Source organism: Cytobacillus oceanisediminis, assembly GCF_003182355.1.
In the GTDB taxonomy this organism is placed as follows: Bacteria; Bacillota; Bacilli; order Bacillales; family Cytobacillaceae; genus Cytobacillus; species Cytobacillus oceanisediminis_A.
Window position 1 is genome coordinate 1 of record NZ_QGTW01000008.1, and the last position, 57,671, is coordinate 57,671.

The window sequence follows — 57,671 nt, forward strand, 5'->3', positions numbered from 1 at the left end:
AAATTTTAGTATAACGGGGTTTTAAGCTAGAAAAAACAAAAATCCCCGAATAGATCCACTTTTTTTAAAGTGTCTACTATTCGGGGTTCAGTTCAATTGAAGACATAAAGGATCTTTTTTTAAATGACTAAGCAAGAAGATCTCTAGAAATTTTTTGTGAGTATACATTTAAAAAACAATAATATAACGGCGGATACACGACCTTAGTAAGTCTTCGTTCGGTCAATTTCCGTTAAGTAAAATTACAAAAGCCCTCTTCAACCACAAAATGGTATGGCATGTTTTAAATTTCGCTTATGTCCTTGCCTTCTTTCATAAGCGCCATAATTAACTTGTCTTTATATTCTTTTTGTTTTTGCGGGGGAAAGTCGGCATTACTCAAATCTTCTTCACCAGGAACTTTTTTGTTTCATCATTCTGACGTCCTTGAGCTGCAAATAAGATTGCTCTTGAAACACACGGATTCCATCTGGAGCATGAAGACCATTGAACAGTCCTCTTTAGTAAATTGACCTTTGTAAATCTTGTTTGCAACAAAGTCAAGAAGTTTTTCGATTAACTCTTTTTCAGAGGCAGTAGTTTTATTTTCTTCGCTTTTATCAATTTCCTGTGTCATATCGATTGCTTCATAAACTACTGAGAATGGAATAAACACTGGAGTGATATATTTTTCAGTAACAATCTCACCCTCTTTAATTTCTTTAACAAGCTCAATCATATTTCGTTTTAAATTAACCACTAAAATTCCTCCTGTAAAAAAAAGAGAGCAGGGAGTTAATCCTGCTCTTTAATTAGCACTTTTCCGATTTTGTTTTTTGTTGTTGATAATTCTTTAATACGCTGCTCATCAACGACAACATCATCACCTTTGGGATAAATATCCCCTTTAAAGTAAATCGCATTATTATCTTTTAGATCCCTAAAATCATGGACAACAATATATTTCTTTGGTGGTTCAACCTCTAATTGTTCTACTTGTCTTTCCTCTAATTGTTCTTCTTGTTTTTGTTCTACTTGTTTTTGTTCTACTTGTTTTTCCTCTAATTGTTCTTCTTGTTTTTCCTCTACTGAGTCCTCAATTTTTTCTTTTGGGATTTCTATTTTCTTTTTAGCCATCTACATTACGCTCCTTCCGGCACTGTTCCTGGATATGGCATACCGAAGATCTTTTGGAATAGTGCATTACGATTGTTTGTTTCTCCTTTCTTGTCGTAAGCAAAGACAACAGATTTTTCATCTGAAAAACCTTCTACTTCACGGTCCATAAATTGTGCAGAGATTTCTTCATTTGAAAATTCCACTCCATCCTGTTTTGTTTGTCCTGCAATGTTGGGACGAGTAAATAATCCTTTCGGAAGACCCACATACTCCTTTGAACCATCTTCATATGTCTTTGCAAAGACTACCGCTACATATGATGGATTGTCTGTACTCCCCATAGCAGTAAGGCCTTCAACTGTTTCCAAACCCAATAGCTTTTGTTTATCTTCAATCGGGATTTTATGGAACGCTGAAGTGACTGAAATGTCACCATTCGAAACAGCCATTTCGGCGGTCCTATTGTCACCATATGCACGAACCACTTCTTGTGGCATTTCTATATTGATATTTTGTAAAAACTTTACTCTCTCGATATATGCTGCAGTAATCCCATCCCCCATTTCACCGTAGTAAAATTCATCTACTCCTGTGGATGCTCTATAAACTTTTTCTTCTGCCATGCTCATTCCACTCCTCTAAATTAAATAATCTTTTCCCCTATAACGCCGGGCATCTCAAAAGATGCCGGTATCTCTATCATAATTCATCCACACCGCCGCCATAAATGCCATAACCAAAGTGACCGCATGACTGCCTGGACTCTTTTGGCAATTTCTTTAGTTGTTTTTCGATTTTTGGTCCAAACATCCACTGGTAAAGGTATTCATCAGAAATAGGCTCATTATCTCCGTAATCGGAAGGGATGGGAGGGCTTAAAGGATCAATAACGATATATGGACCGGTCGAAACAGTTATTTCTTCAATGGATGCCCCTGTATCTTTAAAGGCCTCAAATTGACTCTTTAACTCCCTGACAAAGACTTGTGCTCCTTTTTTAAAGCCCTGTCTTTTGATTTAAATTTAGTTTTATGTAGGAATAATGGAAATTACATGCCAAGGTCCAGTTTATTTAACTCATTTTCTAGGATACTGAAGAAGTGTGATCTTCCCTCTAACCAATCGATTCATTAAGTCACACTCATGCGGTTCTCCAATTAGAAGCAGGGGCAGACTTGAAATACATCCAGGAGAGATTGGGGCATGGAAGTATTCAAATAACTGCAGATGTTTATTCGCATATTAGTAAAAAGATTGAAACTGAAAGAATGAGTAAATTCGAGGAATACTTGAAAAATGTCCTTGAATAATTTTTTTGCATTAAAATCGGGCATTTTTCGGGCAAAGCAAAAAACATAACTTTTTTAAAATTTCTGCCCCAAAACAAAAACCCCTCAACACCAATGGTGTCAAGGGGTTTACTTTTTTAGTACATGCTCAAGTACTGCTCGCGCTCCCATGGATGCACTTGCGTACGGAACATATCCCACTCGATTTCTTTTGCTTCAATGAAGTGTTCGAAGATGTGATCGCCAAGAGCAGAAACGATTACTTCGTCATTCTTCAGTTCATCAAGAGCAGCTGCCAATGTAGCTGGAAGATCTTTGATTCCTTCTTCTACGCGTTCTTGCTTGTTCATTACATAGATATTGCGGTCAACTGGTGCTGGAGGAGTCATTTTGTTCTTGATTCCATCAAGGCCAGCTTTTAATAATACAGCCATAGCAAGATATGGGTTTGCAGCAGGGTCAACACTGCGGACCTCAACACGTGTACTAATGCCGCGGGAAGCCGGGATACGGATTAGCGGTGAACGGTTTTGAGCGGACCATGCAACATAGCAAGGTGCTTCATAACCAGGAACCAAACGCTTATAAGAGTTAACAATTGGGTTTGTTACTGCTGTAAACGCAGTCGCGTGATTTACGATACCTGCGATGAATTGGCGGGCAGTTTCACTTAATTGCAAATCGCCATTTTCTTCGAAGAATGCATTTTTTCCATCCTTAAATAATGAAACGTTACAGTGCATACCTGATCCATTTACACCGAATAACGGCTTAGGCATGAATGTCGCATGCAGGCCGTGCTTGCGGGCAATTGTTTTTACAACTAGCTTGAACGTCTGGATTTGGTCACAAGCTGTTAAGGCATCAGCATATTTAAAGTCAATTTCATGCTGTCCAGGTGCAACCTCATGGTGGGAAGCTTCGATTTCAAAGCCCATTTCTTCAAGCTCAAGCACGATATCGCGGCGGCAGTTTTCACCAAGGTCAGTTGGAGCAAGGTCGAAATATCCTCCGTTATCGTTTAGCTCTAGAGTTGGCTCTCCTGCAGGATCAAGCTTAAATAAGAAGAATTCTGGTTCAGGTCCAAGATTGAAATCTGTGAAGCCCAGCTCTTCCATTTCACCTAGAATACGTTTTAAGTTGCTGCGGGGGTCGCCAAGGAATGGCGTTCCATCCGGATTATAGATATCACAGATCAAACGCGCAACTTTTCCTTTTTCCGCTGTCCAAGGGAATACCACCCATGTATCAAGGTCAGGATATAAATTCATATCTGATTCTTCAATACGTACGAAGCCTTCGATCGAAGATCCGTCAAACATCATTTTGTTATCAAGCGCTTTTTCAAGCTGGCTGATTGGAATTTCAACGTTTTTGATTGTTCCTAGAATATCCGTAAACTGTAAACGGACAAATTTTACGTTTTCTTCTTCTGCAATGCGTTTAATATCGTCTTTAGTGAACTTAGCCAATGGTATTTCCTCCCTTAAATTTACATGAGTGTTTTTTTATTTATTAATGGAAAAAGCGGTGCATGTTGCCTTGACGCAGTGATGAACGATTGAATCGGCCAGCTTGCACAATTTCTTTGCGAAGGAGTTTCCGAATTTCTTCATCAGAAAGATCGCGTCTCGCTTTATCTTCTTGCTTCTTCATATTTTCTGATATTGCCTGCTGTTCTTTTACGAAAAATAGCTGTTTGATCCCGGCCATATTGACACCCTGATCGATCAAATCTTTAATCTCTAAAAGGACATCAATATCATTTAAGGAAAAAAGTCTTCTATTTCCGTCTGTTCTAGCTGGAGAAATTAATTGGTGTTCCTCATAGTAGCGAATCTGCCTAGCGGTCAGATCGGTTAGCTGCATGACAGTACCAATTGGGAAAAGCGGCATGGAGCGTCGAATTTCACTTCCAGTCAACTATTTCTCCCCCTTTTTATTACTTCTTAAGATTATTATATGTAATGTAAGATAATCTGTCAACTAGATGTTAGCTTTTATTACATGTTTTTTTCAAAAAATTTTTGCTTTTGGTTCTTACGCTCTTTTAACCTTGTCTGTTGCTTCCCGCTACAGGCACTTGCTTTCCGCGAACGTCCGGAAGCCTCCTTTACGCTACGCGACTGCGGGGTCTCCCTTTAACTCGCTTCTTCTGCTGGACTTTTGAACAAGCATCCTTGAATAAACACTGCACGAAGGAAAAGCGAATGCATTTACGGAGGAGCTCGTACCTTCCGCTCCAATCAACAGATTGCCAAAATCAAAAATGCGCTTTAACAAACTTCAGCAAGCTTCAAACAGAAAAGGACAACTAACTAGGTAGCTGTCCTTCTTTATATTCACCTATTCTATTTCAATTAAACCTTTTTCCAGCAAACGGTTTATAGCAATGCAGACTGCCATCTTCACATGAGAATAAGTAAGTCCTCCCTGTACATACGCAGCATACGGCGGCCTGATTGGCCCGTCAGCTGTTAATTCAATGCTGGCTCCCTGGATAAATGTACCTGCAGCCATAATTACATCATTTTCATAGCCCGGCATGTATGCTGGGTAAGCTGTAACATGGGAATTGACAGGCGAGGCAAATTGGATCGCCTGGCAAAATGCCACCATTTTATCTTTATCATCAAATTGAACGGATTGAATAAGATCTGTTCTTTTGTCATTCCATTTTGGATAGGAATTCATACCAAGGCGCTCAAGCATCGCTGCTGTAAAAACCGCGCCTTTAAGTGCCTGGCCAACGACATGCGGAGCCAGGAAAAAGCCCTGGTACATTTCCTGAAGGCTATATAGGGATGCGCCGGCTTCCGCCCCGATCCCAGGAGATGTCATCCGGTATGAGCAGGCCTCGACCCATTCCTTTTTTCCGACAATATAGCCGCCCGTCTTGGCAAGGCCGCCCCCTGGGTTTTTAATAAGCGACCCTGCCATAACATCCGCGCCAACATGGCATGGCTCCTGTTCTTCTACGAACTCGCCATAACAATTGTCTACAAAGACTACGACGTCAGGCTTTATTTCTTTTACAAATCTTATCATCTCTTCGATTTGTTCAATCGTAAAAGAAGGCCTTGTTGCATACCCTTTGGAGCGCTGAATGCCAATCATTTTTGTGTTCGGTTTGATCGCTTTTTCTACTGCTTGGTAATCGATGCTTCCCTCTTCCATTAGCGGCACACTATTGTAGCCGATGCCAAATTCTTTTAATGAGCCGTTTCCTGTTCCACGTATCCCGACAATCTCTTCTAGTGTGTCGTAAGGCTTGCCAGTGATATATAGCAATTCGTCACCTGGGCGCAAAACCCCAAAAAGGGCAATAGAAATCGCATGAGTGCCAGAAATGATTTGCGGCCGTACTAAGCCTGCTTCCCCGCCGAATACTTCCGCATATATCTCTTCAAGCGTATCTCTGCCGATATCATCGTATCCATAGCCGGTCGATGGGGTAAAATGCGAATCGCTTACTTTAAAATTTTGAAAGCTGTTTAGGACACGAAATTGATTATCATCAATTCTCTGGTCAATCCCTTCCAGTACATGTGAAATTTGCTGCTCCACTTCCCTGACGATGGGCTGGAGCTTTTCCCCTTGTGATAACTGTTGAAACATGGTGATCTCCTAACTATACGGTATATTTCGTTAAAGGCCCTGATATTTGGTGATCCTCGAGGTAATAACCCTTGCAAACGTACAATTCCTTTTCTTCATGGAACGTCAATTCGCGCAAAATGGTTTCATTCTTGAGCTGGGAAAGAAGCTTCCCTTCTGTTGAAGGCACTTCGACATGGTAGTGCTTCATCATCCCCAGAATCATTTGCTCAATTTTCCGCTTTAACTCATTGCGGTCCTCTTCCTCAAAGGCACTAATTTGTATGGTTTCCGTCTTGGCCGTCGGGACAAAATCAGAATGCCTTAAATCTCTTTTATTATATACTGTCAATTGCGGTATTTTTTCATTTTCCAAATCTTCTATCAGTTTATTGACCGTCTGTTCATGCTGGAAATAATCCGGATTGGACATATCCACGACATGCAGAAGGAGATTCGCTTCCTTCACCTCTTCAAGAGTTGACCGGAAGGCGGCGATCAAAGTCGTTGGCAGGTCCTGAATAAACCCAACGGTATCTGTCACAAGCGACATAAACCCGCTAGGCAAAATCAGCTTGCGCGTCATCGGGTCAAGCGTCGCAAACAGCTGGTTCTCCTCATAGGATTCAGCTTCTGAAAGCCTGTTAAAAATGGTTGATTTTCCTGCATTCGTATAACCGACTAGTGCAATCTGGAAGGCTTTATTTTTCTTCCTTCTTTCACGGTATCTGTCCCGGTGCTGAACAATGACAGATAGCTGTGTCTTAATATCATCGATGCGCCGGCGGATATGGCGGCGGTCAGATTCCAGCTTCGTCTCACCCGGTCCTCTTGTGCCAATTCCCCCTCCAAGCCTTGAAAGCTGGATACCCTGTCCGGACAGACGGGGCAGGAGATACTGGAGCTGCGCAAGCTCGACCTGCAGCTTCCCCTCTTTGGAGCGTGCCCTTTGTGCAAAAATGTCCAAAATCAGCTGTGTGCGGTCAATGATTCTGGCATCCAGTTCAGTCGAAAGATTTCGCACTTGGCTTGGAGAAAGCTCATCATTGAAAATAATGATATCTGCTTCCATTTCCTCCTGGAGAGCAGCCAATTCCTCCACTTTCCCTTTGCCGATATATGTAGACGGATGAATCCGTTCTCTTTTTTGTGTAATGGAAGCTAATACTTTTCCATTGGCGGTTTCCGTTAAGGACTCCAATTCTTCCATTGAATACTCAAACCGCTGGTCATCTTCTTCTGTATGGCAGCCGACAAGAATAACTTTTTCGTATTCTGGCTTTTGTTCCAATCAGCATCCCTCTTTCATACATGTATTTAGAAAAGCGCAAGGCGCCCGCCAACAAGGAATGCAGACTAAAATCGCCACGTGTCCTGTGGCAACGTCTGCATGACCCGCTTCCTGCGGGCCTATAGCTTTAGACATGCGCTGGCAGAAGGCGTTATTTGCCTTTAGAAGCGAATAGCTTAAGACCTTGAGCCGATGGCGCCTGAAGCTGGACAGTCATCTAAATTCAAAATCATAACTTGATATCATTAAGAAGCCGGGAAGCCAATCGTTCCGATCAGCTGTGCTTCTGTTTCTGATTGATAACATCATATCAAAAAAATTTTGCAAATACTAATTTTTACCGCTTTTCTAAAGCCTTTCCAGGGTATCTTTGTAAAAAGCTTAAACATTAGAACAAAAGTATTGTATTTCTTTTTTTCCGTGTTAAAATCATATTGTTTGAAAAGAATTTACCTATATTAATAGGGTTTAAATAATATAGCGTGCGAAATTTTCATCAAGAGGAGAAATGGCGTATGACGTGGGAAGTTTTAAGTATGATTGGCACCATCGCCTTCGCGGTAAGCGGCGCAATTGTGGCCATGGAAGAAGAATACGATATTTTAGGTATATACATTCTCGGAATCGTCACCGCTTTCGGCGGGGGAGCTATCCGGAATTTATTAATAGGCGTACCGGTCTCTGCCCTTTGGGAACAGGGGTTATTTTTTCAAATTGCTCTTTTGTCCATCACAGCAGTAATGCTTTTCCCAAATAACCTGCTAAAACACTGGCAAAGATGGGGCAACTTCTTTGATGCAATCGGGTTATCCGCATTTGCCATTCAAGGGGCGCTGTACGCAACTCAAATGAACCATCCATTAAGCGCGGTCATCGTGGCTGCTGTCCTGACAGGAAGCGGCGGCGGAATCATTCGCGACCTGCTCGCACGAAGAAACCCGCTGGTTCTGAAATCAGAAATATATGCTGTCTGGGCCATCCTTTGCGGTGCAGCCATCGGGCTGGGAATTGCGGTTTCTTCAGCTGAGCTATACTCATTGTTTGTCATTATTACCGCATTAAGGGTTTTATCCTACACATATAAATGGAAGCTTCCGGTTAAGAGGCTTGGAACGAGATAAGGATTAGATTAAAGCATCGGTTTTGTGCACCGATGCTTTTTATTTTATTTCAGAAAGAAAGCATCGCTCCCCGTTCGTCAAAAACAGAGTCCGGATTCCAGGCTAGCTCCCATAGATTATTTTCCGGATCTGCAAAATAAGCTGTGCGACCGCCCCAAAATGCGTCACTTGGTTCACGAAGAATTTTTCCGCCGGCTTCGCGGATCAATTCTATTGTGGAATCGACTTCTTCAGGAGAATTTACGTTGATAGCGAGCGTAATATTATTGTAGGTACCTGATGAAGGCTTAATTTCAACTCCAGCATCCTTCGCCAATTCCTCGACCGGGAATAATGACAGCAGGACACCCGCTGTTTTATAGACAGCATACTGATCCGAACTGATGCTTGTTTCTTCCCAGCCCAGCTTTTGATAAAAGCTCCTTAATGCAGGCAAATTAAATGCGCCTACCGTTACTAAACTAATTCTTTGCGGAACCATATCGATACCTCCTGGATTGTTTTTTGTATGTATTCGGCTCAAGAATGGTTTTTCCTTTATTTTTAGTGAGATCTGGGTATGTACCTCAGTATTATTCGTTAAATTCATCCATTTGTTCGCAAGCTTGGCCTATTTATTCGCTAATTTTCCAGTTTTATTCGTAAATTCGGGCCAGTTACCCGCAAGTTATCACCGTTTATTCGTATAGTTCACATTTACCGCTACAAAAAAGGCCTGCTCACCATGTGAACAGGCCTTTCTCTTTCGATTATTGCTTTACATTTGCCATAATGCTGTTAGGGTCAAAACCAAGTACCCATTTGCCATTAACATTGATTTGCGGTACGCCCATTTGTCCAGTAGTTTCAACCAGCTTTTGCGCCTCTCTTTGGTCTTGCTGGACGTTTACCTCTTTGTAAGATAAACCTTGCTGATCCAGGAAGTTTTTCACCATTGTACAATAAGGACATGTGTTGGTTGTGTAAACAGTAATATCATTCATGATTAAATTCCTCCTCTAAACCGCTTCTTTTTATACCCACGATGGTATTTTAACTAAATAAAAAAACAATGTCAACACTAAATGACACTGCCTTTTTATTGATCATGGTTCCCTTATCCATCTTCTTCAAACACTAGATCATTGCTTCTGATGGTCATTAAATCGTGGCGGTCATAGCTGTTTTGCATGAGCAGGCGCATAGCCTGTGCACGTATTGATTTTTCAATTATATTTCGGATATAGCGGCCATTTGAAAAGCTGTTTGGACTTAGAGTATTTTTTACAAAATGCAAATGCTCTCTCATCTTCTTTTCAGATTCATGGCTTAACGAATATTCCCGCTCTTTTAGCATTCTCTGTCCAATTTCCATCAGCTGCTCGATTGAGTAGTCTGGGAAATCAACCACCAGCGGAAAACGGGAGTGGAGACCTGGATTTAAAGTGAGGAAATAATCCATTTCTCTGGAATACCCCGCTAAAATCAGGATGAACTCATGCTGGCGGTCCTCCATGTGTTTCACAAGTGTGTCAATCGCTTCCTTGCCAAAATCCTTTTCTCCCCCTCTGCCCAAAGAATAGGCTTCATCGATGAACAGAATACCCCCTATTGCTTTTTTTACCAGATCCCTTGTTTTTTGGGCCGTATGCCCAATATATTCGCCGACGAGATCTGCCCGCTCGGCTTCAATTAGGTGCCCTTTTGATAACACATTCATTTTTTGAAAAAGCTTTCCTATTAATCGGGCAACCGTTGTTTTCCCGGTTCCCGGATTTCCTTTAAACATCATATGGAGTGCTTGTTTTCCTGCTTTCAGGCCGGCTTCTTCCCTCTTTTTATTAACATAAATCCATGCATAAATTTCCTTGATCATTTTCTTCATCTCTTCCATTCCTACAAGAGCGCCAAGTTCTTCCTCAATTTCTTTCAGGGCTGCATGCTCAGGCGGAATGGCCTTTGGAACCACTTGAGATTCTGGAAGTTCTTTTGTGTATGTTTTTCGCTTCTGTGAATTTAGCACGATGCTGATTTGGCCGTTATTTTTCAAGCGAATCGGCTGGTCCAAAAGCTATCACCTCACATTCTTAGGCACAGTATACGCTTAGAAGTAATCGTTGTGACAAAAGCCTATATGTTTCCGCCAGATTTCGGTTTTTAAAGCTAATTAACGACAATTTCCCGCTCTCTTCAGCAACAGTTGATACGGGGATGTCGTTTCATGCGGTTTCCCGAGAAATAAGGTGAAACTTCCATCAGTGGAGGTTTTTCCCCACTGATGGAAGTCGAGGCCCGCAGGATGCGGGTCACTCAGACGTTGCCACATGGATGTGGCGTCTTTAGTCTGAGTTCTTTAATCGGGCTTTTACAGGCAGTTGATCCCCACACTTAGCATTTTCTTTGGCCTCAATCAAACACTTAATGAGGCCCGTTAACGCGGGATAAATGGAAATGAAGCTTTTGAGCCCGGACAGAGGTCCGCCTTTAAACAGCGATACATTCCCATATCTATATGTATTCAAGCTATAAGCATTTCATTAAAGGTTTTTGACTTTCACTGCAGATGGAAAAATAAAAATAGCCCGCTTCCATCGAAGCAGGCTTTCTTTTTTAAACTGGATATATTATTGCTGGTTATCCAAGTCCAGCTGAACATTGCGCTGTGGAACAAATGTAGAAATTGCATGCTTATAAACAAGCTGCTGTTTGCCTTCAGACTCAAATAAAACGGTGAAATTATCAAAGCCTTTAATTTGGCCTCTAATTTGGAATCCATTTAATAGGAATACGGTACAATTTGTATTGTCTTTGCGTAGCTGGTTAAGAACCTGATCTTGAATATTGATTGCTGATTTCATAATAATCCTCCTCTTTTATCTCTATCATTATGTATTCGATTTTATTTTCAGCTTTCCTTCAATATGAGCAGAAATTTCAGCGAATTTTTTTTCAAACTCATGAGGGTCTGCTGTATCGGACATATCAAACCATTCCACATTCATCTTGTTTCGAAACCAGGTTAGCTGCCTTTTTGCATATCTTCGTGAATTTTGCTTCAGATTTCCTATGGCATCTTCAAGGGAAACACGCCTATTGAAGTATTCATACAGCTCTTTGTACCCGATGGCCTGAATGGACTGGCAATCCTTTAATCCCTGTTCATAAAGGGATTTCACCTCTTCCAGCAGCCCTTCCTTCATCATGATGTCGACACGCAGATTAATGCGTTCATACAATTTTTCCCGATCCATGGTTAGCCCGATCAGTGCAGTGTCATAAAGAAGTTCTGGGGCCTGGTTCTCCTGATAATCCGACATCGTTTTTCCTGTACAATGATAAATTTCCAGTGCCCGGATCACCCTGCGGATATTGTTGGGATGGATTTTGCTTCCGCTTTCCGGATCAATTGCCATAAGCTCTTTATAAAGCGCTTCGTTTCCTTCCCCTTCCGCTCGTTCCTCGAGCTTCTGTCTGAACTCGTCATCTGAAGGAGCATCCGAAAATTGATAATCGTAAATGACTGACTGAATATATAACCCGGTGCCCCCTACGATCATCGGAAGTTTGCCTCTGGAAGTGATGTCAGAGATTTTTCTGCGGACCAGTTCCTGGAACTCTGCTGCAGAAAAAGGGTCTTCCGGATTTTTGATATCAATTAGATGATGTGGAATACCTTTCATTTCTTCTTTTGTAATCTTGGCGGTGCCTATATCCATGCTTTTATAAATCTGCATGGAATCGCCGCTGATAATTTCAGCATTAAACCTTTTTGCGAGGAGAATGCTTAATTTAGTTTTCCCGACTGCTGTAGGGCCAATCAGCACTACAAGCTTTTCTTTTTCACTCATCTGTTCACTGCCTTTACTGCTGTTCTATTTAATATCCTACCATAAGGAAGGAAAATTTTTCAGGTATCATCTTCCCATTCTTAATAAAAACAGAACATCTAAGCAGTATAAACAGAATTCTTTCTTCCTATTCGACATGTTTCCTAAAATTTTCATGAAAGATTACATTTTTTTAACGATTCCATAACAAACAAAGGTTGACCCCCAAATTCATGTTAATTTATTAGAAGGTTATATTGTGACTTTATAAATTGAAAATAGGTGAATAATTCATGATAAATACATCTGAAATTGGTATTGATTTAGGAACAGCAAACATCCTTGTTTATAGTAAAACAAAGGGGATTATCTTAAACGAACCTTCTGTTGTTGCAATTGACACAGAAACGAAAAAAGTGTTAGCAGTTGGTAAAGAAGCCAAAGAAATGATCGGTAAAACACCAGGACGTATTATCGCGATCCGTCCTCTTAAAGATGGGGTTATTGCTGATTATGATACAACGACAGAAATGCTTCGCCAAGTCATGAGAAAAGCATCGAAAAAAGTCGGATTTGCGATCAGAAAGCCTAACGTAGTTGTTTGTACTCCTTCTGGTTCTACCTCCGTTGAAAGAAGAGCGATTCAGGACGCGGTACGAAATGCTGGGGCAAAAAAGGTCCATCTTATTGAAGAACCGGTAGCAGCTGCAATCGGTGCAGGTATGCCGGTTGATGAGCCGGTTGCAAACGTCGTTGTAGATATTGGCGGCGGTTCTACTGAAGTAGCCATCATCTCCTTTGGCGGCGTTGTAGCTTGCCACTCCATCCGCATCGGCGGCGACAGACTCGATGATGACATCATTCAGCATGTACGCAAAGAATACAATGTTCTTATTGGCGAAAGAACAGCTGAACAAATTAAAGTGGAAATCGGCTATGCATTAATTGACCATGAAGAATTGACAATGGACGTACGCGGCCGTGACCTTGTGACCGGTTTGCCAAAAACGATCACACTGTCTTCATACGAAATTCGTGATGCAATGAAGGAAGCTCTCCTTCATATTCTGGAAGCAATTCGTGCCACTTTAGAGGACAGCCCTGCCGAACTGAGCGGTGACATTGTTGACCGAGGTGTTATCTTATCCGGCGGCGGCGCCCTTCTTAACGGCATGCAGGATTGGCTATCACAAGAAATCGTCGTGCCCGTTCACCTTGCTCCAAACCCCCTTGAATCTGTAGCGGTTGGAACAGGGGTTGCTTTAAAATATATTGATAAGCTGCATACATTGGTAAGATAATTTAAAGGAAGAGCACCCATTTTGCGAAATGAGTGCTTTTTTTATTTAGAGCACTTTTCTTTGTTAGGTATATGGAGAAACGGGATCTAATCCCAGGGGGAAGAGCCAGTGAACGGTTTAACCGTGAACCAGTCGGGTGAATAATGCCGGTGAACTGGGGATTTTGCTTCTAATCGGAACTAACTGGGTACAATAGTGCCGGTGAACTCGGGAATTGCCTTCTAATCGGGCGCTTTAGGGCCGATGAACTGGGGATTTGCCTTCTATTCGGCACTATTCGCTCAGAATAATGCCAGTGATCCTGAAAATTGGCTTCAAATCGTAATTAATCGGCGCAATAATGTCGGTGAATTTGAGGATATGCCCATTTTTGCTTTTCAAAATCATTTTATGAAGTAAATCATACCGATTAACTACTATTTGCCTATAACACTACACTCTTCGTCGGTAACCATTTGATTTTTCGTACATATGGTGATTTGTTTGCCTCATAACTCCGTTGATTAGTTTACATAATATCTTTATCGTCACCACAAAAAACGCCAAACCCATTCGGGTTCGACGTCTTCTCTACATTACCCTTTTGAACATTTTCTCCATTTCATAAGTGGAGTAATGAATAATAATCGGGCGGCCATGCGGGCATGTGAACGGATCGGATGTCCGGCGCAATTCATCCAGGAGTGCCTGAATTTCATCATTGCGCAGGTGCTGGTTCGCTTTAATAGAGGCTTTGCAGCTCATCATGATAGCTGCTTCCTCTCGCAGCTTTTTAATATCGACTCTCTTCATTGCTAAAAGCTGTTCAATCATATCCTCAATGATTTCCTGTTCCTCGCCTTTTGGCAGCCATTGGGGATGAGAGCGGACAATAAAGCTGTTATGGCCAAACGGCTCCAGGAAGACTCCGACTTTCTCAAGCTCACCTTTATGTTCATCTATTTTTATATAATCGTCAGTCGAGTATTCAAACGTCAGCGGAATAAGCATTTCCTGCAATTCGCTTTCAACCTGGCCGACTTTTTCTTTGAAGTACTCATACTTGATCCGCTCCTGGGCGGCGTGCTGATCAATAATATACAAACCTCTATCATTTTGGGCAAAGATATACGTCCCATGCATTTGTCCGATTGGATAAAGCGGCGGAACCCTGGATGGTTCCTGCTCTTTAGGAGGCTCGGCAAAAAATGAATTTAAACCTGCGGCCCCCGGCTCTTCTTGCTTGAACAGATGCTGATCTTCTATTTCTGGATTGTCAAAAACAGGCTTTTCCTCCGGCTGAGTTTCCTGAGTAGTAAGAGGGTCATGGAACACCGCATCAAGAGAAAAACTCCTCGGGCTATCCTGAACAATCTCTTCCCTCTTTTCACGAACATAAGAAGGAACAGGTTCAGGCCGCTCTTCCTTCTCCGGCAAGTGATCCAGCTCAAGAGCAGTCTGTTCCGACTTAGGCTTCATGGCCTTCGGCTGTGTAAATCCGGAAGGAATCAATTCCTGCTTTTTAAACGCTGCCTTTAAAGCGCCTGAAACCAGTTCATTCAATTCATGCTCCTTGCTGAGGCGCACTTCCATTTTGGAGGGATGGACATTGACGTCAACAAGCAGCGGATCCATTTCAATATTCAACAGCACTATGGGATAGCGTCCAATTGGCAGAAGGGTATGATAGCCTTCCTGGATCGCCTTTGCAAGCGAATAGTTTTTAATAAATCGGCCGTTAATCATAGTGGAGATATAATTGCGTGATGCTCTTGTAATCTCCGGCAATGCTGCATAGCCGCTAATTTTAAAATCAAGTGAGCTCGTTTCGATTGGAACCATCTTTTTTACGATGTTCAGCCCATAAATCGCTGCTAGCACCTGTCGGACATCGCCGTTTCCGTTCGTCTGCAGCAGTTTGCGGTCATTATGGATCAGGCGGATGGCGACCTCGGGGTGGGCAAGCGCCAGCCGGTTCACCACATCGGTTATATTGCCTAGCTCGGTGTGGATCGTCTTCATATATTTCAGGCGGGCCGGCGTGTTGAAAAATAAATCCGTCACAGTCAGGTCCGTCCCTTTTCTGCCGGGCGCTTTTTCCATCACATCGACCTTGCCGCCTTCAATTATGACGCGGGTACCTGCTTCCCCTGTGGAGGTTTTCATCTCGATCCGGGAAACGGACGCAATACTCGGCAATGCCTCGCCGCGGAATCCAAGCGTGCGGATGCGGAAAAGGTCATTTTCATCTTTTATTTTACTTGTGGCATGACGATGAAAAGCATTAAGGACATCATCTTCTTCAATTCCGTCGCCGTTATCAATGATTCGGATTTTTGCCAGCCCGGCTTCTTCCACTTCAATTTCAATTATTTTGCTTCCGGCATCAATCGAGTTCTCCATCAATTCTTTAACTACTGATGCAGGCCGCTCAACCACCTCACCGGCTGCAATTTTATTTGAAAGCGAGTCATCCAGCTGTATGATTTTCCCCATTTCGTCACCACCTGTTTATTAGTTCTTTAGTTTTTTGTGCAGCTCATACAATATATTTAACGCCTGCATTGGCGTCATATCAAGAATATCGAGGCCTTTCACTTTTTCGATTATCTTCTTTTCCCTGGAGCTGAACGGCGGTTTTTTCACATCATCCGGCTCTTCAAAGAATGATAATTGGGCAGCAGGCTCTTCTGCTTTTTCAGCAGCAGGTGTTTGAATTTCCTGCCGGGGAACATTATTTGCCTCGGCATCTTTGGACTCAAGACCAGTAAGAATTTCATTCGCTCTTACAATCAGCTCATTCGGCAGCTCGGCAAGCTGGGCAACATGTATCCCGTAGCTCTTATCAGCTGCTCCTTCTTTAATTTTATGAAGGAAGACAACCCGGCCATTTTGCTCGACCGCACTGACATGGATGTTTTTCACCTTGTGCAGTTCTTCCTCCAGCACCGTCAACTCATGATAGTGCGTAGAAAATAATGTCTTAGCACCTATGCGGTTATGGATATATTCGATAATAGCCTGTGCCAATGCCATTCCATCATAGGTCGAAGTACCACGGCCGATTTCGTCAAATAAAATCAAGCTATTTTGAGTAGCATTCACAATGGCATTTCTTGCTTCAAGCATCTCGACCATGAATGTACTTTGGCCTGAAATCAGGTCATCTGCAGCCCCAATTCTTGTAAATACCTGGTCAAAGATTGGCAGAACTGCTTCTGAAGCAGGCACGTAGCAGCCGATCTGCGCTAAAATAGCAGTGAGCGCGATTTGACGCATATACGTGCTTTTACCAGACATATTCGGCCCCGTAATCAGCAGCATTTCCCGATCTGCATCCATGTAACAGTCATTTGGCACATATTCCTGTGCATTCATGACCTTCTCAACCACTGGATGGCGGCCATCTTTTATATAAACTCTTCTTTCGTCTGAAAAAGCTGGTTTGGTGTAATGCCTTTGCTCACTGACAGCGGCAAAGCACTGCAATACATCCAGCTCACTTACCGTTTTAGCCAGCTTTTGCAATCTAGGAATATATTCTTTTACATACTCGCGAACATTGGTAAACAGCTCATACTCAAGCTCAACACACTTTTCCTGTGCCTGGAGGATAAGCGCTTCTTTTTCTTTCAATTCAGGTGTGATGAATCTTTCCGCATTTGTCAGCGTCTGCTTGCGTTCGTATTGCCCTTCCTTCAAAAGATGCAAATTGGAACGCGTTACTTCAATATAATAGCCGAAAACGCGGTTAAAGCCGATTTTTAAGGACTTAATACCTGTTTTCTCCCGCTCCTGCTTCTCAAGCTGTGCGATCCAGGTTTTCCCGTTCCTGCTGGCATCACGGTATTGATCCAATTCTTCGTGGTAGCCATCCTGAATGATATTGCCGTCTTTAAGTGAAAGTGGAGGATTTTCCATGATTGCACATTCGAGCGTATCAGCTACCTCTTCACAGGCATCCAGCCGTTCAGCAAGTATAACTGCCTCATCATTTGGCAGCACGCTGACCATTTCTTTTAAAATAGGAATCTGCTGAAGCGACCGTTTAAGCTGCACCAAATCGCGGGCATTCACATTTCCGAACGCCACCCTACCGGCAAGGCGCTCAAGATCATAGACTTCCTTCAGCTTTTCCCGGATTTCTTCGCGTTCAAAATAAGAGCCGATTAATGTTTCCACAATGGAATGGCGGCGCTTGATTTCTTTTTCATTAATAAGCGGCCTGTCAATCCATTGCTTTAAAAGCCTTCCGCCCATAGCCGTCTTTGTTTCATCCAACAGCCAAAGCAGTGAGCCTTTCTTCCCTTTGCTTCGAATCGTTTCCGTCAGCTCCAAGTTCTTTTTGGAAAAATAGTCGATCTTCATATATTGGTTGATTTGATAAGTAGCTACTTTTTGAAGATGACCAAGACTTCTTTTTTGAGTCCGATACAGATAGTTTATTAATCTGGACGATGTGAGTCTAAGCTTTTCCTGATTTAGGTCTGAAAGCAGGTTTTCAAAAGATTCGCGAATCTCGCAATCTTCCTCAAATGAAATGGCCATGACAGAACACTCTTTCATTTTCCGCTGCCATTCTCCGTTAAAATCGGAAGAAATAACGACTTCCTTTGCGCCTGACAATGACAGCTCATTTAATACTTCTTCAAAACCGCCGCTTAGCATCGTTACCTTCGTTTCCCCAGTAGATAAATCATTTGTGGCAAACCCAAACGTTTCATCCTCAAAAAAAGAGATAGAGGCAATATAATTATTCTCTTTTTCCTGAAGGCCTTTTCCTTCCATCATTGTCCCAGGCGTAATCAGCTGGACAACTTCCCTCCGCACTACGCCTTTAGCCTGCTTGGGATCCTCTGTCTGCTCGCAGATTGCGACTTTATAGCCTTTTTCGATCAGTTGTTCAATATAGACCGGTGCCGAATGATACGGAACTCCGCACATCGGAATCCGCTCTTCCGTACCGCCTTCCCGGCTGGTTAATGTGATTTCCAGTTCCTGCGATGCCTTAAGCGCATCATCAAAGAACATTTCATAAAAATCGCCCAGGCGAAAAAATAAAAAGGCATCCTGGTATTCTGCCTTTACTCGTAAATATTGCTGTATCATAGGCGTGTATGCTGCTGCCATAACTTCCTCCAACGTCAAATAATCTATTCTTTTTCTCAGAGATTCACTCTGAGAACGTCTTTTTCATTATATCATAGATTGCTTAATGACTCAGACGGGCAAAATCTGGGGAGCAAAGAAAAACAGCTCCCCATTCGGAGAGCCGCCCTGCTGCTTAGTTATTAATATACTTCTCAAACACATACCCAAAATCTTTTACATTGTACTTCTTGCGGCTGTTCATCAGCCAGTTGAAAGCTGTTTCGTTTAATACACGGAAATTGTCCACAACGTTTGAATCATGATTCGAGGTTGAGCGGCCCAATGTGCTGGCAGCCAAATTCAAACTTTTTTCAGCATACTCCATTGAAACTTCATTTTCACGGCAAATTTCGGAGATGCGGATTAATGCTTTATATAAATCTTTCAATTCTTCAATATGCTTTTTATGTACATCGATTGAAAACACCTCAGATCCGAAGACAAATTTGATTTCAATATCCAAATCGACCGTTCCTGCTGTTTCGAGCATCACGTTGGAAATACTATATTCTCTATAGCTGTAGCGCTTAAGTGTTCTTTTTTTGCTGACTGCACTTGTTCCATCCAAATGAATAAGCGCCTTGTTCGTAAAGCAATATTCATCTGTTTTGGATTTAATCAGGAAATAGATCTTTTCATTATCTTCATGGAGCACATAGTCATCCGCATCGACTTTATCATAATCTGCCGGCTGGATTACGCTTCCTACATCGCTAAGCCCTAATACATCAGAGGCAACTCTTTTAAACATAAACTCTCAACCTTTCAATTTTCATTTTCCACCTGTCCTATTTTAACATATTTAGGAAAAAGATAGTTTATGTTTTTTAAGTAAAAGGCTCTGATAAACTTGCCTGTTGATTTCCGCTACAGGGTGCTAAAAGCGACCATGAGCTTTAACGCAGCCAAGTACAAAAAGAAATGCCTTCAAAAAACGAAGGCATTATATCCCTGCCGTATTCATCAAAACAATCCGCCAGCCATCCGGATCCTCAATCGTTACTCCTCCCCTTCCCCAGTATGGGTTTTCCGGTTCCACCTCTCGATAACTCATGCAGGCAAGCCTGTTAACAATCTTATCCCGTTCAAACCGGTTGGCAACATAAAAGACGAAGAGATGCTCTTTTGTTGGACGCGGGAGCTCCATTATTTCTTCCGATTGTGTGAATTCAATATGATATTGACTGTCAGGCAGGCCCAGCATGATTCCATCATAGCCTTCATGCTGCCAAAACTCTCCGATTCGCTCGAGCCCCACTCCCGTTTCATAAAAGTCAATGAGCTTTTCCAGCTGGTTTGTCGGCCGGGCTATGCGAAACTGAACCGCTGGCACACTTCCTGTCCATTCCTTTCTGACGATGATTTCATATGGATAATCTTTGTGCTTAAACGTTGCATCTCTATCACCTGAAACAACTATTTTTATAGGAGAACAAATTGCCGGCCTTTCAGTTGGGTACCAATGGCGGCCTTCCTTCACCAGGACAAAAACTCCCTGGGTGTCCCCATAAAAAGCGAACGTCTCACTGGAATCGATTTGTTCGTTTCGTAAAATTTTATTTAATTCCTGCTCCATATCTGTAATAGTAAGGACAGGCAATCCAATTTCACCGACATCATGCCAGCCGAGCCCTTCTTCTTCTTCTCCATTAAACGGCCGTTCCAGCATTTCGATTATATTTCCATCCGGATCCACAAAATAAGCCTGCTTGCCTTCCCAAAACATACTGTATTCGCCTTTCTCATTTGAAATCAGCACACTTTCCCGGCCCAATTTTTGATACATATGATCGTAGTAATCAGCATTTGTTCGAAAACACACATGATAAAAAGGAATTGTTCCATCTTTTTCAAAAAGGATTTTAGTTGTGCCAGCCATTATCGTAAAATAATGTTCTGATTCAGCCATTAACTCCATCTCCAAGACTTTTGTATAAAAAACTTTCATACTATCTAAATCATGGCATTTTAAATTCAGCTGATATATCTTCATCTTTCCTTCTTCCCTTCATGGATTTATATCTTCATTTTAAGAAAAGAATTAGGAGCTGAATTCAGCCTAAAGACGGAAGAACACATCGGCATTTTGCTTGAAAATGGACTGATGCAAAACCTTTTTTACAAAAGGCTATGTAAAAGCTAATGTTGATTTAACACTGTGTTGATTGGAGCTGAAGGCGCTCGGCCACGAAAATACATTTGCATTTTCTACGTGCGGTGTTTATTCGAGAATGCTTGAACAAAGTCCTCCGGGAAAAGTACACCAAGTGAGACCCCGCAGGCGTATAACGGCTGAGAGGCTCCCGGCAGCCTAAGGTTCGCTGAGCCTGCAGCGGAATCAACACCAAATTTAACGGAGCCATCCAAAAAGAAAAACTAGGAAGCAAAACCTCCTAGTTAACGTTTATTCTTCTTCTGTTCCTACTAAGAAATCTGGATTTAAATCCTCGAATTCTTCATCATCTACATCAAGGCCCCAAACTTCGTCATCGTCACAGTCACATTTGTCTGGATGAACGGCTACACAAACCTTTGTTTCGCCGATCACTTCGACCATGAACTCTCTTTCAACAGTGACGATAATTTTGTTTCCGTTCGGGGAAATGACTGCTTCACAGCAATTCGGCTGCTGCAGTACGCGGGCGATGACGTCATGGTCATCCAAACAGTCCGGATCACGGTATTTTAACTTAATGACATCTGTATACTCAACCCGTTCGGTAACAACTTCAGTTTTTGTATTATTGTTGAAAGAGTACCAAACGTTAATGTCATAACGGCCGCAGATTTCTACTGTTTTTCCAACCTTTTTCGCCTCGTACGTATGGTTTATGATCCAGCAGCCAAGTATGCTTGACGGATGGTGTGATGGGCAAATCGTGTGATTGGACTGTGTAAATTTACGTCCTTTCGCAACGACTGCCTTCGTTATAATCTCTCTGTAGTCTCCCATTGCGAGCGAACCCTCCTCATTCATTTTCAATTCATCCTATGCGGGATATTAGACTAGTGTGCGATAATTTTTGATGAATGTTAGGCAAAAGTATTGGCATGATTTATAGTATGCCGGGACCGGGCGAATGTTCCGGTTTCAGCATTTTGAATCAGAGGAATTAATCGCTGGAGTGCTGGATTTCTGGGTTCTCTTTAGTAAATGGGGCAAATGCCCCCCTGTATTTGGGCTGCTGTTCTCTAATAGGTATATATATAAAAAATGCACGTTTGTCCTACTGCATACGCGGATACAGCTTGGCTCATGAATCAATATAATATACTAACGAGAAGGAGGTGAACAGGAATGGCAGACAAGGAGAACTCCAGTTATCAGGTTTCAATCAATGGAAAAGAGCTGACAGGAGAAGAAGCGAAGGAATATGCAGAAAAAATGGTTGCCAAATTATCAGACTCATTGGGCGGTTTTTATTCCAAAGGGCTGGAGAAATTCCAGTCAGATGAGTTAAAAGCAAGTATTATAGACTCTCTTAAACCATTGAAAAACTTGGAAGGGCTCTTCACAAAAAATTCCTCCGGGATCAACAGTATGATTCCTGCACTAAAAAATCTGCTGCCTGTTGTAGAAACATCAGAGGATTATAAACAGGTTAAGTTATCCGTTAATGGAGAAACACTATTAGATTTGGATCTTACCAAACTCACGAAAAAAGATTCATAGTCCAGAGGGATGAAATTGGCACCATCAACAATTTGGAGGAGGTGAATATCCATGCTATCAGGAAGATGCTTTGACGACAAGGAAAACAGTAAAAAAAGTGTATTGCCAACGGGAAAAGACTGCATTGTAAATGGAGCCAGCAGCGGTGATGAAGCTGAAGCTTTTACTTTTGCTGTACAAACTAATGCTCCGCAAACTAACGTAAACACCCAAGTACCAATCTCTGTTGGCGGGTTTGCCATCAATGCTGCTTTGATTAACATTCCAATTCTTTCAGCACAATTCAACATTGCAAATGGCGGCGACTCAAAAGCTATCGCTGTTAACTCCACAACTCAGCAGCAAAGCAACAAAGCGTAACATCGCTATGCGGCTGTTATAAAAAAGAGATTACTATATATTTATGCAGATACAAAAAAATTGTCCAAAAAGAAGGGAGGGAGTACCATGCTAAATAACACCACGAAAAAGCTGGAATTAGATCCGGAAGTACTCAAGCAGCTGGGTATTCCAAAGGAGCTCATTGATATGGCTGCCGAAGCTGGAATACCGTCAATCAATAACCATGCTGCAGGCGGTACGGGAGGGCGGGCTATTAACCTTACGTATGTAGATAACTACTCAACACTGCTTCTCGTATACACCTTTCTCCTGAACTTTTTGGACAAAGAATCAGACGATACAGGAACCAAAATGCTAAATCAATCTCTTTTATCAACATTAAATGCTGCCTTAGTAGAGCAGCAGGAATACCGCAAAGAGTTCTTAAAAGCAGTAGAATTACTGAGAAACCAATAAACGGCCCCACAACCCATGGCCAAAACGATTTTCCTCCCTTAAATATAGAACGTAATAAAACACCCTGCACTTCATTGGTGCAGGGTGTTTCGGTTACTTTTATTAGTGGGAGCAGCTGCTGTTTTTAATTTTTGAGCCTGTTTCCCCGCTTAACAGATTTCCGCCTGTAGATGTAATGACTTCGTCTGTTACAGTGTTCGAAATTGCATTTGCCACAATTTGAAGCAATTCATTTACATCAACCTGGGACTGCTTGAACTCCTGGACTACCGGAATTTCATCAAGTTCTTTTTCAAGAGCAGAAATTTTATCTTCGGTTTTCTTTAACGCTTCTGCTTTACCATAATGCTGAAGATTTACTGCCTGCTTTTGCAAGCCTTTAATGGTTGTAATTGTTGCACTAACCTTTTCGTTTCCATTAATCTGCGCTTCTGCACGCTTGAAAAATTCTACTTCTTCTGTTTCAGCGATCATGCGTGCCAATTCTTGTGCACGTTCTACGATCTCATCTTTTGTGTACTTTGCCATATTACTTCACCTCAACCGCGTCTAGTTCTTCAATCATTTCTCCGTTTAGGGACCATGTCTTCGCATCTGTTACTTTTACTTTAACAAGCTTGCCAATGGCTGTTTTTGGCCCTTTAAAGTTAACCAGTTTGTTCTTTCTTGTATAGCCTGCAAGAATATCGGGATTGTTTTTGCTTTCCCCTTCAACAAGAACTTCAACAACCTGATCCTGATATTTTTTCATCGCTTCAGCAGAAAGTTCATTAACGAGAGCATTCAGGCGCTGCAGGCGCTCTTTTTTCACTTCCATTGGCACATTATCCACCATTTTGGCAGCTGGTGTGCCCTCACGCGGTGAGTAAATGAACGTATATGCAGATTCAAAACCTACCTCACGATACAGGGACAGTGTTTCTTCAAACTGCTCTTCTGTTTCATTTGGATAGCCGACAATGATATCGGTTGTAAAAGTCGCTTCAGGAATAGCTGCTTTTATTTTACGAACAAGCTCTAAATATTGTTCTCTTGTATATTTGCGTGCCATGATTTTCAATACATCTGTTGAACCTGACTGTACAGGCAGATGAATATGCTCGACAAGATTGCCGCCTTTTGCGAGCACTTCAATCAGATGATCATCAAAGTCACGAGGGTGGCTTGTTGTAAAGCGGATGCGCGGAATGTCGATTTTACGGATTTCATCCATTAAATCGCCAAGACCGTATTTCATATCCTCAAAATCTTTGCCGTACGCGTTTACGTTTTGGCCAAGAAGGGTAATTTCCTGGTAGCCCTGCGCGGCCAATTGGCGCACTTCCTGAATAATATCCTCAGGGCGGCGGCTGCGCTCTTTACCGCGAGTATAAGGGACGATGCAGTACGTACAGAATTTATCGCAGCCGTACATAATGTTTACCCATGCTTTAATATTGTCGCGGCGTACTTTCGGAAGGTTCTCAATAACATCCCCCTCTTTAGACCATACTTCAATAACCATCTCTTTGGACATATAGGCTTCTTGAAGAATGTTCGGCAGTCGGTGGATATTGTGAGTTCCGAAAATCATGTCAACCTGATTATAGGTTTTAAGAATTTTGTTTACAACGGATTCTTCCTGGGACATACATCCGCAAACACCTATCAGGACATCCGGGTTTTCTTTTTTCAAATGCTTAAGATGTCCAAGCTCGCCGAACACTTTATTCTCGGCATTTTCACGAATAGCACAAGTGTTAAGCAAGATTATGTTGGCGTCTTCCACTGTATCTGTCGGTTCATAGCCAAGGCCAAGGAAAATCCCAGCCATAACTTCTGTATCATGTTCATTCATTTGGCAGCCGTACGTGCGGATATAGAACCTGCGGCCTTTTCCCATTCCAAGAAATTCTTCCGGAATGTCAAAATCTTTATGGTATTTAACTTCTTCTTTTCCGCGTTTTTTCGCTTCCTTTAAGGAAGGAGGAGTATAAACTGTTTCAAAGTACTTGCTGTAATCCTTCTCGGATTTTTTGTCCGAAGGATTTGCAGTTTGCACTTGCTGACCTTCTAAACGTTGTTTTTCGTTCATCATTTATCCCCTTTCTCTTTCTTTGAGTAAGCATCTATCATTTTAACTCAATTTTCAGCCATAATAATGGAATGTGCAGCAATGAAATTTAAACATATGCACATTATTATAGTATAAGGGTTTCGCCCCGTTAAAACAATAGAAAACCGTATCCTGCCTCTCATCAGGCAGCTATTACATCTATGTACAATCAGAGATACTTTTAATCCTGCACAAATACTAATAGTAGACTAATTTTGGTTTTTTTTGCGTGATAATCGTCACATTTACTAAAAAATTGAGATACAAAAAAGAAGCCCGGGAACCCGGACTTCATCTTATGATTACATAAATTCAGCTGCTAGTTTATCAAAGTGATCCTGGTCAAGCTTAAGATCAGCTTTTGATAAAGGAGTTTCAGAGTATCCTGAAAGCAATTCCTGGTAAGATTTACGCTCAGTATTCTGATAGATTAAGCCTGTTACTAGGCCGTCGTGCTTCATAAGCGTCTGCATAGCCAATTCACGGTTGGAATTGTCATAGCCTTCGATGTCGCTTAATTTAGTAAGATTCTCTTTGAACCAGTCATAAGTGTTTACTTTGTTATAAGTAACACATGGGCTGAATACGTTGATTAAAGAGAATCCATCATGCTGAATTCCTGCTTCAATTAATGCAGTCAAATCTTTTAAGTCTGTTGAGAAGCTTTGCGCAACGAAAGTCGCACCTGCTGTTAGCGCCATTTCCATTGGAGAAATAGCCTGCTCAATGGAACCATGAGGTGTTGACTTCGTTTTGAAACCAGCTGCAGAACGCGGTGAAGTTTGTCCTTTTGTTAAACCATAGATCTGGTTATCCATAACGATATAAGTAATATTTACATTCCGGCGGATCGCATGGATCGTATGGCCCATACCGATTGCGAATCCATCCCCGTCACCGCCGGAAGCGATAACAGTTAGATCGCGGTTAGCCATTTTAACACCCTGGGCGATTGGCAATGAACGTCCATGGATGCCGTGGAAGCCGTATGAATTGATATAGCCGGAAATACGTCCGGAACATCCGATACCTGAAACAACCGCTAAGTTTTCAGGCTCTAAACCAACATTCGCAGCCGCACGCTGAATCGCCGCCTGCACGGAGAAGTCCCCACAGCCTGGGCACCAGTTTGGTTTTACATTATTTCTAAAATCTTTAAATGTGGCCATTTAGAACAACTCCTTGCATTTTGTGTGAATTTCATGTGGCAAGAATGGATTTCCGTCGTATTTTAATAGCTTGTGAACTTTCTCAGCATGTCCGACGTTCATCTTCATGATATTTGCTAATTGCCCTGTAGCATTATTTTCGACTACAGCGATTTTCTTAGCAGATTTCACAAGCGGCAATAACTCATCTGCAGGGAAAGGATGAATTAAGCGAACTTGCGCATGGTTAACTTTAACGCCATCTTTTTCCAATCGGCCCATTGCTTCTTCAATAGCGCCGCGAGTTGAGTTGAATCCTACGATTAACAAGTCTGCTTCTTCGTGAGGAGCATTCTTGTGAACGGGTGTATCGAATTTGATGTTTTCAATTTTACGGAAACGCTTATCCATTTGCGCATTACGGTTAGCAGCTGATTCTGAAGGTTTTCCAGTCTCATCGTGCTCAACACCGGTAACATGGTGGATACCGTTCTTCATGCCAGGGATTACACGAGGAGAAACTCCATCTTCTGTAACTTCAAAGCGCTTGAAGTAGCCTTTGTTTTCAATTTCAGGAAGCTCTTCTGTTGCAAGCTTCCCGCGGCGGATTTCCACTTTGCTGAAATCAAGCGGCTCCACTGTTTGCTTTCCTAAAGAAAGCTGCAAGTCGGAAAGAACAATTACAGGGCACTGATATTCTTCAGCAAGGTTGAATGCTTCAGCAGTATCATAGAATGCTTCCTGAACAGTACTTGGCGCAAGAACGATTTTTGGAATCTCACCATGAGTACCATAAATCATTGCCATTAAGTCAGATTGTTCCTGTTTAGTTGGAAGTCCTGTTGAAGGGCCTCCACGCTGAGTATCAACAATGACAAGCGGAGTTTCGGTAATGCCTGAAAGGCCGATTGCTTCCATTTTTAGAGATAGACCGGGACCCGCAGATGCTGTAAGAGCACGAACTCCCGCATAGTTGGCACCGATTGCCATAGTAGCTGCAGCGATTTCGTCTTCTGTCTGGATAACAGATCCGCCAAGTGCTGGAAGCTTCTTAATCAAATATTCCATGATTTCGGATGCAGGTGTGATTGGGTAAGCTGCCATGAAGCGGCATCCTGCTGCAAGCGCGCCTAGAGCGATCGCATCGTTTCCGATCATGAATAAGCGCTTCATGCCATCCGCTTTTTCAAGCTCCATTAATTCAGTATCATCACTAAGCTTTTCTTTCATAAAGTCAAAGCCAGCCTGAATTGCTTCCATATTCTTGTCCACAACCTGCTGTCCCTTGCGTCCAAAAATCTCTTGAACAACTTCTTCAAATACTTTAATATCTAAGTTTAGCACTGCACATGTTGCACCAACGGCAACCATGTTTTTCATCAGGGATGTTCCTAGCTCTGTTGCAATCTCTGTAAATGGAACCGCATACAAAGCTGCTTTCGTGTCTTCCGGCTGTTTAGGGTCAAACTTTGCATCTGCAATCATGATCCCTTTATCATGAAGTTCTTTGTAATTTAAATCAATTGTTTCCTGGTCAAAAGCTACCAGAATATCTAAATCGTCCGAAATTGAGCGAATTTGTGACGTGCTAACGCGAATCTTATTATTCGTGTGCCCGCCCTTAATACGTGATGAAAAGTGGCGGTAACCGTACAGGTAGTAGCCTAAACGATTTAATGCAATGGAGAAAATTTCCCCGGTACTCTCAATACCTTCCCCTTGCTGTCCTCCAACTTTCCATGAAAGTTGATTGATCATGTCTTACACCCCTTTAGTTACGTTAAGAAATTATGTAAAAACGTTTCATTAATATAAGTGTAGTACTTGTCCAGTCCTCCTGATGGTTTAACCCTTATGTTTCGGCTATTTTTTGGAAGATGAATGGGTACTAAACGCTTTCAATTCTAGACCTATGTGTCTAAAAAAGCAACCCTTTCTGAATATTTATTGGCTAAAAGATGAATATTTTTTTATTTTTTGAAAAATGATAAATAGATTGATTTTTTTCAGGCTGGACTGGCATCTGCAAACCCTTGTAATACTGTTTTTTTAATATTATCACCTTGGAAACCTGTTATAAAAATTCCGAAATAAAAACTTTTCAGCCTGTATATCAGTATAGTATTTTATGAGTTCGTTCATCAGGCAATCGTATTTTCTTGCATTCTCCAACCCTAGCACCCGCCCATCTGTACCGTCAAAATCAGAACCGAAGCCAACGTGGTCCTCTCCCCCAAGTGAACACACTTGTTCAAGGTGCCTTAATATATCTGTAATCGTTGCAGTTTGTTTGCCTGATAAAAATTCGGTCACAAATGTGATCCCCATGACACTATCTCTTTCAATCAGCGCTTCAATTTGCTCATTACTTAAATTTCGGGGATGCGGACAAAGCGAATAGCAGTTCGAATGGGATGCAAAAGGAAAATCTCCCCATTCCATCACATCCCAGAATCCCCGCTCAGAAAGATGCGATACATCACACCAAGCTTCAGCAGCATTTAATACAGATACCACTTGCTTGCCAAAAGAGGACAATCCGGCTCCCCTTTCCTCCAAAACGCCGTCCGCTGCACAGTTTCCGTAATTCCAAGTCAAGCCCACTGATGAAACGCCCAGCCTGAGAAGAGTTTTCAACTTAAGAAGATCACACCCGACCGCGTCACACCCCTCCAATGTCAGTATAGCTCCTATCTCATCATCCTTTAACCGGTCAATATCCTGGCGGCTGGAAATAAGCTTTACTTGCGGATAAGCTTTAAGCACTTTTTCGTAAAATAAATCGACCATATACAAAGCAGCGTTGAATTTCATTTCAGGATGGACAGACTCCGGAACATATATGGCAAAGCACTGAACCTTTAGCTGCGAACCCTGCAGCCCTTCAAGATTTACCTGCAGCTTGCCTGAATCCTTAAAATCTATCTCCCTATCCATAAACATTTTATAAAGGACATCACAATGCGCATCAAAAATTTTCATTATCTGTCTTCCTTTCCTTTTTTCTCAAAAGCCTTATCTTATTAAAAGGCTCTTTTCGTATATATTGTTGTTTTTGAACTATAAAGCTTGCCCGTTGATTTCCGCTCCAGTCACTTGCTTTCCGCGGGGAACGGGAGCCTCCTCGGCGTTTCACGCCTGCGGGGTCTCCCGCTCCCTCTCTTCCCGCAGGACATTGAATAATCATCCTTGACTAAACACCGCACGAAGAAAATGCGGATGCATTTTCGAGGATCAAGTGCCTTCCACTCCAATCAACTCAGTAATTAAAACTAGTTTGTAAGCAACATACTTTGCGAAAACAGCCGATTAAAAAAAGAACCTGTTTGCCTATGCTGCAAACAGGTTTTATTGTATTTGCCTGAATTTATACAATGTGATCTTATGCATATGACAATGGATGGCTCCTAATTTTACAGCCTTTTGGCTACCGTGGCTCCACAATCAGTTTGATTGCTGTCCGCTCTTCACCGTCAATCAGAATATCCGTGAATGCCGGGATACAAATTAAATCCACTCCGCTAGGCGCTACGAATCCTCTTGCGATCGCTACTGCCTTAACAGCCTGGTTCAATGCACCCGCACCAATTGCCTGGATTTCTGCACTTCCTCTTTCGCGAAGAACCCCAGCAAGCGCACCAGCTACAGAATTAGGATTAGATTTTGCTGAAACTTTTAATATTTCCATTCCTAGCTCCTCCTCGTTTTACCCCTCCTGCATGCCCTGTTCAAAGCGCTGGCTGCCCATCAATTAGGCTAAAAGCCTTACCTTAAGGGCTCGCCCTTTAATCTTTCTATTCGGGCTTACACACGATTGCTTTGATGGAATTTAGCATCAGGTATATATATCATTCCATTGCTACTATATTCAGTATTGAAAACACATATTCCGGCTTGGACAAAAAAAGCAAACATTCAGCCTTATTTTATTTATTTGGGGTGGGATTTCAGCGGTGATTTATCGGCGAAAAAGTGCAGATGTTCAATATAATGAAAAAAAGGTTTAAATAATTCCTGGAACATGCTAGGTAAACTCTAAATCCGGCAAGTTCATGCTGAATAAACCTACTTGCAGCCCATATAAGCTTTAATCCTAGAAAATCAAGAAATCAAATTTTCAAGCTGTTTTTTTAATCTTTTTTGCCCTTTCAGGATATTAGCCTTGTATCGCGGGTCTTTAACAGTCTTTTGAATCTGCCTTCCATGATTTTTACATTACTTTTACCCGCATTCGTTCACTTTTTAAATTTATGAACCACTTCAGCATTTTACGTTCAACTTTTAGTTTGCATGAACCACTTTTGCACTTTTTTGCACCACTTCCCATTCTGACCGCCTTTCAGGAAGTCAATATAAAAACTGCACCCGGAAGGAATCCGAATGCAGTTATTTTTTAAGAATAAAAAGGATGGTCATCATTGATTAAAATTCGGTTGATTTTTTTGGCCAATCCTGTTTTTGGGTTCAGTTCAATGATAGCTGCGCTTAGTTGTGTCCTGCCTTCTTTAGGAACTTCAAAGCGGACCGGCAGTCCGGTTAAAAATCTTTTGATCACAGCCTCTTTTTCAACACCCAGAATGCCATCATATGGTCCTGTCATGCCTACATCAGACATAAAGGCTGTCCCGCCAGGCAAAATACGGTTATCTGCTGTCTGTACATGTGTGTGCGTTCCAATCACGGCAGACACTTTTCCGTCCAAGTACCAGCCCATTGCCTGCTTTTCACTGGTTGCTTCCGCATGGAAATCAACAAATATATATGGAGTTCTTTCCCGGGCTTCTTTAATTAAATCATCTGCTTTCTGGAACGGGCAATCACTTGTATTCATAAACGTTCTGCCCTGCAAACTGATGACCGCCACTTCTTCTGCGTTAAATTTTAAGAATACCATGCCCTTTCCAGGGTTATTAGCAGGAAAATTGGCCGGTCGCACCATATATTTGGCTCGGTCAATAAATTCGAAGATCTCCTTGTTATCCCATGTGTGATTTCCGAGTGTGACAGCTTGTGCGCCTGCCTCCAAAAAACCGCGATAAATTTTTTCGGTGATCCCTTTTCCGCCTGCGGCGTTTTCCCCGTTAATAATGGTGATTTGCGGACGGTATTTCTCTTTAAGTTTAGGGACATATTCACGTATCATATCGCGCCCCTGGGAGCCTACTACATCTCCGACAAACAAAATATTCATATCATTTCCCTTTCTGCTTTTCCGACTATAATAATTTATGTATGATAGGCCTGCCATTTGCATGCTCTTATTTCGCTTTCTTATAAGTGTAACACAGATTACTCCCGCATTATGCACTACAGCCCCATAAAAAGAAATAAAGCGATGCATGTGCATCGCTTTATTTTGCATATTCAACGGCCCTTGTTTCACGGATAACCGTGACTTTAATATGACCTGGATAATCAAGCTCTTCTTCAATCTTCTTACGGATATCCCTAGCCAAACGATGCGCTTCAAGGTCATCAATTTGTTCGGGTTTAACCATAATGCGAATTTCGCGTCCAGCTTGGATGGCAAATGATTTTTCAACGCCCTCGTAAGATTCGGAAATCTCTTCAAGCTTTTCAAGACGGCGAATATAGTTTTCAAGTGTCTCTCTTCTTGCTCCTGGTCTTGCTGCTGATAAAGCATCAGCTGCAGCGACAAGTACCGCAATGATCGATGTCGGCTCTGTGTCGCCATGGTGGGAAGCGATACTGTTGATGACAACAGGATGCTCCTTGTACTTGGTAGCAAGTTCCACACCGATTTCAACATGGCTTCCTTCTACTTCATGGTCAATCGCCTTACCGATATCATGAAGCAAGCCTGCACGGCGAGCCAATGTTTCGTCCTGTCCCAATTCCGCAGCCAGCAAACCTGAAAGCTGTGCCACTTCCATTGAATGCTTTAACACATTCTGGCCATAGCTTGTACGGAATTTCAAACGGCCAAGAATTTTGATCAAATCTGGATGGAGACCGTGAACGCCAACTTCAAAAGTTGTTTGTTCACCAATTTCACGGATGTGCTCATCCACTTCACGGCGGGCTTTATCAACCATTTCCTCAATCCGTGCCGGATGGATGCGTCCGTCCTGAACCAGTTTGTCTAAAGCTAAGCGTGCTGTCTCACGGCGAATCGGATCAAAACCGGATAAAATAACTGCTTCCGGTGTATCATCGATAATGAGATCAATTCCAGTCAGAGTTTCGAGAGTCCGGATATTACGGCCCTCACGGCCAATAATGCGTCCTTTCATCTCATCATTTGGCAGGTTGACAACTGAAACCGTTGTTTCTGCAACATGGTCAGCTGCGCATCTTTGGATAGCCAGTGACAAGATTTCTTTCGCTTTCTTATCTGCGTCCTCTTTTGCTCTAATCTCGCTCTCTTTTACCATAATGGCGACATCGTGAGCCACTTCCTGCTCCGTGCGCTCTAAAATGATGGACTTTGCCTCTTCACGAGTTAAGCCTGAGATGCGTTCCAGCTCAGCTTGTTGTTCTTTAACCATCTCGTCCACTTTGCTTTCCATCTCTTCAATATGCTGTTGTCTTTTGCTAAGAGAATCGTCCCTCTTTTCTAAAAGTGCTTCACGTTTATCTAACGTTTCATCTTTGCGATCAAGGTTCTCTTCTTTTTGCATTAAACGATTTTCTTGTTTTTGCAGTTCATTTCTTCGATCACGAATTTCACTTTCCGCATCTGTGCGAAGCTTGTGAATTTCATCCTTCGCTTCAAGCAGAGCCTCTTTCTTAGAAGCCTCTGCCTCCCGCTTTGCGTCTTCTAAAATCTGCTCAGCAGCATCTTTAGCTCCTGCGATTTTAGCTTCAGCAATGGATTTGCGAACAAAATAGCCAACAAAAGCACCGACGATTAGGCCAAGCAAAATGGAGATGATTGCTGTTAAAAGATCCATCATTTCACCTCCTCTTGCTATGAACTTGTTTGTGTTACGTTTTTTAAAGTGTCGGCATGTACATTGTCCAATTCAATATACAGCACTAAGGCTTTTAAACGTTTCAATCTTAATAAAGCATTGGGCTTCCCTATCGGCGGCAAGCATAAATTTTCCACTCCCATAAACGCATGGCCTACAAGAGCGATTAGCTTATGAACTTAAGCCGATGGAGCCTGGAGCCAGACATATGCCTAACTCAAAAAAATAATTCCTTACATATAAAATGTAAAATATACATGTTTAATTGTAAAGCTGTGGAATTTTATTGTCAAGGGGTTGTCCCAAGGGCTTTTCTTAATATTTCGACTGGTTTGAACTCTTCATCTTTGCAGGAATTTTGTTTATAAAAATGCTTTGTTGACTTTGCCTGCTGATTCCCTCTCAAGAAGCTCAGCAAACCGCGGGCGGTCCGGGAGACTCCTAGGCGCAAGCACGCCTGCGGGGTCTCCCCTTGACCCGCTCTCACGCTGAAGTTTCTTGCCTTCCGCTCAAATCCGCAGAGTGCAAAAGCAACAATGAGCCTTAACAAACTTATAAAAAAAGCAAAGCCGTCCTTTGGTTGGCTTTGCTTTCCTCTTAATAATCATTATCAAATATAACGATGTAGATAGCTTTGTGGACGAGTTGTCTGCATCTAGCTCCAGCGCCTAGCCCCTAGGGTCATAAGCCAAATCATTTCAGAAACCATGATTTCCTGCGTGATTCGCCTTATGCCTGTCGGGGCTGATCAAGGCCGTCCGCTTTTGGTTTTGCTGTATTAATCGATTAGCTCGAATTCTTCTTGTCCTTCGTCGCCGCTGATCACTTTTTCCTCATCCAGGCCATAGTGCTCACGGATTTGCTTCTGAATAGTCAGGCGGATATCCGGATTTTCCTTCAGGAATACCTTGGCATTTTCACGGCCCTGGCCTAAACGCTCTTCATTGTATGAATACCATGAACCGCTCTTTTGGACAATATCCAGTTCTGAACCGAGGTCAATGGTCTCGCCTTCCTTGGAAATTCCTTCTCCATACATAATATCCACTTCAGCTACACGGAATGGAGGAGCAACTTTGTTTTTGACCACTTTAATTTTCGTCTTGTTTCCAACCATTTCATTGCCTTGCTTTAGTGTTTCAGCACGGCGCACTTCAAGGCGGATAGTAGAATAGAATTTCAATGCGCGTCCACCAGGAGTCGTTTCAGGGTTTCCAAACATAACTCCTACTTTTTCACGGATCTGGTTAATGAAAATCGCAATTGTTTTAGACTTGTTGATGGCACCTGATAGTTTGCGAAGCGCCTGGGACATTAAACGAGCCTGCAAACCTACGTGGGAGTCGCCCATTTCCCCTTCAATTTCAGCCTTGGGCACAAGGGCTGCAACAGAGTCAATTACAAGAATATCAATAGCGCCGCTTCGTACAAGCGCTTCTGCAATTTCAAGAGCCTGCTCGCCTGTATCCGGCTGGGAAAGAAGAAGCTCATCAATATTTACACCAAGCTTTTGTGCATAAACAGGGTCCAAAGCATGCTCAGCATCGATAAACGCTGCTTGTCCGCCGCCAGCCTGAACCTCTGCGATAGCATGAAGGGCTACAGTTGTTTTACCTGAACTTTCAGGTCCATAGATTTCAATAATACGGCCTCTTGGATAGCCGCCTACCCCAAGAGCTGCATCAAGTGCCAGGGATCCACTTGGAATAGTAGAAACCTTGCGGTCAGTTTGTTCTCCGAGCTTCATGATAGAACCTTTACCAAATTGCTTTTCTATTTGTTTTAACGCCATTTCAAGGGCTGCTTGACGATCACTCACTAATAGTTCCTCCTTTTATATAGACGAATCTATCTTTTGCTTAGATTCGTTTGTCTCATCTCAAAACCTATCTCTACTATAAACCTTTTTAAACCATTTGTCGAGCAAAAAGTCGAACATCCATTCGATTTTTTTAAGGCGCATTTCCCATGTGAAAATAGCAAAATCTTTTAGAGAAAATCGAATTTTTGAGTTCAAAATAAAGCCAAATATAGAATTTCCCAAAGAAATCTGTCTATATTTTTTGCTATTAAAAAATCAGAACGCCTTCTCAGGCACTCTGATCTTCTTTTAAAGCTTTTATGAGAAAATGGCAGCCATATTTTACAGTACGGACTCTGTTGGCCGCTCTTGAACCACCCAGATTCAGCTTTTCCGTCTGAGCCGGCTTGCCTTTTATCCAAATTCCAATATATATCGTTCCGACAGGTTTGCCTTCCAGTTCATCAGGGCCTGCTACTCCAGTAAAACTGATGCCGATGTCTGCGTTTGTCAGGCTTGCAACATTTTCAGCAAGTTCAGCAGCGCATTGGGCACTGACAACCCCTTCTTTTTCAATTGTTTCTTTGCGTACTTTAAGAACTTCGGCCTTCACTTCATTTGTGTAACAGACAACTCCGCCCTTCAAAAGGCCACCGGCACCCGGAATGGATGTAAATTCCTCCTGGAACAAGCCACCTGTCAAGCTTTCCGCAGCAGAAATGGTCATATTTTTTTCCTTGATCAGCTTGTTGAGTTCATGCATAAGGGAGGTTTCATCATACCCATAGAAGAATTCGCCCACACGTTCCATTATTTTGGATTCTGCCTCATCGATCAGCATCATGGCAGCATCGGCCTGGCTGTGTTTGGCTGTTAACCTGAGTGTAACTTCCCCATCAGATGCGAGCGGGGCAATGGTAGGATTACTTTGTGCATCGATAACATCCTCAATTTCCGTTTCCAGCATCGCTTCTCCAATGCCAAAAAAGCGCAATACACGGGAGATGATTACATCCTCTGTTTCGAGCTTGGATTGGAGGGCAGGGTAAGCATGCTTCAGGAACATGGGCTCCATTTCTTTTGGAGGCCCCGGCAAAAGCATATACACATGCTTGTCCGAATCGGAGATCATTCCCGGTGCCATTCCATGTTCATTGGGTAGAACCTGGGCATCTTCGAGAACAAGCGCCTGTTTTTTATTGTTTTCAGTCATTTCCCGGTTCGTCCGTTCAAAATAAAGCTTAATGGACTCAAGAGCCTGCTCGTCCATAACAAGTTCTTTGCCAAGGTGGCGGGCAATCGTTTCCTTTGTTAAATCATCCTTCGTCGGACCAAGGCCACCTGTGAAGATGACGAGATTTGAACGTTCTTCAGCAATTTTAATTACTGACTTCAGTCGTTCGGGATTATCTCCAACTACTGTATGATAAAAAACATTGATGCCCAATTCAGCAAGCTGCCGGGAAAGAAAGCGGGCATTTGTATTTACTATTTGCCCAAGCAAAAGCTCAGACCCGACAGCTATAATTTCTGCGTTCATTCAAAAGCCCCCTTTAAGCCTTTTTATTTTGAGTTGATAAAGGCTTGTTTATTTTTTGCGAAATAGTCCCAGCCGGACCAGATTGTAAAGAACATAGCCACCCATAGGGCAATATCATCAAACGGTATAGAAGCCATTTCAAAGATTATATTATGTAAAAGCAATGCAGAAATAGCCACGATTTGAGCCCAGGTTTTGATTTTGCCCAGCTGGTTTGCAGCGACTACTTCTCCTTCCCCCGCCAGGACAAGCCTTAAACCTGTCACGGCAAATTCCCGGCTTATAATGATGATGACAATCCATGAAGGAGCAAGACCAAGTTCAACCAGTACAATCAAGGCTGCAGATACAAGGAGTTTATCTGCAAGCGGATCAAGGAATTTCCCCAGATTGGTGACAAGATTGTATTTGCGGGCATAATAGCCGTCAACCCAGTCGGTGACGGAAGCTACGATAAAGATAAGCGCTCCGACAAGATGAGTAACCGGCAGTTCGGCTCCAAGAAGGACTACTTCTCCCCATGAAAAAGGAACAAGCATAACAAGTAAAAAAATCGGTATCAGCATGATACGTGAAACAGTAATTTTATTTGGCAGATTCATGACTTACCTCCGTGTATATAAGCCTCTCAAAAAGGCCTTTTAAGGTTAATTTTTACATTAAAAGCGAAAATAGTCATCTAATTAAGATGACTATTCGGTCTTCGGCGCATACCGGATGGTTATATCCTGCCGGACTGATTGAGAAGGCGGCACCTGATACTCAATTTTTTCGCCGTTTACGTAGAGTTCCGTTTGTGTTGAATTGCCCACTACGATGGAGGCTTCAGTCTCTTTTGAAAAATCGATTTTCTCGCTTTTTTTGCCAGCTGTAGTCAGCATTCCCTGGAAGAAGGAATATCCTTTGCCATTCTGGATATTTACCCAGGTTTCTCCGGTTGAAACGACTTCTAATTCAAACTTTTCCGCATTTTTCAATTCGTAAACCGTATTTTTTCCGCTGGATTGCACAACTGCAATTTCCTGCTTCGCTTCTTCCTCTGCTTCTTGGTCCTCAGCATTTTCATCAGCGCCACCATTTTCACCAGAAGACTCTTCCTGATCGCCGGCTGGCTCATTGCTGCCATCTTCCTCAGCATCTTTTCCTTCAGATAGACCTTCTGACTCTTCAATGACTGTTTGTCCCTCTGTAAGATCTGCAGGCTTCTCAGCATCCTCAGTTTGATCTTTGGCTCCAAGGAAATTATAAAGGACTGCAATGAGGCCAATAATAAAGACACCAATAAGAATCTTAGGCAGAATATCAAATACCTTGGATGTCCTGCCGGAAAGGTCTTTCCTCGATTGGACACGTGAAAGCTTTTCGGGTATATCATCGTTCACGGCTGCTGGAATATCATCCTTGTATTGCTCAAAGATCTCTTCTGGTTCAATCCCTACCGCTTCTGAATATTGTTTGATAAATGCCCTGATATAAAACTTGCCGGGCATCATACTATAGTCGCCTTCTTCTATTCCTATTAAATAGCGTTTTTGTATTTTAGTGACCTTTTGCAGGTCATCAAGGCTCATGTCTTTTGCCAGACGTGCTTCTTTTAAACGATTACCTAGTTCTGTCAATTTGCAACACCTTCCAACGTACTAAAAATCAAAGCCTCCAAAATCGGATTCAGAGAACATGTTGTTTTTCTCTACAATGTCATATTTAATCTCTTCATCAGGATCGTGGCGAAGCTCAATTATATAATCGAAATCATTAAGGGAGTATTCAGTGTTTTGTACGAATATATCCGGATGCTCTACTACCTTTACTGCAGGAAGGCGCATAATTTCACGGACCAGCTGCCAGTGCCGTTCATTCGCGCGTCTGGTTGAAACAATTCCGTCTATTATGAACAAATTGTTTTCATTATATTCATCCTCGATCAGCTGGTTGCGGATCGTTTGCTTCAAAAGAGTGGATGAAACAAAAAGCCAGCGCTTGTTCGCACAAACACTTGAGGCAACAATCGATTCAGTTTTGCCAACCCTTGGCATTCCCCTTATGCCAATTAGCTTGTGCCCTTCCTGTTTAAATAATTCGGCCATAAAGTCTACTAAAAGGCCAAGCTCGTCCCTGACAAATCTGAACGTTTTTTTATCATCGGCATCTCTCTGTATATACCTTCCGTGGCGTACAGCGAGACGGTCTCTCAGCTTTGGTTCGCGAAGCTTGATCACCTTTATGGTATCCATTGTATTTAGGATCGACTTTAGACGCTCAATTTGTTCATGGTCTTTCGCTAAAATAAGCAAACCTCTGCGTCCTTCATCAACGCCATTAATGGTTACGATATTTATCGAAAGCATCCCCAGGAGGGAAGAAATATCACCAAGCAAACCGGGACGGTTCTTTTGAATTTCATATTCTAAATACCATTCTGTTTTTTCCTCCACCAGAAAAACCTCCTCCGGCATAATTGCGCCTTTTGCGCCTTTTTATATGTATGGCTATTCAAAACTCTACCTGTTAATTCATATCCAGCTTATATATTTGCTTGTTGATTTCCGCTCATGGCACTCTGCAAACCGCGGCGTTCCGGGAGCCTCCCCGCCGCCGTCGTGCCTGTGTGGTCTCCGCTTGACTCGCTTCTCCCGCAGGACTTTGACTGAATTCACATTGCACAAAGAAAATGCGAATGCATTTTCGGGGATCTCATGCCATCCGCCTCAATCAACGTGGCGTTATCAATAATGACTTTAAAAACAAACTACAATGCAAAATTTTATGAAGCATATCCTAATTTTTCATCTAGGTTCTATAATATATGATTTTTTATCAAGATGAAAGGAAAAACCAGTATAGTTGAATGAAATCTTTTATGTGGTAAAAAACGAAAAAGAGAGGTTACCCTCTCTTTTTCGTTCAGTGCTATTTAAATTCTTAGCGGGTGCCATCGTTTTGAACAAGCTTGACCATCATATTGGCAATTGCATGCTGCTCTTCAGGGCTTGCAACAGACCAAAGATCAGCAAGGATTTTCTCCTGTTCATTCTTTGGCTCCACTTGTTTGGCTAAATAATCGCCGATTTGGTAAGCAAGGTCATTAACAGTATCCTTATTCATCCCCTGCGCCTCTCCCTGATGAAGACGATCTCCAAGGAAGTCTTTCCACTGCTGCCAATTATCTAGTACAGACATAATTATTGCCTCCTTTAAATGTTGTACAATTATATTGTGCTTAGGAGCCAAATAAAATATGCATGAACAAATAGCCGTCATTCAAAAATTATGTGACACTCCTATGAACAAAACTGCCTGATAGCTAAACAAGCTGGCCGAAGCGGCATCGCTTCCTAGTACCGTTTTTAGGTATACCATCCCCCATTAACAGCGAGAACCTGTCCAGTGATGTAGGAGGCTTTTTCTGTTAACAGGAAGGAGATTGAGTTGGCTACATCTTCTGGAAGGGCCAGCCTGCCCATGGGAATTTCACTTTTCACTGCCTCAAGTTCTTCTTCGTTAAAGTCATTAAGCATGGCAGTCTGGACGGCACCCGGGGCAACGGCATTGACTCTGACGCCATTCAGGGCAACTTCCTTGCTTAATGCTTTTACAAAGGCAATTTGAGCCCCCTTTGCCGTTGAATAGGCTACTTCACATGCTGCACCTGTTTGGCCCCAAATGGATGATACAACAACAATATTTCCGCTGTTTTTCGCAAGCAGTTTCGGCAGCAGCTCTTTCGTAAGCAGGAGAGGTGATGTCACATGCAAATTCATCAGCTTATCTGTTTCCGCTTCCGTGAGCTCAGTCAGCAGCCCATATTGCGCAGACCCGCTGTTATGTACTATGGCATCAATTGAGAAGATATTTTGAACGACTTTTTTATAACCAGCTTTTGTCGATAAATCTGCCTGTATCGGCATATATTCACCGCCATAGGGCTGCAAACGATCCAGCAGCAAATTGACCGCCTGCTGGTTTTTATTGTAATGCAGATAAAGCGAATAGCCTTCCTCAGCAAGCTTCAGGCTGATCGCTTGGCCAATTCCCCCGCTTGCCCCCGTAATTAATGCAAATTTACTCATTTTACACACTCCATCATGTCTCTGTAAAAAGCAGAAAGCGCCTGTTGTCGGCGCTCTGCTGCAAAAATATTGTCTATTTCTTCGGTACCACCTGGCAAACTGTAAAACGGTCTTCGCTAATTAAATCACCGGCAGCATTTTCCACATCATCAAGAGTAATGCTTTCAAGTGTTGGCACGACATCAAATAAATCCATTTCATTAAAAGCATATCGTGTAAATTGATTCGCAATATATTCAGGCGAGTTCACAGCACGCAGGAAAGCCCCAATTTTCTTCTTTTTCGTTCTGTCCAGCGTTTCCTGAGAGATTGCCCCTTTTTCCCTGGCGTCCAACAGCATTTTTTTCAGCACTTCTGCCAATTTGTCAGGATCATTTGTATCCCCGCCAACCATGGCAAAACCGAATCCTTGTTCCTGGGTATAATCAAAAGAGAAGGTATCATCAATTAAGCCATCATTATAAAGAGAACTGTATTGATCAGAGCTTTTGCCAAATAAGATATCCAGCAAAACATTTACGCTGAGCTCGATCTTCAGCATTTCCTTCCCTGTTTGATTTACGTTTTTGCTCTTCACCCCAACCAGGCATTTGGATGTCTGGACATTCATTTCCAGAACTTTTTTCTTCTCAGCAGCTTCCAACGGCTCTTCTTCAAACTGGCGCTTGATTTCCGGCTGTTCCTTGTAATCCTTCTTATTCTGGTTAGCCCTTACCAAATTCATGACTTGTTCCGGCTCAACAGGGCCGACAATGAACAGCAGCATGTTGCTCGGATGATAAAAAGTCTCATAGCACTCATACAGCATATCTTTGGTGATATGTGAAATGGATTCAATAGTTCCAGCAATATCAATTTTCACTGGATGGTTTTTATACATATTTTCAATTAAGCCAAAGTATAAGCGCCAATCCGGGTTGTCATCATACATCGTTATTTCCTGCCCGATAATGCCTTTTTCTTTCTCCACAGTCTTTTCTGTAAAATAAGGTTCCTGGACAAAATCCATCAGTGTCTCCAGATTTTTTTCCACATTGGACGTGCTGGAGAATAAGTAGGCTGTTCTCGTAAAAGATGTAAAGGCATTAGCGGATGCACCCTGCTTGCTGAACTGCTGGAACACATCCCCATCTTTTTTTTCAAAAAGCTTATGCTCTAAAAAGTGGGCGATGCCATCAGGGACCTTAACGTATTCATCTTTGCCCGGCGGCAAGAAATGGTTGTCGATTGAACCATATTTTGTTGTAAAAGTAGCGTATGTTTTATTGAAGCCTTTTTTCGGTAGAATGTATACATCCAGGCCATTGCCAAGCTTTTCATAGTACATTTCTTCCTGAAGCTGTTCAAAAGTGATTTTTTCCATTACTTGCCCGCCTCCTTTCCAGTTAAGAAATACACTGTATCTAAATGGACTTTCTTTGCAACTTCCGCAATTTCTTCACTCTTAACCTTATCCATTTCATCCATCCAAGTTTGAAGTGTAATGTCTTTTCCGGATACGACATTATGGTATAGCACCTCAACAATTCCACGAGCCGTATCTACCGTTTCAAGAAGCTGATTTTTAATAACAGCTTTAGTCTGCTCAATTTCCTGATCAGTAAAGTCGCCGTTTTTCATTGCTTCCAATTGTTCTTTAATAATATTAACAGCCTGGTCATAATTGCTGTTATCGATTCCGGACATAACCATCATCAAGCCTTTATGGCTTTCAAGACGGCTTGCTACATAATAGGCAAGACTTGCTTTTTCACGAACATTCAAGAATAGCTTGGAATGTGAAAAGCCGCCGAAAATCCCATTAAAAACCTGCAGGGCGTAGTAATCAGGATCACCGTACACCACATTTGTACGGTAGCCGATATTTAATTTCCCTTGTTTTACATCCTGTTCTTCCCTGACTTCGTTTACACGCTCCTTGCCATTATCTGTACCTGATGGCGAAGACTGCGGTGTTCTTTCTTCAAAGGATAAAAGTTCCTCTGCAAATGATTCTGCATTTGCTTCGTTAACGTCGCCTATTACATACAAATCGAGCTCATCCTGCGAAAGTGCATTTTGATAATATTGATAAAGGCTTTCTGGAGTGATTTGATCAACATCTTCTTTTTCCCCATGGACATGCAATGAATATGGTTCACCCTTGCACATTTCCTGTACGAGGCGAAAATTAGAGTAACGCATTTTATCATCATATACGGATTGAATTCGCTGTTTTAGCGTCCTTTTCTCCTTTTCGACTGTTTCCTTGTCAAAGGCGTTCCCCTGTACATTCGGCTTGGTTAAAATCTCCGATAAGAACTGGAAAGCCTTTTTCAATAAAGGAGTATTATCAGAAAGAAATTTTTCATTGGCAATTTCAACTGAAATCGTAATGACATGGTATTCCCCTTTTTTCGCCAAATCCACAAAAAGGGTTGCACCATACAATTCATCAAGATAGGAGCGCAGCTTTCCGGTAGTAGGGTATGCGGCGCTGTTGCTTTGCAGGACATGCGGCAAAAGCGACCTAAGTGTTACCGTCTCCTTATTGAGGGGAGCTTTCATCTTCCAAACCAAAGTATTGGTTTTATATTTTTCCGTTTTTACAACATGAAGCTTATAGCCGTTCATTGATTTAACCGATTCAGAAATTACATCCATTTGGTTTCCTCCTGTCGAGATATTGAAGAGTCCATAGCTGTTAACCCTTTTGTGAATCAAGTACGTTCCCTATCACTATGTAAACACTTTGATGCTAATTTCTATAATCTCCTTTGTTTTAAATCATATTCTTACTATAACTTGCCCTATTTCTCTATTTCAAGTTATTGGCTAAGCTGGAAGGTGTTATAAGCAGAAAAATAAAAAACCCCTTTGTGAAGGGATTTTAATTTTCGGAGGCGACGGCACCTATGAATAGATGATTTTTTAAAATTTTCCCACTCTCAAAACGCACCTGGTTTTTTCCGCTGTTTTTCGCCAGATACAAAAGCTGGTCGGCTATTTCAAGGCTTTCATTTTTTTGGCGGCTTGAATCGCAGACTGTCACTCCAAAACTCATTGTAATTTGGATATTTTCTGAAGTAAACTGCTTTTTATTTATCATTTCATATATTTGGCTGAAAAAGGCTTCAAGCTTTCTTTCATCTAAGTCAGGCATCAAAAAGGCAAATTCTTCACCGCCATATCTAAAAGCTTGTCCACCGTATTTTTTCGCTGCTTTTGCAAAAATTCCGCCAAGCTCTTTTAATACCTCGTCCCCTGCCAAATGACCATATTCATCATTAATAGGTTTAAATTGATCGATATCTCCCATAACGATATAGAAAGGCTTTTCTTTCTGGGAGAGCTTCTTCATTTGCTCCTGAAAGCAGCGGTGATTATATAGATCTGTCAAGTAATCCCTGACCAGGAGTTCGTGATAAATTTCCTTCTGCCTGAAATGCTTTCTTTCCCTCAATATAATTATTGATCCGAACAGGCCAATAATCCAAATAAACATTATATTCAACAGAAAAACCAGAATGGAATAATCAGTTGCAGTCGAACCGCCAAGCATCACTGCGGTATATCCTGCAGTTAAAAATAACGGGGAAAAGATTGCTCCCTTTGTTTTCCAATAGATAGTAGCATGCATCACGATCAAGAAAGATATTGGCATTAAAGGGCTAAAAGCCCCGCCGGATAAAATAATTAGCCAAAAGAAAGCAATATAATCAAAGGCAATGCCTGCTTTCGTCATGATCGAAAAGGCTTTTTGGCTTGAATTCATTTTATGCAGGGCAATTTGTGCAGCCGTCATATATACGAGCCCAAATGACAGGAGAGCCGGGAAGGACTTTTTATTCCATTGCAAAGTATCGGATAATGCCGGCAGATAAAATAAAAAGACCGCAGCAATTAAAAACACCCAGCGCAAATAAGAAAAGATTTTTTCTGTTTCATAATCATCCAAATACAGAGAAAAACGCATAGTCAGACCTCTAATCTCTTTTTCTAATTAACAAAATATTATCACACTTAAAGCGGTAGAACACACAAAAAAATCAGACAAGATTCGCCATAAAAAGCGGAAGCGCCTTAGAGTAATGAACTTCAATTAATTACAGCCAGGCCCTGTGGCGAACGTTGAAGTCAGCACATCCTGTTCAAGTCCGACAAGCATAAGCCTCCCAAAGCGCGCTTTAGTCGGACGATGTTTCACTGCCGAAGCGTTCCTTGTCCTGATTTCTGGAGTGATTCGGCTTATGACCTCAAGCTGCTCGAAGCATCATTCTGCGAATCATGCTCCTCACAAGATATTCAGGAAGTAAACTCAGGATGAAAACCGGCTAAGCGCTTCAGCTAGACAATTATCCAGTCTAAGAATGCAATTTTTCTTTCTAACTATTAAAAAGCCCCATTTCAAAAGAAATGAGGCCCTGCTATTTAGCGTTTTCCTTTTATATACGGTGTACCAGAAGCCTTTGGAGCATCAGCACGTCCTATGAAGCCTGTTAAAGCTAAAATTGTTAATACATATGGTGCAATGAGAAGATACACATTTGGAATGTTCTCGAGGAATGGCAGGCTTGAGCCAATGATACTTAAGCTTTGCGCAAATCCGAAGAACAATGCGGCTCCCATAACTCCAAGCGGATGCCATTTACCGAAAATCAATGCCGCCAAAGCCATAAAGCCCTGTCCGCTGATTGTAGCATGGCCAAAGTCTGAAGAAATGGACTGTGCGTAAACACCGCCTCCAATTCCGGCAAGTGCACCGGAAAGGAGAACACCGATGTAGCGCATTCTTGTAACATTAATCCCCATCGTATCTGCAGCCATTGGATGCTCACCTACAGCACGCAATCTTAGTCCGAATGGCGTTTTAAACATGACAAACCAAGCAAGGAAAGCCACAGCAATCGCTGCAAACGATGTATAGTAAGTGTTTGAGAATAGCAGCTTGCCAATAACCGGAATGTCACTTAAAAACGGAATATCGACTTTGCTGAAACCTTTTTGGATAATATCTGTCTGGCCTTTTCCATAAATGAACTTAACAAGGAATAGCGCTGCTCCAATCGCAAGCAGGTTTATCGCTACCCCGGAAACTACCTGATCTGCCCTAAATGTAATGGAAGCAACCGCGTGCATAATGGACAAAAGGGCACCGACAACCATGGCTGCAAGAAGGGCAACCCAAGGTGTCCAGTTTCCAAGTACATCAACGAAAGTAAGGTTAAAAACAATCGCCGTGAAAGCTCCAATAACCATCAAGCCTTCCAAACCGATATTTACGACTCCAGAGCTTTCGGAAAAGTTTCCGCCTAGTCCAGTGAAAATAAGCGGGGCAGCCCAAAGCAAAGTTGATGGAATGACAATTAATAAAATCTCCATTAAGCCCACTTACTTCACCCCCTTTTTGCTGATACGGTCAATAAAGATGCGAATCATGTAGCTTGCTGCTACGAAGAAAACGATTAGTGCAATGATAATATCTACTAATTCGTTTGGTACTCCGGCTTCAAGCGGCATATTTAATGCTCCTACCTTTAAGCTTCCAAATAGCAATGCTGCAAAAATAATACCGATCGGTCCATTTCCGCCAAGAAGAGCAACTGCGATACCGTCAAATCCAACACCGGTAAATCCGCCTTTAATGGCTGCATAACCGAATGTCCCCAGTCCTTCCATAGCTCCCGCCAGACCAGCAAAAGCGCCTGAAATTACCATTGAAAGAATAATGTTTTTGCTTACATTCATACCTGCATATTCAGAAGCATGCTGGTTAAATCCCACAGCTCTCAGTTCGTAACCCTTTGAAGTCTTTTCCAATAAGAACCACATGAAAAATACGCATGCCAAAGCAATTAAAATTCCCCAGTGGAGACGAGAGTAGTCTGTTATTCCTTCAAGAAAAACAGAACGCAATGTAGATGATTCTGCAATCATTTCTGTACGGTCACTCTTTTCTGAAAGGACAGTACGGATAATGTAGTTTGTCACATGCAAAGCAACATAGTTCATCATGATCGTAACAATTACTTCATGCACCTTGAACTTTGCTTTCAGCAAGCCAGGTATAAATGCCCATAAAGCTCCAGCTGCTGCAGCTGCCAGTACAGCCAGTGGCAGATGGATCATCTTTGGAAGATCAAATGCCACCCCTACCCAAACAGAGGCAAGCCAGCCTACGATTAGCTGTCCTTCCACTCCGATGTTAAATAAGCCTGTCCGGAAAGCAAATGCAACTGCCAACCCGGCTAAAATATATGGAGTAACCTGCCTTACAACTTCACCAGTATAATAGATTTCTCCAAAAGCACCGTTCCAAAGGGCAGTAAATGCTGCTCCGGCATTATACCCAGTTGCGATCATGATGATTGTACCGACGAGCACGCCGAGCAGAACGGCAACTAGAGGAACGATAATATTTTTCATGCGATTAGACATGGTTTTCGCCACCCGCTTCCTTCCGTTTAGAACCGGCCATCAATAAACCTAATTCTTGTTCAGTTGTTTGTTTCGGGTCTACTACTGCTACAATTTCACCCTCATAAATAACGGCAATTCGGTCGCTGACATTCATAATTTCATCCAGCTCAAACGATAAAAGCAGAACAGCCTTCCCTTGGTCACGCTGTTCGATCAGGCGCTTATGGATATATTCAATCGCACCAACGTCCAAGCCCCGAGTTGGCTGTGCCGCAATAAGCAAGTCCGGATTGCGGTCAATTTCCCTCCCGATAATTGCCTTTTGCTGGTTACCGCCCGACAACGCCCTTGCAAGCGTAAATTCGCTAGGTGTTCTCACATCAAATTCTTTAATAAGGGTCTTTGCCTTACTGTATATCTCCTTAAAATTCAGGACGCCTCTTTTTGAGAAAGGAGATTTGTAATAGGTATGAAGTACCATATTCTCTCCAATCGGAAAATCGAGAACAAGCCCATGCTTATGGCGGTCCTGAGGGATATGGCCAACCCCGGCCTCCGTAACCTTTCTTGGAGGAATATTGATAATTTCTTTCCCGTTCAATTTGATTGAACCGCTTTCAGACTTTCTCAAACCTGTTATGGCTTCAATTAACTCAGTCTGTCCATTCCCATCAACTCCGGCAATCCCGACAATTTCCCCTGCTTTTACCTGCAGGTCAAGATTTTTGATGACGCCTAGGCTACGGGAATCTTTCACTTTCAAATTTTTAATTTCCAGTACATTCTGCCCAGGACTTGATTCTGTTTTATCCGTTTTAAAAGTGACTTCCCTTCCTACCATCAAGCTGGCAAGTTCATTGGGATTAGTCTCGCTGACATCTACTGTCCCGATTCCAACACCTTTGCGGATGACGGTTACCCGGTCACAAACTTCCATAATTTCCTTCAACTTGTGTGTAATAAGGATTATGGACTTCCCTTCTTTAATAAGGGTCTTCATGATCTGGATAAGTTCTTTAATTTCCTGCGGTGTTAAAACAGCAGTAGGTTCATCAAAAATGAGAATCTCTGCACCGCGGTATAAGGTCTTTAATATCTCTACCCTCTGCTGCATCCCAACTGATATATCCGAAATTTTCGCTTGAGGATCTACAGCAAGGCCATACCGTTCAGAAATCTCTCTAACTTCATTTTCGGCCTTTTTAATATCGATTTTTCCGCCTTTGGTCGTTTCTTTTCCGAGAATGATATTTTCAGTGACAGTAAACCGGTCTACTAGCATAAAGTGCTGATGAACCATCCCGATTCCCAAGTCATTGGCCACATTCGGATCTGTAATGCGAACCGGTTTGCCTTTTACCTTTATCTCACCCTTTTCTGGCTGGTATAAACCAAAAAGGACATTCATAAGTGTTGATTTGCCCGCACCATTTTCTCCAAGCAATGCGTGGATTTCACCTGGTTTCAGCTGAAGCGTGATATTATCATTTGCTACAATCCCAGGGAACTCTTTGCGAATGTTGAGCATTTCAATAACATATTCCATTTGTTTCACTCCTTGCTCAAAATAAAAGGAAAATCATTAGTAGTAAGAGGTCAGACCTTGGAAATTCTTAGAAAAACCTGGCTGTACGCCAAGCTTCTCTTTTTTTTAAAAGCTATGTTAATGTTAATGTTAATGTTGATTGGAGCGGAAGGCTCGAAATCCTCGAAAATACATTCGCATTTCCTTCGTGCGGTGTAAATTCAAGGATGTACCCTGTGGTTCGATTAGTGCCTGCAGCGGAAATCAACACCCTAGTTTAACAGAGCCTGAAAAATAATAATTAATAATGGGAAATAATGACTTATACATTAAAACTCTAAGTGAAACGCAGAATTCCTCCTGCGTTTCAATTAAACTTTTAATCTTTAAAAAAAGGAATAAGAGGCCGCAGTGCACCCTGCTTATTCCTTTACTAATTAATTATTCTGCTGAGAATGCAGCTAACTCGTCTTTTGTAGATGGAACAGTGATGTCACCGTTCTTGATCTTTTCCTGCCATTCTTGAACAGCAGCTTCGATGTCTGCTTTGTTAGCAACTTCCTCATTGATTGGAGCAAGGCCTACACCATCTTCAGCTAATCCGTAAGTAGTAGTTTCCCCGCCCGGGAAGTTGCCTTCCTGAGCTTTTGCAGAAAGATCTTTTACTGCGTTGTCAACGCGCTTAAGAGCAGAAGTGATGATAACATTGTGCTCTTTGCCATCGATTTCAACTACACCTTCTGCAGTCTGGTCAGAGTCAACACCGATTGCCCAGATTTCTCTTGCAGGGTCTTTCTTCTTAAGGTCACGAGCTTCTTTAAATAGACCGTTACCAGTTCCGCCAGCAGCGTGGAAAATCACGTCAACACCAGAAGAGTACATTTTAGAAGCAATCGTTTGTCCAAGTTCAGCTTTATCGAATGCACCAGCATATTGAACTTCAACTTTGATATCAGGGTTTACCGCTTGTACACCAGCAAGGAATCCAGATTCAAAACGTTCGATAACCGGAATTTCCATACCGCCGATGAAACCAATTTTATTTTCTTTAGTAGCATTTGCAGCAGCAACACCTGCAAGGAATGCAGCTTCTTGCTCTTTGAACATGATGCTTGCTACGTTTGGCTGGTCAACAACAGCATCAACGATTCCGAAATGAGAGTCCTTTTGCTGCTGGGCAATTTCATTGATTGCACCTTCCATCAGGAAACCGATACCGAAAACAAGATCAAAATCTTGGCGTGCTAAAGTGTTAAGGTTAGTAGAGTAGTCAGCGTCTGACTGTGATTGAAGGTAGTCAAAGCCGCCTTTGCCTTTTTCAAGGCCGTTTTCTTCACCAAATGCCTTTAAACCTTCCCAAGCAGATTGGTTAAATGATTTATCATCTACACCGCCGACATCAGTTACCATCGCAACGGAGAATGCTTTTTCTTTTTCGTCTCCGCCAGCAGCTCCTCCGCTGCTTTCTTCACTTTTGCCGCAAGCACCCAATAGTGTCCCAGCTGCAAGTACTAAAGATAGCGCCAATCCAAATTTACGCTTTTTCAAGGTTGGTACCCCCTAAGAATTTGTTTTTGCATTAGCGGAATGAATGATTGCGTTTTCATGCTCCCTAAAAAATTTTATATCCGTTTTCTGAGAACATGGAAACTGAACTTATCAGCTCTGAAATAGTTGACAGAATAAAGAATCGGCATATCCGCTTCATCGAAGTGCATCTGCTTTAAAACAAGCAGTGCAGTCTCAGGGTCACATTCCAGGATAGGGGAAATCTTCTCGTGATAGCCGATTGGCTCGATTTGGGCTACTGCGTATGTGATTTTCCGGTTTGCTTCCTCTTCAAGCATGTTGAAAATGGATTCTTGTTCATGCGAGAAAGTATCTGGAAGGATATTCTCCGGAACCTTATCCACGCAATATACTACCGGTTCACCATTGGCTGTTCTTACCCTCTCAATCACGGCTATTTCCTGATCCATTGAACATGAAAAGCGGCGGATATCGTCTTCTGTCGGACCCATTGTCACTGAGCTTAAGAAAATGGTTCCTGGCTTCATGCCTGCCTGCAAAATCATATTCGTTACACTATTAAGCTGTTCGATACCTGATGTAAATAGCGGCTTTGCATTTACAAAGGTCCCTACCCCATGGCGGCGGATAATCACGTTTTCTTCTTCAAGAATACGCAATGCCTCCCGGAGTGTAGCTCTGCTAACACCAAGTTGTTTGGCAAGATCAAATTCGGATGGAAGCTTCTCTTTTTCTTTATAAACTCCATCTTCAATGTCTTTCTTTAATCTATCGATGACTTGCAAATATAAATGCCGGTTATCTGACTTAATAGACATGCAGGGTTCCTCCAACCTAAGTTCTCAAGACATCAGACCTCTGATGTTCAATCATTCCTACTAATCGAAAATACTATAACACTTTTTACCCAATAAAGAAATAGAATTTCGTGAATTTGTCGAAAAAAGGTGAAAAGAAAAAAAATGTTATAATTCCCTTATGTATCAATCCCTTATTTCTGGTATAATACCTATTTGAAAACGGTTACATTAGATTTTTTTAGAAAAACAATGTTACAACTTATTGCCGGGGAGACAGGGATTTTCCATGGGATGGAAGTACCATACCTCTTTTTATTTTTGAAAACGGTTTAAATAGTATGGCATAATTTTATGCCACATTTCATTTTCACTCTTACCCCACGCCCAGAAACAAAATTACAAATAGAAAAATGGCCGTCCAAAGACTGGCCATTTTTAATTATGTTATCCTATTCAACCTTATGAACTTGCTTCTTCAGAAGGCTTGCCTTGCAGAACTGCTCTAGGCTTGCTTCCTTCATAAGGGCCGACAATACCTCTTGCTTCCATTTCATCAATCAGCCTTGCCGCCCTGGTATAACCAATCCTAAATCTCCGCTGAAGCATGGAGACGGAAGCGGTTTGCATTTCCAGAATGAGTTCAACCGCTTCGTTATACAGGTCATCATCTACTTCTCCGGTTGCTTCAGGAATATCCTCAGGAATCATTTCTTCCTGGTATTGGGCTTTTTGCTGGCCAATGACAAATTCGACTATTTCTTCAACCTCTTCATCTGATAAAAAGGCACCCTGGACGCGTACTGGCTTGGAGGCACCAACTGGCAGGAAGAGCATATCCCCTCTGCCCAATAGCTTTTCGGCTCCGCCCATATCCAAAATAGTTCTTGAATCGGTCATTGAAGATACAGCGAACGCAATCCTTGAAGGGATATTCGCTTTAATTACACCAGTGATAACGTCTACGGACGGCCGCTGAGTCGCTATAATTAAATGGATGCCTGCTGCACGCGCCATTTGCGCCAGGCGAGTGATTGCGTCCTCGACATCTGACGAAGCGACCATCATTAAGTCTGCAAGCTCGTCCACTATAACTACAATATACGGAAGAAGCGGCTGCTGAGCTTCCTCCTCGGCATTATGCCTTTTCACATATTCATTGTAGCCTTCAATATTTCTTGTACCGGTATGGGAGAAGAGCTCATACCGCCTTTCCATTTCACTGACAACCTTCTGCAAAGCCTGTGCTGCTTTCTTTGGGTTTGTCACAACTGGCGCAAGCAAATGGGGCACCCCGTTATAGACATTCAATTCAACCATTTTTGGATCAATCATCATTAATTTTACTTCATGCGGTTTTGCCCTCATCAGGATGCTTGTGATGATTCCATTTATACACACACTTTTACCGCTTCCTGTTGCACCGGCAACAAGTAAATGGGGCATTTTATTCAATTCAGCAAGTACAGCTTCACCTGTAATATCACGGCCCAGGCCAATAAGCAGCTTGGAGTCTGGCTTGTCATTTTGTTTGGATTCAATAACTTCCCTTAAGGAAACCATGGCTACTTCCGAGTTTGGCACCTCAATTCCAATTGCCGATTTTCCTGGAATAGGAGCTTCTATCCGGATATCCTTGGCTGCAAGTGCAAGTGCCAAATCATCGTTAAGACTGACGATCTTGCTTACTTTTACGCCCACATCGGGATGGACTTCATACTTCGTTACAGCTGGCCCTAAATGGACCTGGGTCACTCTCGCCTTTACACCAAAGCTTTGAAAAGTTCTCTCAAGCTTTGCTGCATTGGCATGTATAAGTTCATATTCACCGCTTTGATCCGTTTGCCTTGGCAATTTAAGAAGCCTGATTGGGGGCAGCTCGTAATCCTTATTCTCCACTTCAGTAAACGTAATCGGCGGTGCATTTTCCTCCTCTTGTTCAAGGTCTTCTGTATTTTCAGCCGGCTGCGGGTCAGCTGCCCCTTGAGGTTCCTCCTGATAAGCCCTTTCGGCAAAGCTTGAAATAATCGGCTCAGGAAGCGGTTCAGAAGCTGTTTCGGAGGAATTGTTAATCGTAATAACCGTCTCTGTTTCTTCTTCTTCCTGAGCTTGTGCCTGTTCCTCTTCTCTTCTGGCGCGCCTTTCTTCCCGCTTTTCACTGCGGTTTTGCGCCCATTCTTTCATATCATTAACAAAAGCAGCCCATTGTTTTTTGCAGAAATTTACGATCGCAGCCATCATCTTCCCTGCAGCATCCCCAAATGTTTTTCCTGTTAGCAGGACAAATCCAATAATAATTAATAAAAAGGCAACGATTTTAGATCCAGCTTCATCAAATAGATAATAAAAAAGTGCAAAAAGGATTGCCCCAATCATTCCACCGCCAAGATCAGTCGTGCTTGTTTCGCCACCCACTTCCATTCTGAACAGTTCCCATGTATTAGCTATTACGCTTGGATCATCAAACTTCCCGCCATTTGAAAGAAGCTGGAATAGCGTAACATGGCTTAATAACAGCAGGGAGCTAATGATTAAATAAGTACCGATTAGTTTAGTATGAAATAAAAAGGGAAGAGTCCTCTTCCACATAAGATACCCTGCAAAAATTACTAGCCCTATAAGACTGAGCATATACCATTCTCCCATAAAAAAACGGAAAAATAGAACGGTCGATTTGCCGACTGCCCCCAGCTTAGCCATTGAAATAACTGCAAGCGCCAATAAGACCAGCGCAATCAGTTCAAATTTCATCGTTTGTTTTAATGTTTCTTTTTTTCTAGATTTTCTTCTCTTTTTTTTGGCCATTTTATCACCTTATCATTTTTCTTATTAACAGCAACATCCAAATTCAATTATGTAATACATTCCTGCTTTGCCATCTATGAAAGAAGAAGCAGCCATTTTTTGGCTGCTTCTAAAGTTACTTTTATTATAGCACAATGCTACCTGAGAAGGTGATGTTAAAAATTTTAAAAGGTCTTATCAGAATAGCTGGGAAAGATTGATCATCGATCCCGGCGTGTATCTTTCATCCATATAGTGGGATGGGTCACTGCTCATTACCCTCAGGATTCGGCATTCCTGCCCTGCATTCACTTCTACAAGAAGCGGGATTCCTTCGTAAGACACGATCTTTTGTTTGCCAAAATCATCATTTTCAGTTTGATAAATAAGTTCCTGCGGCATCATTGTATACAAGATCATTGGACAATCACTTCTTCTTTTTGCTTATTCATATCAATTAATTCATTCAGCTTTGAGAGTGCTGGCCCTACACCGCCAACTTCATCAATCAAGCCGTATTCAACTGCATCCCTTCCAACAACATTCGTTCCAATATCGCGTGTAAGGTTCCCTTTGTCAAACATGAGGTCTTTAAATTTCTGTTCAGAAACATTTGAATGCTTGGTTACAAAGTTAATGACCCTGTCCTGCATTTTATCCATATATTCAAAGGTTTGCGGAACCCCAATCACAAGGCCAGTCAGCCTGATTGGGTGGATGGTCATCGTTGCTGTTTCAGCTATAAACGAATAATCACATGACACAGCAATAGGCACACCAATAGAATGGCCTCCCCCAAGAACAATGGAGACTGTTGGCTTGGATAATGAAGCAAGCATTTCCGAAATGGCCAGCCCTGCTTCCACATCTCCTCCAACAGTATTCAAAATAACAAGCAGACCTTCAATTTTTGGGTTTTGCTCTATCGCCACAATTTGAGGAATTAAATGCTCATATTTTGTGGTTTTATTTTGCGGAGGGAGCTGCAGATGCCCCTCGATTTGCCCAACAATCGTTAAGCAATGGATCTTGGAATCCTGTGACAGCTGCGGGACATTCGTTTGGCCAAGCTGCTGAATTTTCTCCATCAGGCCTGACGGCTTATCCTCTTTAGGCTGTTCTTGCCCTTCTCGGCTTTCAGTACGGTTATTTTTTATATCGTTTTCCATCCTTATTTCTCCCTTCAAGCAATATATTGTTAGTATGAACACTGGATAGTTTTTCATGCGTGATATTGTTTGAGGAAGATTCAAAAGGAGAAAGAGCAAGTTAATCTAAAAGGCTGTTTTCGCAAACAGTGTTGCTTTTTAAAAGTAATGAGAAGTGGTTAATTTCCGCTCCAGGATGCTCCCTTTCCGCGGGGCGGACGGTGAGCTTCCTCGGCGCGCCGCACCTGTGGGGATCTCAACTGCCCCGCTCCTCCCGCAGGACATTGAATAAGCTTCCCTAAATAAAACACCGCACGAAGAAAATGCGAATGCATTTTGGAGGATCTCGCACTTTTCGCTCCAATCAACCAACCTCGTTTATCTCAATGAACTTATTCAAAAACAATAATCTATTAGAAAAGAGCCATCTAAAAAAACAGCCTGGCATTCCCAGGCTGCTTATGAGGCGTTTAGCCTTCCATAAGGATTGGAAGGATCATCGGCCTCCGTTTGGTTTTTTCATAAAGATATTGATTCAGGCTGTCCCGCATATCCTGTTTTATGCCCGACCAGTCAAATGATTCTCTGGCCAAATTCTGCTCAACCGCTTCTTTGACTATTTTAGCTGCTTCTTCAAGCAGCTTTTCCGATTCCCTTACATAAACAAATCCTCTTGTAATGATTTCAGGGCCTGCGGAGATTTTCTTTTCCCTTTTATTCAAGGTGACCACAACCAATAAAATTCCATCCTGTGAAAGGAGCTTCCGGTCTCTTAATACGATATTTCCAACATCGCCTACTCCAATTCCATCAATCAGGACATTTCCGGAAGGGATTTTTCCGCCGGATACGATTTTGCCGTTTTTGATTTCAGCTACATCGCCTTTATCCGGGATGAAAATTTGCTCATTTGATAATCCGCACTCCTTAGCAATGCCAGCGTGGGCTTTCAGCATACGGTATTCACCATGCACCGGGATAAAGAATTTCGGATTCATCAGATTGATCATAAATTTAAGTTCTTCCTGGCTTCCATGGCTAGAGGTATTAAAAGTACCCTTGCCTGAAATTACTTCAGCACCAGCCCTGAATAACATGTCAACCGTTTTGAAAATAAATACTTCCGTTCCTCTTAATGGAGATGCGGCAAGCAGGACAGTATCCCCTTTTTTAATATTGACCTGCCTATGGGACTGCTTGGCCATTTTTTGAAGAGCTTCAATTGGTTCTCCCTGGGATCCAGTCGTGAGTACAGTGATTTCATTGTCCGGATATTTTCCAATTTCCGAAACGGGGATGATTAAGCCTTCCCCAACTTGCAGATACCCCAGCTGCAGTGCTATATCATAGATTTTTTGAAGGCTTTTTCCGACAACTGCCACCTTTCTGCCGGTTTCCATGGCAGCATCAAAAATATGCTGGATGCGAATCAGGTCGGAAGCAAAGGAAGCAGCAATTACCCTTCCTTTGGCAGCATAAAAGGCAGCTGTCATTTCTCTAGCTACTTTAGCTTCTGAATTTGTATATCCTGGCTTTTCTGCTTCAGTACTGTCGGATAAAAGGCAAAGTACACCCTCTTCGCCTAGACGCGCCATTTTTCCTATTTCAGGCTTATACAGCGAAGGTGCGGCCTGGTCAAACTTAAAATCGCCTGTATATACAATAGCTCCATCTGAAGTATGGATGGCAACTCCCACACTGTCCGGTATGCTGTGGCTAGTCCTAAAAAAGGTTACTTCCGCCGAATCGAACTGAAGCTTTGAATCCGAATCAATTTCAATAAACTGGGCCTTGCCTTTGTATTCCTGTTCCTTCAGTTTTGCTTTCGCAAGTGCAAGCGTCAGCTTTGGCCCATAAACAGGTACATTGACCTTAGCCAAAATATAAGAAAGGCCACCGATATGATCCTCGTGCCCATGTGTTAAAAAGATTCCCTGTATCCTTTCTTTATTTTGGGCTAAATATGTAATATCCGGTATAACAATGTCAATTCCGAGCATTTCATTTTCAGGGAACATTAATCCGGCGTCGACAATATAAATGTCATCGTCTACCTCTGCCATATACATATTTTTCCCTAGTTCTCCGACTCCTCCGAGTGCTGTTAACTTGATGCTTTCATTCTGTCTCTTTTTCAATGTAAGTTTCCTCCCATGCATGTTCAGCCGATCAAGATCAGTTATCCATATTATACTTGATGTCCTAAAACCATGACAACCAAATTTATACATAGGGTAAGCGCTGCCATAAATCCCTAGTGGATAGGAATATGGTGGCCATAGAGAGTTTATGAGAACGAAATCATCAAGTGCAAGTGGAAAGCGGAAGATATAAAACTTATTTTATAAAAAGAAAAGCCAATCAGATAAAATCTGAATTAGCTTTTCTTTCCTTTCATTATTTAAATAAAGCAGCTACTGCATTCCGCTCCTGCTCAGTTAATGGGACCATAGGAAGGCGGACGGATCCGACATCAAGGCCCTTTATTTGAAGCGCTGTTTTTACTGGCACAGGGCTTGGTGCAACGAAAAGCCCTTCCATGATAGGAAGAATCTGCTGGTGTATTTTTGCAGCCTTTTCATTTTCACCGTTAAGAAATGCATGGACCATTTCCTGCATTTCATTACCAATCACATGTGAAGCAACTGATACAATACCTGTTCCTCCTATAGCCATGCATGGAAGGGTAAGGCCATCATCACCGCTATAAAGCAAGAAATCGTCATCTGTATTGGCAATGATTTTTGCCATTGCATTCAGATCCCCGCTTGCTTCCTTCACCGCAACAATATTTG

At 42.2% G+C, this 57,671-nt stretch carries 50 protein-coding genes and 1 pseudogene (1 of these 51 running past the window's edge); 6 read left to right on the top strand and 45 right to left on the bottom strand.

The features are described from left to right. Nucleotides 1–412 precede the first annotated feature (412 nt). From gpG to DFO73_RS15235, 3 genes are read right to left on the bottom strand one after another with little or no spacing between them, the layout of a single operon-like run. On the bottom strand, nucleotides 413–739 hold the full coding sequence (gene gpG, locus DFO73_RS15225) for a phage tail assembly chaperone G (RefSeq protein ID WP_110065591.1): 327 nt from the start codon (nucleotides 737–739) through the stop codon (nucleotides 413–415). Nucleotides 740–774: 35 nt separating this feature from the next. Next, nucleotides 775–1,116, bottom strand: a complete 342-nt coding sequence (locus DFO73_RS15230; RefSeq protein ID WP_110065592.1) for a hypothetical protein — start codon at nucleotides 1,114–1,116, stop codon at nucleotides 775–777. A 5-nt stretch (nucleotides 1,117–1,121) separates the two neighbouring features. After that, a complete protein-coding gene (locus DFO73_RS15235; RefSeq protein WP_110065593.1) occupies nucleotides 1,122–1,721 on the bottom strand; it encodes a major tail protein in 600 nt (199 codons plus the stop codon). Nucleotides 1,722–2,112: 391 nt separating this feature from the next. Here DFO73_RS15235 and DFO73_RS29645 point away from each other — a divergent pair. Next, nucleotides 2,113–2,408, top strand: a pseudogene (locus tag DFO73_RS29645) (tyrosine-type recombinase/integrase); the annotation flags it as partial. A 116-nt stretch (nucleotides 2,409–2,524) separates the two neighbouring features. Here DFO73_RS29645 and glnA read toward each other — a convergent pair. From glnA to hflX, 4 genes are all read right to left on the bottom strand, one after another. Continuing rightward, on the bottom strand, nucleotides 2,525–3,859 hold the full coding sequence (glnA, locus tag DFO73_RS15245; RefSeq protein WP_110065594.1) for a type I glutamate--ammonia ligase: 1,335 nt from the start codon (nucleotides 3,857–3,859) through the stop codon (nucleotides 2,525–2,527). A gap of 43 nt (nucleotides 3,860–3,902) precedes the next feature. Next, the gene (locus tag DFO73_RS15250) at nucleotides 3,903–4,310 is read right to left on the bottom strand and encodes a MerR family transcriptional regulator (RefSeq protein ID WP_110065595.1); all 408 of its coding nucleotides are present in this window, start codon (nucleotides 4,308–4,310) and stop codon (nucleotides 3,903–3,905) included. 423 nt (nucleotides 4,311–4,733) lie between these two features. Further along, nucleotides 4,734–6,005 carry a methionine gamma-lyase family protein gene (locus tag DFO73_RS15255; protein ID WP_110065596.1) on the bottom strand — a complete coding sequence of 424 codons (1,272 nt, stop codon included), beginning with the start codon at nucleotides 6,003–6,005 and terminating at the stop codon, nucleotides 4,734–4,736. A gap of 13 nt (nucleotides 6,006–6,018) precedes the next feature. After that, nucleotides 6,019–7,275 carry a GTPase HflX gene (hflX, locus tag DFO73_RS15260; RefSeq protein WP_110065597.1) on the bottom strand — a complete coding sequence of 419 codons (1,257 nt, stop codon included), beginning with the start codon at nucleotides 7,273–7,275 and terminating at the stop codon, nucleotides 6,019–6,021. 515 nt (nucleotides 7,276–7,790) lie between these two features. Here hflX and DFO73_RS15265 point away from each other — a divergent pair. Continuing rightward, the gene (locus tag DFO73_RS15265) at nucleotides 7,791–8,396 is read left to right on the top strand and encodes a trimeric intracellular cation channel family protein (RefSeq protein WP_110065598.1); all 606 of its coding nucleotides are present in this window, start codon (nucleotides 7,791–7,793) and stop codon (nucleotides 8,394–8,396) included. Nucleotides 8,397–8,445: 49 nt separating this feature from the next. Here DFO73_RS15265 and DFO73_RS15270 read toward each other — a convergent pair whose 3' ends face one another. The 5 genes from DFO73_RS15270 to miaA all read right to left on the bottom strand — a co-directional run bounded on the left by DFO73_RS15270 (nucleotide 8,446) and on the right by miaA (nucleotide 12,223). Next, nucleotides 8,446–8,877 (bottom strand): VOC family protein, encoded by a 432-nt coding sequence (locus DFO73_RS15270; protein ID WP_110065599.1) that lies wholly within the window; start codon nucleotides 8,875–8,877, stop codon nucleotides 8,446–8,448. Between the two features lie 268 nt (nucleotides 8,878–9,145). After that, nucleotides 9,146–9,379 (bottom strand): glutaredoxin family protein, encoded by a 234-nt coding sequence (locus DFO73_RS15275; protein WP_110065600.1) that lies wholly within the window; start codon nucleotides 9,377–9,379, stop codon nucleotides 9,146–9,148. A 113-nt stretch (nucleotides 9,380–9,492) separates the two neighbouring features. Continuing rightward, entirely contained in the window at nucleotides 9,493–10,443 is a 951-nt protein-coding gene (spoVK, locus tag DFO73_RS15280; protein ID WP_110065601.1) for a stage V sporulation protein K, read from the bottom strand. Nucleotides 10,444–10,999: 556 nt separating this feature from the next. After that, nucleotides 11,000–11,233, bottom strand: a complete 234-nt coding sequence (gene hfq / locus DFO73_RS15285) for an RNA chaperone Hfq (RefSeq protein WP_026583335.1) — start codon at nucleotides 11,231–11,233, stop codon at nucleotides 11,000–11,002. Between the two features lie 27 nt (nucleotides 11,234–11,260). Next, a complete protein-coding gene (gene miaA, locus DFO73_RS15290; protein WP_110065602.1) occupies nucleotides 11,261–12,223 on the bottom strand; it encodes a tRNA (adenosine(37)-N6)-dimethylallyltransferase MiaA in 963 nt (320 codons plus the stop codon). A gap of 272 nt (nucleotides 12,224–12,495) precedes the next feature. Here miaA and mreBH point away from each other — a divergent pair, with 272 nt between their 5' ends. Further along, a complete protein-coding gene (gene mreBH, locus DFO73_RS15295) occupies nucleotides 12,496–13,503 on the top strand; it encodes a rod-share determining protein MreBH (protein ID WP_110065603.1) in 1,008 nt (335 codons plus the stop codon). A gap of 570 nt (nucleotides 13,504–14,073) precedes the next feature. Here the strand turns inward: mreBH and mutL are convergent. The 5 genes from mutL to DFO73_RS15320 all read right to left on the bottom strand — a co-directional run bounded on the left by mutL (nucleotide 14,074) and on the right by DFO73_RS15320 (nucleotide 21,586). Then, the gene (gene mutL / locus DFO73_RS15300; RefSeq protein ID WP_110065604.1) at nucleotides 14,074–15,978 is read right to left on the bottom strand and encodes a DNA mismatch repair endonuclease MutL; all 1,905 of its coding nucleotides are present in this window, start codon (nucleotides 15,976–15,978) and stop codon (nucleotides 14,074–14,076) included. A gap of 18 nt (nucleotides 15,979–15,996) precedes the next feature. Continuing rightward, the gene (mutS, locus tag DFO73_RS15305) at nucleotides 15,997–18,612 is read right to left on the bottom strand and encodes a DNA mismatch repair protein MutS (RefSeq protein ID WP_110065605.1); all 2,616 of its coding nucleotides are present in this window, start codon (nucleotides 18,610–18,612) and stop codon (nucleotides 15,997–15,999) included. A gap of 154 nt (nucleotides 18,613–18,766) precedes the next feature. Further along, on the bottom strand, nucleotides 18,767–19,384 hold the full coding sequence (locus DFO73_RS15310; protein WP_110065606.1) for a PH domain-containing protein: 618 nt from the start codon (nucleotides 19,382–19,384) through the stop codon (nucleotides 18,767–18,769). A gap of 192 nt (nucleotides 19,385–19,576) precedes the next feature. After that, nucleotides 19,577–19,966 carry a VOC family protein gene (locus DFO73_RS29380; protein WP_258309514.1) on the bottom strand — a complete coding sequence of 130 codons (390 nt, stop codon included), beginning with the start codon at nucleotides 19,964–19,966 and terminating at the stop codon, nucleotides 19,577–19,579. Between the two features lie 1,071 nt (nucleotides 19,967–21,037). After that, nucleotides 21,038–21,586: an outer spore coat protein CotE gene (locus DFO73_RS15320; protein WP_110065608.1), complete on the bottom strand. Its 549-nt coding sequence runs from the start codon at nucleotides 21,584–21,586 to the stop codon at nucleotides 21,038–21,040. A 345-nt stretch (nucleotides 21,587–21,931) separates the two neighbouring features. Here DFO73_RS15320 and DFO73_RS15325 point away from each other — a divergent pair, with 345 nt between their 5' ends. The 3 genes from DFO73_RS15325 to DFO73_RS15335 all read left to right on the top strand — a co-directional run bounded on the left by DFO73_RS15325 (nucleotide 21,932) and on the right by DFO73_RS15335 (nucleotide 23,104). Then, nucleotides 21,932–22,306: a hypothetical protein gene (locus DFO73_RS15325; protein WP_110065609.1), complete on the top strand. Its 375-nt coding sequence runs from the start codon at nucleotides 21,932–21,934 to the stop codon at nucleotides 22,304–22,306. 51 nt (nucleotides 22,307–22,357) lie between these two features. After that, nucleotides 22,358–22,666, top strand: coding sequence for a hypothetical protein (locus DFO73_RS15330; RefSeq protein WP_110065610.1), 309 nt, complete (start codon nucleotides 22,358–22,360; stop codon nucleotides 22,664–22,666). Between the two features lie 87 nt (nucleotides 22,667–22,753). Further along, nucleotides 22,754–23,104 carry a hypothetical protein gene (locus tag DFO73_RS15335; protein ID WP_110065611.1) on the top strand — a complete coding sequence of 117 codons (351 nt, stop codon included), beginning with the start codon at nucleotides 22,754–22,756 and terminating at the stop codon, nucleotides 23,102–23,104. A 102-nt stretch (nucleotides 23,105–23,206) separates the two neighbouring features. Here DFO73_RS15335 and DFO73_RS15340 read toward each other — a convergent pair whose 3' ends face one another. The 28 genes from DFO73_RS15340 to dapA all read right to left on the bottom strand — a co-directional run. Next, complete coding sequence (locus DFO73_RS15340) at nucleotides 23,207–23,632, bottom strand: RicAFT regulatory complex protein RicA family protein (protein ID WP_110065612.1); 426 nt, start codon at nucleotides 23,630–23,632, stop codon at nucleotides 23,207–23,209. A 1-nt stretch (nucleotide 23,633) separates the two neighbouring features. Continuing rightward, nucleotides 23,634–25,181: a tRNA (N6-isopentenyl adenosine(37)-C2)-methylthiotransferase MiaB gene (miaB, locus tag DFO73_RS15345; RefSeq protein WP_181396032.1), complete on the bottom strand. Its 1,548-nt coding sequence runs from the start codon at nucleotides 25,179–25,181 to the stop codon at nucleotides 23,634–23,636. Nucleotides 25,182–25,501: 320 nt separating this feature from the next. Next, nucleotides 25,502–26,368 (bottom strand): 2-oxoacid:ferredoxin oxidoreductase subunit beta, encoded by an 867-nt coding sequence (locus DFO73_RS15350; RefSeq protein ID WP_110065614.1) that lies wholly within the window; start codon nucleotides 26,366–26,368, stop codon nucleotides 25,502–25,504. Beyond that, nucleotides 26,369–28,105: a 2-oxoacid:acceptor oxidoreductase subunit alpha gene (locus DFO73_RS15355; protein WP_110065615.1), complete on the bottom strand. Its 1,737-nt coding sequence runs from the start codon at nucleotides 28,103–28,105 to the stop codon at nucleotides 26,369–26,371. Nucleotides 28,106–28,405: 300 nt separating this feature from the next. Next, nucleotides 28,406–29,329: a dipeptidase gene (locus tag DFO73_RS15360; protein WP_110065616.1), complete on the bottom strand. Its 924-nt coding sequence runs from the start codon at nucleotides 29,327–29,329 to the stop codon at nucleotides 28,406–28,408. A gap of 445 nt (nucleotides 29,330–29,774) precedes the next feature. Further along, complete coding sequence (spoVS, locus tag DFO73_RS15370; protein WP_026585459.1) at nucleotides 29,775–30,035, bottom strand: stage V sporulation protein SpoVS; 261 nt, start codon at nucleotides 30,033–30,035, stop codon at nucleotides 29,775–29,777. A 705-nt stretch (nucleotides 30,036–30,740) separates the two neighbouring features. Then, complete coding sequence (locus tag DFO73_RS15375; RefSeq protein ID WP_110065805.1) at nucleotides 30,741–31,538, bottom strand: TIGR00282 family metallophosphoesterase; 798 nt, start codon at nucleotides 31,536–31,538, stop codon at nucleotides 30,741–30,743. Between the two features lie 160 nt (nucleotides 31,539–31,698). Then, complete coding sequence (gene rny, locus DFO73_RS15380) at nucleotides 31,699–33,264, bottom strand: ribonuclease Y (RefSeq protein ID WP_375137327.1); 1,566 nt, start codon at nucleotides 33,262–33,264, stop codon at nucleotides 31,699–31,701. Between the two features lie 796 nt (nucleotides 33,265–34,060). Continuing rightward, a complete protein-coding gene (gene recA, locus DFO73_RS15390; protein ID WP_110065620.1) occupies nucleotides 34,061–35,101 on the bottom strand; it encodes a recombinase RecA in 1,041 nt (346 codons plus the stop codon). A 271-nt stretch (nucleotides 35,102–35,372) separates the two neighbouring features. Then, complete coding sequence (locus DFO73_RS15395) at nucleotides 35,373–36,623, bottom strand: competence/damage-inducible protein A (protein WP_110065621.1); 1,251 nt, start codon at nucleotides 36,621–36,623, stop codon at nucleotides 35,373–35,375. Between the two features lie 23 nt (nucleotides 36,624–36,646). After that, nucleotides 36,647–37,225: a CDP-diacylglycerol--glycerol-3-phosphate 3-phosphatidyltransferase gene (gene pgsA / locus DFO73_RS15400; protein WP_110065622.1), complete on the bottom strand. Its 579-nt coding sequence runs from the start codon at nucleotides 37,223–37,225 to the stop codon at nucleotides 36,647–36,649. Nucleotides 37,226–37,315: 90 nt separating this feature from the next. Further along, complete coding sequence (locus tag DFO73_RS15405; RefSeq protein ID WP_110065623.1) at nucleotides 37,316–38,242, bottom strand: helix-turn-helix domain-containing protein; 927 nt, start codon at nucleotides 38,240–38,242, stop codon at nucleotides 37,316–37,318. Nucleotides 38,243–38,263: 21 nt separating this feature from the next. Further along, nucleotides 38,264–39,058: a YmfK family protein gene (locus tag DFO73_RS15410; RefSeq protein WP_214988551.1), complete on the bottom strand. Its 795-nt coding sequence runs from the start codon at nucleotides 39,056–39,058 to the stop codon at nucleotides 38,264–38,266. A 487-nt stretch (nucleotides 39,059–39,545) separates the two neighbouring features. Then, nucleotides 39,546–39,803, bottom strand: a complete 258-nt coding sequence (locus tag DFO73_RS15415) for a DUF3243 domain-containing protein (protein ID WP_110065625.1) — start codon at nucleotides 39,801–39,803, stop codon at nucleotides 39,546–39,548. A 167-nt stretch (nucleotides 39,804–39,970) separates the two neighbouring features. Continuing rightward, nucleotides 39,971–40,693, bottom strand: a complete 723-nt coding sequence (ymfI, locus tag DFO73_RS15420; protein WP_110065626.1) for an elongation factor P 5-aminopentanone reductase — start codon at nucleotides 40,691–40,693, stop codon at nucleotides 39,971–39,973. Nucleotides 40,694–40,766: 73 nt separating this feature from the next. Continuing rightward, entirely contained in the window at nucleotides 40,767–42,056 is a 1,290-nt protein-coding gene (yfmH, locus tag DFO73_RS15425; RefSeq protein WP_110065627.1) for an EF-P 5-aminopentanol modification-associated protein YfmH, read from the bottom strand. Beyond that, on the bottom strand, nucleotides 42,056–43,336 hold the full coding sequence (gene yfmF, locus DFO73_RS15430; RefSeq protein WP_110065628.1) for an EF-P 5-aminopentanol modification-associated protein YfmF: 1,281 nt from the start codon (nucleotides 43,334–43,336) through the stop codon (nucleotides 42,056–42,058). Before yfmF ends, yfmH begins: the two co-directional genes overlap by 1 nt. A 226-nt stretch (nucleotides 43,337–43,562) precedes the next feature. After that, nucleotides 43,563–44,648 (bottom strand): GGDEF domain-containing protein, encoded by a 1,086-nt coding sequence (locus tag DFO73_RS15435; RefSeq protein ID WP_110065629.1) that lies wholly within the window; start codon nucleotides 44,646–44,648, stop codon nucleotides 43,563–43,565. Between the two features lie 455 nt (nucleotides 44,649–45,103). Beyond that, a complete protein-coding gene (locus tag DFO73_RS15440; protein ID WP_375137328.1) occupies nucleotides 45,104–46,054 on the bottom strand; it encodes an ABC transporter permease in 951 nt (316 codons plus the stop codon). A gap of 9 nt (nucleotides 46,055–46,063) precedes the next feature. Next, a complete protein-coding gene (locus tag DFO73_RS15445; RefSeq protein ID WP_110065631.1) occupies nucleotides 46,064–47,110 on the bottom strand; it encodes an ABC transporter permease in 1,047 nt (348 codons plus the stop codon). Further along, a complete protein-coding gene (locus DFO73_RS15450) occupies nucleotides 47,103–48,638 on the bottom strand; it encodes an ABC transporter ATP-binding protein (protein ID WP_110065632.1) in 1,536 nt (511 codons plus the stop codon). The genes DFO73_RS15445 and DFO73_RS15450 overlap by 8 nt, the downstream gene beginning before the upstream one ends. A 420-nt stretch (nucleotides 48,639–49,058) precedes the next feature. After that, nucleotides 49,059–50,165, bottom strand: coding sequence for a BMP family lipoprotein (locus tag DFO73_RS15455; protein ID WP_110065633.1), 1,107 nt, complete (start codon nucleotides 50,163–50,165; stop codon nucleotides 49,059–49,061). Between the two features lie 74 nt (nucleotides 50,166–50,239). Further along, nucleotides 50,240–50,965, bottom strand: coding sequence for a GntR family transcriptional regulator (locus DFO73_RS15460; RefSeq protein WP_110065634.1), 726 nt, complete (start codon nucleotides 50,963–50,965; stop codon nucleotides 50,240–50,242). Nucleotides 50,966–51,406: 441 nt separating this feature from the next. Then, a complete protein-coding gene (locus tag DFO73_RS15465; RefSeq protein ID WP_110065635.1) occupies nucleotides 51,407–53,749 on the bottom strand; it encodes a DNA translocase FtsK in 2,343 nt (780 codons plus the stop codon). A gap of 177 nt (nucleotides 53,750–53,926) precedes the next feature. Then, nucleotides 53,927–54,148 (bottom strand): YlzJ-like family protein, encoded by a 222-nt coding sequence (locus DFO73_RS15470; protein ID WP_110065636.1) that lies wholly within the window; start codon nucleotides 54,146–54,148, stop codon nucleotides 53,927–53,929. Continuing rightward, nucleotides 54,145–54,897, bottom strand: coding sequence for a ClpP family protease (locus DFO73_RS15475; protein WP_110065637.1), 753 nt, complete (start codon nucleotides 54,895–54,897; stop codon nucleotides 54,145–54,147). The genes DFO73_RS15470 and DFO73_RS15475 overlap by 4 nt, the downstream gene beginning before the upstream one ends. Nucleotides 54,898–55,346: 449 nt before the next feature. Beyond that, nucleotides 55,347–57,014 carry a ribonuclease J gene (locus DFO73_RS15480; RefSeq protein ID WP_110065638.1) on the bottom strand — a complete coding sequence of 556 codons (1,668 nt, stop codon included), beginning with the start codon at nucleotides 57,012–57,014 and terminating at the stop codon, nucleotides 55,347–55,349. Nucleotides 57,015–57,273: 259 nt separating this feature from the next. Beyond that, nucleotides 57,274–57,671 carry the 3' end of a 4-hydroxy-tetrahydrodipicolinate synthase gene (gene dapA, locus DFO73_RS15485; RefSeq protein ID WP_110065639.1) on the bottom strand. Its footprint extends 469 nt past the window's final position, so 398 of the gene's 867 nt are visible here — the last part of the coding sequence; its start codon lies beyond the right edge, outside the window — the gene reads right to left on this strand; it ends in the stop codon at nucleotides 57,274–57,276.

What these genes read in the sequence shown, in the direction of transcription:
- DFO73_RS15230 (WP_110065592.1), bottom strand. Translation starts at nt 1,116, where the DNA reads ATGGCTAAAAAGAAAATAGAAATCCCAAAAGAAAAAATTGAGGACTCA.
- DFO73_RS15235 (WP_110065593.1), bottom strand. Translation starts at nt 1,721, where the DNA reads ATGGCAGAAGAAAAAGTTTATAGAGCATCCACAGGAGTAGATGAATTT.
- DFO73_RS15255 (WP_110065596.1), bottom strand. Translation starts at nt 6,005, where the DNA reads ATGTTTCAACAGTTATCACAAGGGGAAAAGCTCCAGCCCATCGTCAGG.
- DFO73_RS15265 (WP_110065598.1), top strand. Translation starts at nt 7,791, where the DNA reads ATGACGTGGGAAGTTTTAAGTATGATTGGCACCATCGCCTTCGCGGTA.
- DFO73_RS15270 (WP_110065599.1), bottom strand. Translation starts at nt 8,877, where the DNA reads ATGGTTCCGCAAAGAATTAGTTTAGTAACGGTAGGCGCATTTAATTTG.
- DFO73_RS15275 (WP_110065600.1), bottom strand. Translation starts at nt 9,379, where the DNA reads ATGAATGATATTACTGTTTACACAACCAACACATGTCCTTATTGTACA.
- hfq (WP_026583335.1), bottom strand. Translation starts at nt 11,233, where the DNA reads ATGAAATCAGCAATCAATATTCAAGATCAGGTTCTTAACCAGCTACGC.
- miaA (WP_110065602.1), bottom strand. Translation starts at nt 12,223, where the DNA reads ATGAGTGAAAAAGAAAAGCTTGTAGTGCTGATTGGCCCTACAGCAGTC.
- mreBH (WP_110065603.1), top strand. Translation starts at nt 12,496, where the DNA reads ATGATAAATACATCTGAAATTGGTATTGATTTAGGAACAGCAAACATC.
- mutL (WP_110065604.1), bottom strand. Translation starts at nt 15,978, where the DNA reads ATGGGGAAAATCATACAGCTGGATGACTCGCTTTCAAATAAAATTGCA.
- mutS (WP_110065605.1), bottom strand. Translation starts at nt 18,612, where the DNA reads ATGGCAGCAGCATACACGCCTATGATACAGCAATATTTACGAGTAAAG.
- DFO73_RS15310 (WP_110065606.1), bottom strand. Translation starts at nt 19,384, where the DNA reads ATGTTTAAAAGAGTTGCCTCTGATGTATTAGGGCTTAGCGATGTAGGA.
- DFO73_RS15320 (WP_110065608.1), bottom strand. Translation starts at nt 21,586, where the DNA reads ATGGGAGACTACAGAGAGATTATAACGAAGGCAGTCGTTGCGAAAGGA.
- DFO73_RS15325 (WP_110065609.1), top strand. Translation starts at nt 21,932, where the DNA reads ATGGCAGACAAGGAGAACTCCAGTTATCAGGTTTCAATCAATGGAAAA.
- DFO73_RS15330 (WP_110065610.1), top strand. Translation starts at nt 22,358, where the DNA reads ATGCTATCAGGAAGATGCTTTGACGACAAGGAAAACAGTAAAAAAAGT.
- DFO73_RS15335 (WP_110065611.1), top strand. Translation starts at nt 22,754, where the DNA reads ATGCTAAATAACACCACGAAAAAGCTGGAATTAGATCCGGAAGTACTC.
- DFO73_RS15340 (WP_110065612.1), bottom strand. Translation starts at nt 23,632, where the DNA reads ATGGCAAAGTACACAAAAGATGAGATCGTAGAACGTGCACAAGAATTG.
- miaB (WP_181396032.1), bottom strand. Translation starts at nt 25,181, where the DNA reads ATGATGAACGAAAAACAACGTTTAGAAGGTCAGCAAGTGCAAACTGCA.
- DFO73_RS15350 (WP_110065614.1), bottom strand. Translation starts at nt 26,368, where the DNA reads ATGGCCACATTTAAAGATTTTAGAAATAATGTAAAACCAAACTGGTGC.
- DFO73_RS15355 (WP_110065615.1), bottom strand. Translation starts at nt 28,105, where the DNA reads ATGATCAATCAACTTTCATGGAAAGTTGGAGGACAGCAAGGGGAAGGT.
- DFO73_RS15360 (WP_110065616.1), bottom strand. Translation starts at nt 29,329, where the DNA reads ATGAAAATTTTTGATGCGCATTGTGATGTCCTTTATAAAATGTTTATG.
- spoVS (WP_026585459.1), bottom strand. Translation starts at nt 30,035, where the DNA reads ATGGAAATATTAAAAGTTTCAGCAAAATCTAATCCTAATTCTGTAGCT.
- DFO73_RS15375 (WP_110065805.1), bottom strand. Translation starts at nt 31,538, where the DNA reads ATGAATATTTTGTTTGTCGGAGATGTAGTAGGCTCCCAGGGGCGCGAT.
- rny (WP_375137327.1), bottom strand. Translation starts at nt 33,264, where the DNA reads ATGATGGATCTTTTAACAGCAATCATCTCCATTTTGCTTGGCCTAATC.
- DFO73_RS15395 (WP_110065621.1), bottom strand. Translation starts at nt 36,623, where the DNA reads ATGAACGCAGAAATTATAGCTGTCGGGTCTGAGCTTTTGCTTGGGCAA.
- pgsA (WP_110065622.1), bottom strand. Translation starts at nt 37,225, where the DNA reads ATGAATCTGCCAAATAAAATTACTGTTTCACGTATCATGCTGATACCG.
- DFO73_RS15415 (WP_110065625.1), bottom strand. Translation starts at nt 39,803, where the DNA reads ATGTCTGTACTAGATAATTGGCAGCAGTGGAAAGACTTCCTTGGAGAT.
- ymfI (WP_110065626.1), bottom strand. Translation starts at nt 40,693, where the DNA reads ATGAGTAAATTTGCATTAATTACGGGGGCAAGCGGGGGAATTGGCCAA.
- yfmH (WP_110065627.1), bottom strand. Translation starts at nt 42,056, where the DNA reads ATGGAAAAAATCACTTTTGAACAGCTTCAGGAAGAAATGTACTATGAA.
- yfmF (WP_110065628.1), bottom strand. Translation starts at nt 43,336, where the DNA reads ATGGATGTAATTTCTGAATCGGTTAAATCAATGAACGGCTATAAGCTT.
- DFO73_RS15435 (WP_110065629.1), bottom strand. Translation starts at nt 44,648, where the DNA reads ATGCGTTTTTCTCTGTATTTGGATGATTATGAAACAGAAAAAATCTTT.
- DFO73_RS15440 (WP_375137328.1), bottom strand. Translation starts at nt 46,054, where the DNA reads ATGGAGATTTTATTAATTGTCATTCCATCAACTTTGCTTTGGGCTGCC.
- DFO73_RS15445 (WP_110065631.1), bottom strand. Translation starts at nt 47,110, where the DNA reads ATGTCTAATCGCATGAAAAATATTATCGTTCCTCTAGTTGCCGTTCTG.
- DFO73_RS15450 (WP_110065632.1), bottom strand. Translation starts at nt 48,638, where the DNA reads ATGGAATATGTTATTGAAATGCTCAACATTCGCAAAGAGTTCCCTGGG.
- DFO73_RS15460 (WP_110065634.1), bottom strand. Translation starts at nt 50,965, where the DNA reads ATGTCTATTAAGTCAGATAACCGGCATTTATATTTGCAAGTCATCGAT.
- DFO73_RS15465 (WP_110065635.1), bottom strand. Translation starts at nt 53,749, where the DNA reads ATGGCCAAAAAAAAGAGAAGAAAATCTAGAAAAAAAGAAACATTAAAA.
- DFO73_RS15470 (WP_110065636.1), bottom strand. Translation starts at nt 54,148, where the DNA reads ATGATCTTGTATACAATGATGCCGCAGGAACTTATTTATCAAACTGAA.
- DFO73_RS15475 (WP_110065637.1), bottom strand. Translation starts at nt 54,897, where the DNA reads ATGGAAAACGATATAAAAAATAACCGTACTGAAAGCCGAGAAGGGCAA.